Origin of the sequence: Mesorhizobium sp. BAC0120 (assembly GCF_033542235.1) — a bacterium.
GTDB lineage: Bacteria > Pseudomonadota > Alphaproteobacteria > Rhizobiales > Rhizobiaceae > JAWRCU01.
The window spans coordinates 1-57671 of record NZ_JAWRCU010000019.1; the positions used below are offsets into that span (position 1 = coordinate 1).

Sequence of the window (57671 nt, forward strand, 5' to 3'; positions counted from 1 at the left end):
GGTTGTAGCCGAAGGGGCGTCGGGCGACTTCGCCAAGCCTCGAACCGGATGGCCATCCGGTTCGAGGCTCAGTCGCTTCCATCGCACAGAAATCTTTCCGCGCAGATACAAGGGGCAGCGCCAACGGCGAAAGTCTATCATCGCCGGCATCAATCGCGGCAAGGGTGAGAAGGCGCCCGCCTCAAATTAGAAGGCTGTAAGCCGGTACCCCGCCCTCACGACAGCGGATCCCGATTCTCATACGAGAAATAACCGAAGTCGGCCGGCAACCCCGAACCACTGGTGTCGAAAGCCAGCATGCCGAGGAAGGCCCCTGTGAACGAGCCGTGCTCGCCACGGCCCGCCTCGTCGGAGATCAGGCTGGCGTCGAGCTCCGGGCCGACCGGGATCCAGCTGTCGGCCGGACGGTAGAAGAACTGTAGCCTGGCGCCGTCGATCTCGGCCGCAAGCCCGACCGGCCTTTCGCCGGGCAGCTCGATGGCTTCGGCGAGCGGGAAGGAAAGCTTGCCGTTCGGCCAGTCTCCGAAACAGGACATGACGGTGAGCATGCGGCCGCGCCGCTCGTCGAAGCTGACGGCGAGGAAGTGGAACTTGCTGCGGTTGTAGTAGTGGGTCAGCCCGGCAGCCTGCTGGAAAGTCGTTGGGCGGAAGTCGAGCTCGGTCTCCACGCGCAGCGCGAAATGCTCCTGCCGGCGGGCGACGAGCGCCTGCTCGAACCAGCTGCCCAGTGACTCGCGGCCGTAGAGCCGCAGCGCCCCGGGTTTCGCAGCCAGAGAGAAGATACGCTCCGGATAAGGCGTGCGCAGCCACTGGAAGTCGGCCGGCAGCTTCGAACCGGTGAAGTCGTAGCGTATGGTGCGAGGTGGAATGTGGCGTTCGGCCTCATTTGGTGGGTCGACTTCGACGGACGGAACCTGCCCGCCCTCTGTGAGATAGAGCCAGTCGTCGTCGCGCCAGACGCATTTCTGGATGGCCGTTTCGCGGCCGAGCGGCGAGCGGCGCATGCCGGGCAGCGGCCGCGAGGTGAGGTGCGTGTGGTAGAACTGGCCGTCCGGCGTCTCGACGATCTGCCCATGGCCGGCACGCTGCAGTGACGCATCGGGCGAATCCTTCGAGGTGATGGGATGGACATCCGGATGCAGCTCGTACGGCCCCCAGATGGAGCGCGAGCGGGCCATGGTCACGGCATGGTCGTAGCCGGTGCCGCCTTCGGCGGTCGTCATGTAATACCAGCCGTTTCGCTTGTAGAGGTGAGGCGCCTCGACCAGACCATGCTCAGTGCCGCGGAAGACGTTCTTCACCGGGCCGATGAGCCTCTTCTCACGGGCATCCCATTCCTGCAGGAGAATGCCGGCGAAGGACGGATGCTTTGGGCTGCCGCCGACGCCATGTGAGAAATGGTTCCACTGCATGTTGAGGAACCATTTGCGTCCGTCATCGTCGTGGAACAGCGACGGATCGAAGCCGCTGGAGTTCACATAGAGCGGGTCTGACCATGGGCCTTCGATCGACGGCGCGGTGACGATGTAATTGTGCGCGTCCTTGAAGTTGCCGTCGTAGCGCTTGACGTCGGTATAGACGAGCCAGAACAGGCCGTCTGCATGGGACAGGCACGGCGCCCAGATGCCGCAGGAATCCGGGTTGCCGCGCATGTCGAGCTGAGCCGCGCGGTCGAGCGGCCGGCGGACGAGCCGCCAATTCACCAGGTCGGTGGAGTGGTGGATCTGAACGCCGGGATACCATTCGAAGGTCGAGGTGGCGATGTAGTAGTCGCTCCCAACTCGGCAGATCGACGGGTCGGGGTTGAACCCCGGCAGGATCGGGTTGACGATCTTGCTCACACGCGTCTCCTTATCTCGACGGGCCTGCTCGTTCCGCCGACGCGGCCCACAAATTGATGTCGCTCTCGCGAGCGTATTGATCGATCTCGGCGAGCTCCGCGTCGCTGAAGTCTGCGTTCTTCAGCGCGCCTACGCAGTCCTCGACCTGCTCGGGACGGCTCGCGCCGATCAGCGCCGTCGTGACCCGCCCTTTGCGCAGCACCCAAGCGAGCGCCATCTGCGCGAGCGTCTGTCCACGGCGCTTGGCGATCTCGTTCAGTGCCCTGATGTTGGTGATCGTCTGCTCATTGATGAAGGACGGCCGAAGCGACTTGCCCTGTGCCGCCCGGCTGCTCTCGGGAATGCCTTGCAGATATTTGTCCGTCAGCATGCCTTGAGCGAGCGGCGAGAACACGATCGAGCCCACTCCGAGCCCATCCAGCGTGTCGAGCAGCCCGTCCTCCTCGACCCAGCGGTTGATCATCGAATAGCTCGGCTGGTGGATCAGGAGCGGCGTGCCCAGCTGCCTCAATATGTCGGCGGCTTCACGCGTGCGCTGCGAGTTGTAGGAAGATATCCCGGCATAGAGTGCCTTGCCGGAGCGCACCGCCTGGTCGAGCGCGGAACAAGTCTCTTCGAGCGGCGTCTCGGGGTCGAAGCGGTGCGAATAGAAGATGTCGACATAGTCGAGCCCCATGCGCTTCAGGCTCTGGTCGAGGCTCGCGAGCAGATATTTGCGGCTGCCCCATTCGCCATAGGGGCCGGGCCACATCAGGTAGCCGGCCTTCGTCGAGATGACCAATTCGTCGCGCAGGCCGGCGAAGTCGGTCTTGAGGATCTCGCCGAAAGCCTGCTCGGCCGATCCGGGCGGCGGGCCGTAATTGTTGGCGAGGTCGAAATGGTTGATGCCGAGGTCGAACGCCTTGCGGCAGATCGCGCGCTTGGTCTCATGCGGCGTGTCGCCGCCGAAATTGTGCCACAGCCCCAGCGAGATCGCCGGAAGCTTCAGGCCAGAGCGGCCGCACCGGTTGTAGATCATCTTCTGGTAACGGTTCTCTGCCGGCTGCCAGCTCATCTTCGCCTCCATCGACAAGGGGGTCGGCGCCGTGAGGGCGCCGACTTGTCTTCAAATAACTAAATCAAGCTGCCTTCTTGAGCGCTTTCTTCTTCGGCTTCGCGGCTGCCTCCGGCTTCTTCGCGAGAAGCGCCTTGGCGGCATCCACATCGAGAGCAGCCGGCCGCTCGCAGGTCGTCGTGATGTCGACGAACTTGCCGGTCTCGCCGGACCTCAGGATGCTCGTCATCACGTCGACGGCGTGGAGCGCCATCTCCATCGAGCAGCGGTGCGGCCGCCCTTCCGCTATCGCGACCGCCATGTCGGCAAGGCCGACGGTGCGGTAGTTCGCCATCGCGCCCTGAGAGTGGATCTGGTTGGGCACCAGGAGCGGATGCTTCCACTTGGGCAGCTTCTTCACGAAATCGGCATGCTTCGTATAGCGGACCTCGCCTCCGAAGAAGTTCGGATCGGGAACGAAGAGGCTGCCTTCCTCACCATAGAGCTCGATCGGCGCGTGGCCGTGCTTCCACACGTCCCAACTCGTGTTCAGCGTGACGACGGCGCCGTTTGCGAATTCGAGCAGCGCGTGAATGGTCGTCGGCGTCGTCACCTTGATCTTTTCGCCGTAGCGCGGCTTCGAGGTGATTACCCGCTCCGTCATCGGAATGCTCGCCAGCGACGCGACCCGCTTCACCGGCCCGATGAGCTGGATCAGGTTGGTCACGTAATACGGCCCGATGTCGAGGACCGGTCCCGCGCCGGGCTGGAAGAAGAAATCCGGATTGGGATGCCAGGACTCCATGCCGCGGCTCATCACGTAGCAGGAACCGCTGGTGATCTTACCGACCGTGCCGCTGTCGACGATTTCCCTGGCGAGCTGATGGGCGCCGCCGAGGAAGGTGTCCGGCGCGGAGCCGATGCGAAGGTTCTTCTTCTCGGCTCGCTTCTTGAGGTCGAGCCCTTCCCTAAGCGACAGCACGAAAGGCTTTTCCGAATAGACGTGCTTTCCGGCGTCGAGCACTTGCCGCGAGACGTCATAGTGGACGGCCGGCACCGTCAGGTTCACGATGATGTCGAGTTCGTCGTCCTTCAGGAGCTCGTCGACGGTTTCGGCTCTGAGGTTGAATTCCCTGGCCCGCGCCTTCGCCGCATCCACATTGATGTCGGCGCAGGCCCGCATCTCGATGCCCTTGAAGAGCGGCGCCAGCTGGAAATAGGCGGCCGAGATGTTGCCGCAGCCGATGACGCCGACGCCCAGTTTCTTTGACATGTCGTCCCTCTCAAAAATGACTTACAGTGTCGAACGAGCGCCGCGCAAAACGCTGATAGTCGCTCGGATTGTCATGTTCCATGACAAAAATCCTGGCCGGCGTTTTTTCCCGGAGCGCCTTCATGAGGCCCTTCCAGTCGACCGTGCCATGGCCGACATCGGCCCAGCCGTCCTCGTCGGCATTCTCGCCGGTCGGGGCGATGTCCTTCACATGGACGGCGGCGATTCGCTTGCCATATCTGTCGATCCACTGCAGCGGGTCGGCCCCGCCGCGGATCACCCAGGCGACATCCATCTCCCAGCCGATGTCGGGGGCGGTCTCCAGTATATGCGTTTGCGGCACGGAGCCGTCGGCAAGCTTTTCGAATTCGAAGGCATGGTTGTGCCAGGCAAAGCCGAAGCCGGCCTTCTTTGCCTTCTCGCCGACCTTGGCGAGCCGCTCGCCGAAGCCCTTCCAGCCGTCCACATCGGTTGGCCGATCATCAGCCATCAGGAAGGGGCAGGCAATGAGCTTGACGCCGAGTGTCTCGGCGATCCTGGCTGCGCTGTCGAAGTCGTTCTCGAGCAGATCGATCGCGAAATGTCCGCTCGCCATCGCGAGCCCGTTCTTGTCGAGTTCCTTGCGAAACGCCGCCGGGTCGTCATAGACGCCGCCGAAGCCCTCGACCTGGCTGTAGCCGATCTGACCAAGCGTCTGCAGCACCTTGTCCCAGGGCTGGTAGTTGCGGGCGCTATAGAGTTGGAATGACCAAGCCTGTGCCATAGGTCAGCTGCTCCTTGATGCATATGAGGTTAAGTGAGGGGCGTTCATCGTTCAGAGGCGGCGCCCGCTCGAGCTGTCGAACACGGAGGCGCGTCCCGGATCGAAGCCGATGAGAATGCGATCGCCGACACTGAGCGGCTTTTCGGCTTCGACTCGGAAGGAAAGGTTCTGGCCCCCGAGCTTGCTCCACACCAGAGTGTCCGAGCCCATCGGCTCGACGATCTCGACATTGACTTCCCTGGAGAATGGTTGGCCGGCCGCGGCGGCACCATGGGCGATATGCTCGGGTCTCACGCCGAGAACGGCCGCACCGCTCGGGCCGGCCGATCCGTCGAAACCGTAGCGGGAGAGCGGCACGGAAAAGTCGCCGAGGTGGAAGGTCGGCTCCCCGGCGGCTTCGACCGTCCCGTCGAGAAAATTCATGCCTGGCGAGCCGATGAAGCCTGCGACGAAGCGGTTGACCGGCTTGTTGTAGATCACCTGCGGCGTGTCGAACTGCTGTATCTCGCCGCCATACATGACCGCGATGCGGTCGGCGAGCGTCATTGCCTCGATCTGGTCGTGGGTTACATAGATCATGGTATTGGCAAGCCGCTGGTGCAGCCGTTTGATCTCGACGCGCAGTTCGGAGCGCAGCTTCGCGTCCAGGTTGGAGAGCGGCTCGTCGAACAGGAACACTTCGACATCGCGCACCAGCGCGCGGCCGATCGCGACGCGCTGGCGCTGGCCGCCTGAAAGTGCGGAAGGCTTACGCTTGAGGAGCGGTCCGATCTGCAGGATTTCGGCCGCGCGGGCGACGCGCTTGGCGATCTCCTCACGCGGCAGACGGGCGTTCTTCAGGCCGAACGAGAGATTCCCCTCGACCGACATCTGCGGATAGAGCGCGTAGGACTGGAACACCATGCCGATGCCACGGTCCTTCGGCTCTTCCCAGGTAACGTTTTTGCCGTTGATCAATATCTGTCCGTCGGAAATGTCGAGCAGCCCTGCGATGCAGTTGAGCAGAGTGGACTTGCCGCAGCCCGAAGGGCCCAGAAGCACGATGAACTCGCCTTCTGTCACTTCGAGATTCAGCGCCCTCAGGACCTCGATGGATCCGTACCTCAGCGTCAGATCGCGCACCAAAACGCTGGTCATGCCTCAGCCCTTCACCGCGCCGGCGGCGATGCCGCGTATGAACCAGCGCCCTGAGATGAAGTAGATTGCCAGCGGTACCGCTGCCGTCAGAATGGTAGCTGCCATGTTGACGTTGTACTCCCGAACGCCTGTGGTCGTGTTGACGATGTTGTTGAGCTGCACAGTCATCGGCCAGTTCGGCCGGCCGGCGAAGACGACGCCGAACAGGAAGTCGTTCCAGATGCCCGTGACCTGCAGGATTACGGCAACGACCGTGATAGGCACCGACATCGGCAGCATGATCTTGAAGAACACGCCCCAAAAGCCGGCCCCGTCGACACGCGCTGCCTTGAACAGCTCCGCCGGGAGCGCCGCATAAAAGTTGCGGAACAGCAGCGTGAGGATCGGCATGCCGAAAATCGTGTGGACGATGATGATGCCGGGAAGCGAGGCAAACAGCCCGACCGAGCTCAGCCCTATGATGAGCGGGTAGATCACGACCTGGTAGGGCACGAAGGCGCCAAAAACGAGGATTCCGAAAAGCAGATTCGCTCCCTTGTAGGGCCAATACGTCAGCGCATAGCCGTTGACCGATGCACAGACGATGGAGACGATCACGCTCGGAACGGTGATCTTTACGGAATTCCAGAAGCCTGGGCTCAGCCCGTTGCAGTCGCGTCCGGTGCAGGCATTCAGCCAGGCATCGATCCAGGGCTGGATCGTCGGTTCCGCTGGCAGGTTGAAGAGATGACCTAGCCTGATCTCCGGCATTCCCTTCAGCGACGTGACGATCATGATGTAGAGCGGCACCAGGAAGAACAACGCTGAGACGATCAGGAAACAGTAAACGCCGATGCGTCCGGGAGATATGCGTTGAGGCTTTGCCCCGCTCGGCTCGACGGCGGCGACTGCCGCACCGGGCATCGTGCGCCTGACGGCCGTGGTCACATCCGCGCTCATATCTGCTCCTGCCGCATGCGGCTGCGCCACCGAAACAGCCCGCCGACCGCCAAGACCACCAGGATAGGCAGAAGCATCATCGTGGCCGCGGCCATTCCCTGTCCGACGTTCTGGCGCACCGTGATGAGCTGGATGACATAGACGGCGGGCATGGTGGTCGCGATGCCGGGACCGCCGCCGGTCATGGCGATGATCAGGTCGTAGACGCGTACCACGCTCACGCATTGCAGCACGAAGGCGGTGGCAAGCGTGCCGCGCATCATTGGCGCCACGATGAAAAGATGTGTCTTCCAGGTTGGAATGCCGTCGACTCTGGCGGCCTTCCAGATTTCTGAATCGATGCCGCGCAGCCCGGCGAGCATGATCGCCATCGTTACGCCGGAACCTTGCCAGATGCCGGCGACGACAAGGCCGTACAGGGCCGTCTCAGCATTCACCAGCGGCGCAAAGGTGAAGCTCGACCAGCCGAAATTGCGCAGCGCCGACTGCAGCCCGAGATTGGGATCGAGCGCCCATTGCCAGACGAGACCGGTGACGATGAGCGACATGGCAAATGGATACAGGAAGATCGACCGAAACAGATCCTCCTGGCGGATGCGCTGGTCCATGAACACGGCGAGCACGTAGCCGAAGGCCATGTTGCAGGCGATCGACATAAGCCCGAAGAACCAGATGTTGTTGACGGAGATCAGCCAACGGTCGTCCTTCCAAAGGCGCTGGTACTGCGCGAGGCCCACGAAGTCGTATGCAGGGAAGAGCTTCGAGCTGGTGAATGACCACAGCACCGAAAAGCCGATGCCGATCACGAAGACACCGACGGCCACCAGGATCATCGGGATCGTGCCGACAATGGCCGGCAGGGGAATCCTTCGCCGCCATCTCGGCTTCTGCTCATCTCGACGGCTTCGTTTCGAGCCGTCGCGACCGTTTGCGAACATCGGTTATCCTATTGCACCGCTGCGTCGCAGCAACGCTCTTTGCGCCATTGGCGGCAAACCAATGGGCGATGCTCCGAGGGGCAGGCGCCGCTTCGGAGCGACGCCTGCCTGGCGGATTGTCAGTCGGAGCTGCCGATGATCTCGGCGAACTTGGCAGTTGCACTCTCCGGCGTAATCGAGTCATCGGCGAAGAACTGCGCAACAAGCTCGTTGATACGCTGGTTCGTGTTCTCCGTGATGAAGCGGTTGGTCGCCGTGACGATCTTGGCCGGGTCCTCGACCGCCTTCAGAGCCTTCTGCATGCAGGGATCGGCCGTCGACATGTCGACATCGCCGCGCACCGGCATCGAGCCCTTCGCATTGTTGAATGCGACCTGGACTTTGGGGCTGATCAGCAGCGCCGCGAGGCGCTTCTGTGCCGCTTCGACTTGCGGATCGTTCTGCTTGAAGAAGACGATAATGTCGCCGTCAGTGCTGACAACAGGCTTGTCCTCATTGAGGCCGATCATGCAGCCGAAGTCCTTGACGCCCGTCATGCCGGCGGCCGCAAACTCGCCGCGAGCCCAGTCGCCCATGACCTGCAGCGCTGCCTTGTTGGTGATCACCAGATTGGTGGTGTCGTTCCAGTTGCGGTTGGCGTAACCGTCGTCGGTGAACTGCTTGAGCGCGCGCAGCTGCGTGAACACGCCTTTCATTTCGTCTCCGCCGGCGATTTCGGCGCTCTTCTTGGTATACATCTCGTCGCGCTTGGCGATGCCGAGCGCTTCCGTCACCATGTCCTGGAACAGCAGCTGAATCTGCCAGCCATTGCCGTCGCCGCCGATAGCGAACGGGATGACGCCCGATTCCTTGAGCTTGGGTGCCGCCGCAATGAAATCGGCCATGCTCTTCGGTTCAGGGAGTCCGGCTTTTTCAAACGCAGGCTTGGAATACCAGGCCCAGTAGTTGGAATGGATGTTGACCGGCACGCACCACCAGTGACCGTCAACCAGGCAGGCGCTGCCGATCGCCTTCGGGCGGATGATCTCGTCCCATTTGCCTTCGGTCGCCACGTCGGTGAGGTCGAGCAGTTTGCCGCCCGAAATCAATTCTTCGTATTGACGGCCAGGGTTGAATTGGGCCGCGCCGGGCGGGTCACCGCCGAGCACGCGCTGCATGACTGTCGCGCGAGCGGTTTCACCGAGCGCTATGGCGCTATCCACCCACTTGTCGCCTTGACCATCATTGTCGAATGCCTTTGCGAACTCCGATACGGCCGCAGATTCACCTTTCGATGTCCACCAATGGATCACCTCGAGCTGCGCCGCCGAAGCAGGCACGGCAAAAGCTGCCGACGCAGCAAGCGCGGCGATTAGCCTATAACGCATCGCTTTCCTCCCTGAATCTGAAACGTTACAGATGAGGAGGCTATTGGAAGGTCGAGCAAATCGCAATGGTCTCCGGGAGGCTCGTCGATCATTTTTTTCGCGACGCGAATTAATGCATCAGGCTCATGATCTCCGCTGCGATGCAAAAAAATTGATGTTGCGACGCCGAAATCCACGAAAATCCACCAAAGGAATCTGCTGCTTGAGCCGATGCTGCGGCGCAACCGTACAGACGTTCTACCGAACTGGATCCGATGCGGGCGCTGTCGGTTTCAACCGGAACGGCCCGAACGAGAGGTCTGTCTGTAACGTTACAGATAGCTTGCTTTTGGACGGAGTCCGAGCTCAATTTGCGATTCGAGAGGGTCCGGCCGCATGGCCGAACGCGTAGGCGTGGCAATGAACGACGAAAGTGTGACGAACGGCGGCAGGGCGAAAGCACGGAATGGCGACAGCCGGCCGACGCTGAAAACGATCGCCTTCATGACGGGCCTCGGCGTCACCACCGTGTCGCGCGCGCTGAAGGACGCGCCCGAGATCGGTGAGGAGACCAGGCGGCGTGTGCAGCTTGTCGCGAGGCAGGTCGGCTATCGGCCGAACCGCGCCGGCGTGCGCCTCAGGACCGGCAAGACCAATGTCATAAGCCTCGTGCTCGACACCGAAGAGCAGATCATGGGCTTCGTTTCCGACATCATCTACGGCGTTTCGGAGGCACTTGCGCCGACGCCCTATCATCTGATCGTGACGCCCTATTCGCGGCTGAATGATCCGATGGAGCCGATCCGCTATGTCGTCGAGACCGCCTCAGCCGACGGGATCATCATCTCGCGTACCGAGCGCGACGATCCGCGTGTGCGCTATTTGATGGAACGCGGCTTTCCTTTCGCCACGCATGGGCGAACGGACATGGGCGTGGTCCATCCCTTTCACGATTTCGACAACCACGCTTTCGCGCTGGAAGCTGTGCGCAAGCTTGCGGAGCTTGGCCGCCGCCGGCTTGCGCTCCTGGCTCCGCCTTCGACGCTCGCCTACCATTACCACACGGTCAACGGCTTCTCGGACGGGTTGATCGAGACCGGAGCGACCGCCATTCCCTTCAACGCGGTCAGCATCGACGGTTCGATCAATCAGATCCGAACGCGGACGGCGGAGTTGATGCGGCGCAAGAACCGGCCGGACGGCATCGTCAGCAGCGCCGGCGCCGCGACGCTCGCGGTCGTTGGCGGAATAGAAGATGCAGGTCTCAGCGTCGGTCGCGACATCGATGTCGTATCCAAGCAGTCCACCCCGCTGCTGCACCTGTTCCGGCCCGCCCTTCTTGTCGTCAATGAGGATTTCCGCCTTGCCGGACGCGAGCTTGCGCGCTCGGTGCTCGGCTGGATCGACGGGGCGGATCCGGCGACGCTGCAGAGCCTGAGCGTGCCGCAGGGGGTGAAGGGAGTAGGGGAATAGGGCAATAGGGCAATAGGCGGGCGGTTCAGCGGCCGCTCTACCAACCTCCTATTCCCCTACTCCCTTATTCCCCTACTGCCTTATTGCCTTATTGCCCTAATTTCCCCACGGCCCATGATGCGCGCCTTCCGCATCGATGCGCTCGAAGCCGTGGGCGCCGAAGAAATCGCGCTGCGCCTGGATGAGGTTCGAGGTGCCGCGGCCCTGCCGGTAGCCGTCGAAATAGGCGAGGGCGGAAGACAGCGCAGGCATAGGCAGCCCGGCTTCCATGGCGCGGGCCACCACCCGCCGCAGTGCCGGATGCGCCTCCTTCATCATCTCGATGAAGGCAGGCGCCATCAGAAGGTTGGGCGCGCTTGCGCTTTCCTCGAAAGCCGCCGCAAGGGTGCCGAGGAACTGTGAACGGATGATGCAGCCGGCGCGCCAGATCTTGGCGATGGTTGCCAATGGCAGGCCCCAGCCGAATTCCTTCGACGCCCCGGCCATGACGGCAAAGCCCTGCGCGTAGGCGGCGATCTTGCCGGCAAAAAGCGCCAGTTCGAGATCGGGAATCAGTGCGCCATAGGACGTGATCCGGCCGGGACCGCCATAGACCTTCTCGGCCGCGAGACGCTCGTCCTTCATGCCCGAGATCACGCGTGCGGCGACCGCTGCCTCGATCGCCGTGGCGGGAATGCCGAGCGTCTGAGCCTCGATTACCGACCAGCGGCCAGTGCCTTTCTGGCCGGCGCGGTCCAGAATGATCTCCACGACCGGCTTCCCGGTCTTGGGATCGTCGGCGGCGAGCACCTTGGCGGTGATTTCGATGAGATAGGAGTTGAGGCGCCCCTTGTTCCAAGTTGCGAACACGTCGCCGATCGCCTTCGGCTCCATGCCGAATCCATCGCGCAGCACCCCGTAGATCTCCGCGATCATCTGCATGTCGGCATATTCGATGCCGTTGTGGATGGTCTTGACGAAGTGTCCGGCACCGCCCTCGCCAAGCCAGGCGCAGCAAGGCTCGCCTTCATATTTGGCCGAGATCGCGGTCAGCACGTCTTCGACGCGAGCATGGGATTCGCGCGTCCCGCCCACCATGATCGAGGGGCCATGGCGCGCACCTTCCTCGCCGCCCGAAACGCCCATGCCGATGAAGGTCAGGCCCGTGCCGGCGAGTTCGGAGAAGCGGCGGACCGTGTCGTGAAAATTCGCATTGCCGGCATCGATGATGATGTCGCCTTCGGAGAGCACGGGCTTCAACAGCTCGATCTGCTCGTCGACGGGCTTGCCGGCTTGCACCATCACGATCACCGGGCGGGGCGGGCGAATTGCAGCCGCCAGATCGGCGATCGAGTAGCAGGGCACGATGCGGTCACGCAGCTCGCCCGCATTCGCCATGAAATCGTCGGTACGCGAACGCGTTCGGTTGAAGACGGCGATGCGATGGCCTTTCTCCGCGATGTTGAGCGACAGGTTCGAGCCCATTGTGCCAAGGCCGATCAGGCCGATATCGGCGTTTTCCATCTTCCACCCTGTTCCGTTGGTTTTCGCGGCGATCGGTGTTGTCGGCGATCAGCCGCCTGGATAGCGGATGATTGACGGCTGCCGGACTGTTCGTCAACCGCCCTTGCGGACCTTGCGGCGGCGACCATAGAGCTCCAGCCGGTGATGGACGATGTCGTAGCCGAGCTCGCGGGCGATCTCGTCCTGCAACTGCTCGATGCGATCGGACTTGAACTCGATGACGTCGCCGGTCTCGATATCGATGAGGTGGTCGTGATGCTCGCCGCTGGCATTCTCGAAGCGCGACGGTCCGCCCTCGAAGGCATGGCGATGGATTGCCCCGAAGCCTTCGAGAAGCTTCATCGTGCGGTAGACGGTGGACAGCGAAATCGTGGGATCGACCGCAACGGCGCGGCGATAGATTTCCATGGCGTCTGGATGGTCTTCCATCTTGCCTAAAAGCTCGATGATGACCTGTCGCGGACGCGTGATTCGCACGCCGGCGCGCCGCAATTGCCGCTCGTAGTCTGGCCTGTTGTTTGCACCCTGAATCATCGGCCGAATATGCGCCAGATGACAATCAGTTGCAAAGAACGTCTACGCCGCGATGGATGACGCTAGCGCATCGGAACGAAAAGTGAGTAGCGGTTCTCGGGCAGATCCGATGCGTAAACGAAGAGCCGAGCGGCGGGCAGTCCAATTTGATCGCGCGCCGCTCTGGGCCAGCTGGAGACCCGACAAAAGAACATCGTTTGGGGAACTGCTTGTCCCCTTGCCGGCTAACTCCATGGACGACAGTCGAAATGCTCGAATTTTAGGCGGTTTCTGCAGCTCTCCTATTGGTCCATCGCGCTTCTTGTGACATAAGTAATTTCGAATATAATAAGAGCCAAGACCTTTCCAAAGGACGGCTCGTTGTCTTGAGGGGCGACGGAGGCATGCGGAATTACAAAACATCCGGCGCCCCCGCGGCTGGGCAAGCCTGGACAAGCTCCATTGATGGATTGCCGCTGGCATTGGTGCGGGCGCGCGAATGCGTCATGGCTCACTTTCGCCATCTGCTGAGACGCTACGACCTGACGGAGCCGCAGTGGCGGGTCCTGAAGACGATGGACGACCTCAAGGCAATCGAGCTCTCCGAACTGGCCCGCAAGTCGGCCCTGCTCATGCCATCGCTGTCGCGCATCGTGCGCGAGCTAGAGCAGCGCGGCTACATGAACAAGGCTGCCGACCCGCGTGACATGCGCCGCATGCTGGCGACGCTCACCGAGCGTGGCCGGCTCCTGGTCGAGGCTGCGTCGCCCGAATGCGACGCGGTCAATGCCGCCATTCGCACGGCAATGGGGCACGACCGGCTGATCAAGCTGCAGAACCTGCTCTCCGAACTGGAGAAGCGCACGACAATCCTCGACATAAGGACCCAGGGCCGACAGGCGATCGATGCCGATGTCGCGCCGCTCGCCCCCGCCAAGCAGCGTGGCCGGCCCCGCAAGAGCGGCGCTCACGCGGGTTAGCGGAGGCTTTATGCCTCAAAGCATTTGGACCGGGTTACCAAGGGGCTCTAAGATTTAACCGTTGGCGCTGCCCCTCATCTGCCTGCCGGCATCTCTCCCCGTAAACGGGGAGAAGGGCGACTGCCGTTTCGATTTCGCCAATCGCCGAGCGCGCAGAATGAGCGCCTACAATATCGGCCGGCGTTCTTCTCCCCGTTTACGGGGAGAAGTGCCCGGCAGGGCGATGAGGGGCAGCGCCGACGCTGAAAATCTACGATCGCCGCTATCAGCGGCAACGCTTACTACCCGCCTGGCCGTTTCACAGTGCAAGCGTGATGCGCTGAGCCTGAGTTAGCGAATTGCACAAGCCACAAACCCAGACGCGCAAGGCTGCCCGATCAGGCAGCCTCGGCAGTCACCACGCGGCTCTCGAAGGATCGGCCCTCGCCGTCGAAGATGTGCAGCTCGCTGGCGGCGGCGTCGAGTTTCAGCGTCTCGCCGCGCTTCACGGTCACGTTACCGGGCAGCTTGGCGACCAGCGGCTGGTCGCCGCGGCCGATATCGACATAGACCAGCTGCACCTCGCCGAGCTGCTCGATAAAGTCGACCGTGCCTTCGAACAGGTAGGACGGTCCGGTGGCGATCGACAGGTCCTCCGGCCTCACGCCGAAGCTGATCGACGAGCCGGTTGCCGAAGCCGGCGTCTCGATCGGCACATTGGTCGTCTTGCCGCCGATATGGCTGATCGTGGTGACCTGTCCGGCCTTCTCGATCTTTGCCGGCAGGATGTTCATGGCCGGCGAGCCGATGAACTGGGCCACGAACAGATTGCCGGGATGCTTGTAGAGCTCCATGGGCGTGCCGACCTGTTCGACATAGCCGTCCTTGAGCACGACGATGCGGTCGGCGAGCGTCATCGCCTCGACCTGGTCGTGTGTGACGTAGATCATTGTCGTGTTCGGCATCGATTCCTTGAGCTTTGCGATCTCGATGCGGGTCGCGACACGGAGCGCCGCGTCGAGGTTCGACAATGGTTCGTCGAACAGGAAGACCTTCGGGTTGCGCACGATGGCGCGGCCGATGGCAACGCGCTGGCGCTGGCCGCCGGACAGCGCCTTGGGCAGGCGGTCCAGATATTTGGTGAGCTGCAGGATTTCGGCGGCCTGGCGAACGCGGCGATCGATCTCCTGCTTGCTTTCGCGCGCAATCCGCATGCCGAAGGCCATGTTGTCGTAGACGGTCATATGCGGATAGAGCGCGTAGGATTGGAACACCATGGCGATCCCGCGCTTCGAAGGCGGCACGTCGTTGACTGTCTCGCCCGCGATCTGCAGCGTGCCCGAGGTGATGTCCTCCAGCCCGGCGATGGTCCTCAACAAGGTCGACTTGCCGCAGCCTGAGGGCCCGACGAAGACGACGAACTCGCCGGACTTGATGTCGAGGTCGATGCCATGGAGGATCTCCATGTTGCCGTAGGCCTTCCTGACATCCCTGAGCTTTAGGTCAGCCATTTCCTTCCTCCTGATCTGTTTGATCCTAGCCCAGCCTGCCGAACCAGGCCTGGTAGGGTTCGAGCCTTATGCTCCCATGCTCAACCTTACCTGTGAAACCGTGTCCGGCAAGAGGGGTTGGAACAGCTCCTTCGTCAAGATCGAACGATGCGGGCTGGTGGCCGAGATTGAAGACCGAGACGATGCGTTCGTTGCCGTGTCGGCGCGTGAAGGCAAGCAGGTCGCCGTCGGCCGCCAGGAATTCGATTTCGCCTTTGGCAAAAGCGGGATGGGAGCGCCGGAAGGAAAGGAAGCGCCGATACTGTTCGAGCAGCGACGACGGCACGCCTTCCTGGGTGTCCACGGCCTTCTGCTGCTGGGTCGACGGAACCGGCAACCAAGGCTTTCCAGTGGAGAAGCCCGCATTCGGTTCGGCGTGTTCCCAAACCATGGGCGTTCGGCAACCGTCGCGGCCCTTGAACTCCGGCCAGAAGCGGATGCCATAGGGATCCCTGAGGTCCTCGAAGGCAAGCTCTGCCTCTTCCAGGCCAAGCTCCTCGCCCTCATAGAGGCAGACCGAGCCGCGCAGCGACATCAAAAGCGCGGAGATCACCTTGAGATAAGCGGGCTTGTCCGGCTCGTCCTTGCCCCAGCGGGTCGCGTGGCGCACCACGTCATGGTTGGAGAGCGCCCAGCACGACCAGCCGTCCGGCGCCTCCTTGCCGAAGGTCTCGAGCACGGAGCGGATATCGACTGCCGACAGCTTCTTGGGGCCGAGGAAGTCGAACGAATAGCACATCTGCACACGCTTGCCGGAGGTATATTGGGCAACGATCTGCAGCCCGCGCTGCGCGTCGCCGACCTCGCCGACAGCCGCGGCGGCGGGATATTCGTCCAGCAGCGCGCGGAAGCGCTCCAGGAATTTGAGGTTCTCCGGCCGGCTCTTGTCGTAGATGTGGTCCTGGAAGTTGTAGGGGTTCACCGCCGGCGCGATGCTGGCATTGCGCTCGTTTTCCGGCAGCGCCGGATTGTCCTCCAGCCCGGCTGAGTTGAAGTAGAAATTGATCGTATCGAGGCGGAAGCCGTCGACGCCGCGGTCGAGCCAGAAGCGGACGGTGTCGAGAAGGGCATCCTGGACGGCGCGGTTGTGGAAGTTGAGATCCGGCTGCTCGGCCAGGAAATTGTGCATGTAGTACTGCCGGCGTGTCGTATCCCACTGCCAGGCCGAGCCGCCGAAGATCGACAGCCAGTTGTTGGGCGGCGTCCCGTCGGGTTTGGCATCCGCCCAGACGTACCAGTCGGCTTTTGCGTCGTCGCGGCTCGACCGGCTCTCCTTGAACCAGGGATGTTCGTCGGAAGTGTGCGAGATCACCTGGTCGATCATGACACGCAGGCCAAGCCTGTGCGCCTCGGCGACCAGCGCGTCGAAATCGGCGAGGGTTCCGAACATCGGATCGACGTCGCAATAGTCGGTGACGTCGTAGCCGAAATCCTTCATCGGCGACTTGAAGAAGGGCGAGATCCAGATCGCGTCGGCGCCGAGCGAGGCGATGTAGGGCAAGCGCCGAATGATGCCCTTGAGGTCGCCGATGCCGTCGCCGTTCGAATCCTGGAAGCTGCGCGGATAGATCTGGTAGATGACCGCGCCTCGCCACCAGTCGCGGTCCGGCGCGAGCGCCGGCGCGTCCTGGCCGTGTCCCCTGCCGACTGCCGACTGCATCTTTTCAACCGCCTTTCACAGAGCCCGCAAGCAGCCCGCGCACGAAATAGCGCTGCAGCGAGAAGAACACGATCAGCGGCACGATGATGGTCACGAAAGCTGAGGTCGTGAGGATCTCCCAATTGCCGCCGCGCGAGCCGAGCAGCGCGTTGAGCCTTGCGGTCAGAACGAGCTGGTCGGCATCGGTCCTGAGGAAAACCATCGCGACCAGAAGATCGTTCCATACCCACAGGAATTGGAAGATCGAGAAGGAGGCGAGCACCGGGAAGGAGAGGGGCAGCACGATCTTGACGAATATCTCGAAGTCGCTTGCCCCGTCTATGCGCGCCGATTCCATCAATTCACGCGGCAGCCCGGCAATGTAGCTGCGCAGGAGATAGATGGCGAAAGGCAGCCCGAACCCTGTATGCGCGAGCCAGATGCCGAGATAGGTTTTCGCCGGCACGCCGAAGAAAAGGCTGATGTTGTTGTAGAATTTGAGCAGCGGGATGAGCGCCATCTGCAACGGCACGACCAGGAGGCCGATGATCACGGCGATCAGCAGCGCGCGGCCGGGAAAGCGCATCCAGGCCAGCGCATAGGCGGCGAAGGCAGCGATCAGGATCGGAATGATGGTCGCCGGGATCGTCACCGTCAGCGAGTTCATGAAGGAGCGGCCGATACCCTGCGAGAGCAGCACGTTCCGGTAATTTTCGGTCGTGAAGCGGGGCGGCGTCGTCGCCGAATAGAAGATGCGCTGACCGCGCTCGCCCTCGAAAGCCTTTGGCGAGGAAAGGACGAAGCTGCTGTCGGCATTGACCGTCAGCGTCACGCCGTCGCCAAGATCGGCGCTCTCGCCGGCCTTGTACTGCGTCGGCGTTGCCGCCTTTGTTCCAAAGGACTGGACCTGGCGCGTGTCGCCTTGCTCGAGGAGCCTGCCCTCGATGACGAACTTGCCGTCCTTCTGAGCCTGCGCCGACGCCGGCGGCAGCCGGCCTTGCTCAGTCTGGATGGAGCTGTTCAGTGCCGTCCACCAGCCCGACACGACGATCTGGTCCTTGTCGCGCAACGAGCTGACCAGGATGCCGAGCGTCGGGATCGTCCAGATCGCGCAGATAACCAGTACGGCGAGATGCACGCCCCAGCGGCCGACAGATGACCTTCCGATTGCTGCAGCAGCCATCTCAATGCCCTCCGCTCTCGACGCGCGCCTGCCTGATGTTCCAGATCATGATCGGCACCACCGCGATCATGATGATGACCGCGATCGTCGCGCCGCGGCCGAAATCGCCGCCGCCGCGGAACATCCAGTCGAACATCAAATTGGCGAGCGTGTTCGAGTTCCACTGGCCATTCGTCATGGTCAGGATGATGTCGAAGACCTTGAGCACCAGTATGGTGATCGTGGTCCACACCACGGCGATCGTTCCCCAGATCTGCGGCACCATGATCTTCCAGAAGATCTGGAAGGGATTGGCGCCGTCGATCACTGCCGCCTCGATCGTCTCCTCCGGTATTCCGCGGAGCGCGGCCGAGAGGATCACCATGGCGAAGCCGGTCTGGATCCAGATCAGGATGACCATCAGGAAGAAATTGTTCCAGAACGGCAGCGATATCCAGACCTGCGGGGCTCCGCCGAGCGACTGGATGAATGCGTTGAGGATGCCGATCTGCGTCTGGCCTTCGCCGCGATATTCGTAGACGAATTTCCAGATCACGCTGGCGCCGACGAAGGAGATGGCGAGCGGCATGAACACCAGGCTCTTGGCGATGTTGCCCCACCAGATGCGGTCGGTCAGCACGGCGATTACCAGGCCGAGGAAGGTGCAGGTCGCTGGCACCACGGCGAGCCACAATATGTTGTTGAAGATGGCCTGGCGGAACTCGCGGTCGGTGAACGCCCATTTGTAGTTGGCGAGGCCGACGAAGTTCTGGCCGCCGCGATCGTTGAAGGAGAGGATCAGCGTCGAGATCACGGGGTAGATCAGGTAGACGATCAGGATGATCGTCGCCGGCCCGACGAAGAGCCAGGGCCGGATGTAGCCCTGACGGCGCAGATTGTCGATCGCCGCGGTCCCGCTCACCCCTTTCGAGGGAAACACGATATCGAGCAGCCTGTTGGCGCCCCAGAAATAGCCGAGACAGCCGAAGACACCAATGAGAATGGTGACTACGGCAGTGATGATCTGACCGGACAATTGTTCCTCCCTGAAATCCCGGCGGTTTATCTGCGCGCCTCGAGCGCGGTTGCCGCCTGTGGAAACGGTCCGGGCCAGGCGGCCCGGGCCAATATCGGAAGAATAGAGCCTCGCAGCGCGGCCGATGCTCGCCGCCGATTACTTGATGGCGTCCCAGGCCTTCTGGATGTCGGCCGCGACGTCCTGTGGCGACTTGCCGCCGACCAGGTCGACCATGCCGGTCCAGAAAGCACCGGCGCCGATTTTGCCCGGCATCAGGTCGGAGCCGTCGAAGCGAACGGTGGTCGCATCGGTCAGGATCTCGCCCTGCTTCTTCAGCGCCTCGCTCCCGTAGGTATCCTTGTTGGCGGCCTTGAACGGCGTGACGAAGCTCTTCTGCGCCATCCACAATTCATGCGCGAGCGGCATCTGCAGGAACTTGATGAACTCGCGCGCCGGCTTGGAGTCCTTGGTGATCATCACCAGCGTGCCTGCCACTTCCAAGGGTGTGCCAAGCTCTGGCTTGGCGGCATAAGGCGGGAAGTAGAAGAAATCCGCATCCTGGCCGAGCTTCACGTTCGCAGGAAAGAACGACGGAATGAACGACGCCTGGTGGTGCAGATAGCACTTGGGCGGAACGGTGAAGAGCCCCTTCGGGCTGTCGCGGAAGTCCGTCGCGGCGACGGCTGCGGCCCCGCCGTCGACCATCTGGTCGTCCGTCGCGATCTTGGCAAAGATCGTCAACGCATTGACCACGGCCGGGTCGGTGAACGGAATCTCATTCTTTACCCACTTGTCATAGACCTCAGGCGGCTGCGTGCGCAGCATGATGTCCTCGATCCAGTCCGTGGCCGGCCAGCCGGTGGCACCGCCCGAACCGAGGCCGATGCACCAGGGCTTGTGGCCGTCGGCGACGATCTTCTTCTCGAGCTCGGCGAGCTCTTCCTGAGTCTTGGGAACCTTGTATCCGGCCTCGTCAAAATTGTCGGGCGAGTACCAGACGAGGCCCTTCACGTCGATCTTGTACGGCAGGGCGTAGAAGCCCGACTTGCCATCCTTGTCTTTGTACGTGCCGAGCGCGGCCCAGGATTCGCCGGCGGCGTAGTTGTCTTTGACCCATTTGGCAGTCTCGTCGCCCAGCGGCGTGAGAAGGCCTTTCGAGGCCAGGTCCTGGATAAGGCCGGGTTGCGGCAGGATGGCGATGTTTGGCGGGCTGCCGGCCTGAGTGTCGATGACGATCTGCTGCTCGTAATTCTCGGATGAGGAGTACTTGATCTCGGCGCCAGTCGCCTCGGCGAAATAGTCGAGCACGCTGCGGGCGAGCTCTTCATCCTCGCCGCGCCAGGGGCCGAAGATCGTCAGCGTTTCACCTTTGAGGTCGACCTTCTTCAGGTCATCGAAATCGGCCCAATGAAAACGGCTGTCCTCGCCGGGCTTGAATTTCAGCTCGGCCGAAGAAGCCGGTGCGCAAAATGCAAGGGTCGCAAGCGCTGCGCCCAACAACAATCTCTTCTTCACGATTTCCTCCCAGTGTGCCTCTCTCACGGGACAAGGGCCGCCATTCGGGACCTCCATCCCGTCCTGCCTTGCGCGGCTCCGGAAAATGCCTGCTTTGCTGCCGGGCAAGTCCCAGTTCAAAGCATCTTCCAAAGCGCTTTGGCTGCCTAGAATATCAACTCGCGAACGGCTGGGGTGTCAAGAGAGATTCAAAATAAATCGATTGAATTGATCCAATGCTGCGCTGCAGCGTGATTTTTCGGCGTCGCAGCGTTCATTTCCGCTTCACCATCCTGGACCGCCTGCCTATTACTGGCCCTGCGCGGAAATCCGAATTCGGCGCGAAGATTACCAGCGATTGAAAGCGCTTTGAGGCGGCAAGGCAAAGATCGAAGTGAACCTGAAGCAGCTCTCGCACATGTTGTCCCTGTCGCAGACCACGGTAAGCCGGGCCCTCAACGGTTATCCCGAGGTCAGCGAGGATACGCGCCGTCGCGTGATCGACGCAGCCAAGCGCCATGGCTATAGGCCGAACCCCAGCGCAAGGCGGCTGGCGACGGGCAAGGCCGGGATGATCGGCTATGTCATGCCGACCGGCGAAAGCGTCGACATCGACCCGCATTTTGTCGAGTTCCTGTCAGGCCTCGGTGATTATGCGCGTGCCCATGAGCTTGACCTCGTGCTGTCGCCGACCCTCCTCGACGAGGAGGAGATGACCTATCGCCGTGTGGTCGCCAACAAGCAGGTCGACGCTGTCTACGTCTCCTCGCCGCGGCCCGCCGACCGACGCATCAAGCTCGTCGAGCAGCTCGGCATCCCCTACATCGTGCACGGCCGCTCGGAAGGGCTCGACTTCGACTATCCGTTTCTCGACATCGACAATGAGGGGGCCTTCCACGATGCGGCCCGACTGCTGATCCAGCTTGGCCATCGGCGCATCGCATTGATGAATGACGAGCTCACCAAGACCTTCGCCATCCACCGCGAGCGCGGCGTACGCCGGGCCCTGGCGGCAAGCGCGCTCGAGCTCTTCCCGGAACTCGCCCTCACGGCCACAATGACCGAGGAGAACGGCTATCGCGGGGCGCGCGCCTTGCTCGACCTGCCCGATCGGCCGACCGCAATCATCTGCTCCTCGATGATCATGGCGCTCGGCATCGTCCGGGCAACGCGTGAGCTCAACCTCGAGATCCCGCGCGACCTGTCGCTCGTCGCCCATGACGACGTGTTCCACTATCTCAAGCCCGAGAGCTTCCCGGTGCCGCTGACGACGACGCGCTCGTCGATCCGCGCAGCCGGCGAGCGCATTGCCGAGCGGCTTGCTGCGCGCATGTCGGGCCTCGAAACAGGCGCACGTGCCGAAGTCTGGCCGGTCGACCTCGTCGTGCGCGGCTCGATCGCCGGCGCGCCGGTTTAACGGTGAAAACCTGACGCTTTCTGCGCGACAGAGATCTCCGTTGGGGGGGGCCGTCGCACGTCTGCTTGACTGAAAGAACAATCAGCGCCGATCGCGGTCTCTCGAATGCCCGCGAACGAAGGACGGTTCGTTCGCGAGAAACGGTTATTCGCGCGCACTGGAGAGTGATTGCGGGGGGCGGCCATCCGCGCAGCTGGTTGCCAGCGAACTGGCTGACCTTATCGAGCGCACATCATGGCGGCTACCCCGATCGAAAGCGCCGTAGCCGGCGCAGATGGAGCTGCGGATGGTTAACACGGAACTGGCGGCAATACGGTGCAAAAGTGATTTAATATAATCAACGAAGTGTCGCAATATAGTCTTTCTAAAGTACTGCTACCACAAGTTGTCTATTTGCAAAGGAGACGATTGTACCACCCAGAGTTGCTCATACGCAAAGAAAAAAGGAGGAAGGGTAATGGCTATCCTTTTTGGAGATACCAGCGGTTCGCTTACCGGAAAACAACATGGCGGAGACCAAACCCTCGTCGGGGCTGATCCTGCCAACAGCCTTTTTGGCGATGCCGGCGTGGACTTGCGCGATCATGCCGTAGGTGGAAACGACACGTTGCTCACTTCCGGAGCGGGAAGCGAATTCGGCGATGCCGGTCGAGATATTTCCGATCACGCAGCGGGCGGTGCCGACACTCTCACCGCGCAAGTGGAGTTCGCCAATATCACCCTCAACATGTTCGGTGATGCTGGCGGAAACATTTCTGATCACGCGACGGGCGGCGCCGACACATTGTCTGCTCACCTCACCGAATCCCACAATTTCCGCGGTATTTTCGCTCTGAACATGTACGGAGATGTAGGAGGAGATATTTCTGATCATGCGGTTGCCGGCGACGACACGCTGAGTTTTCAAGCTGAACGTGCCGGAGGCTCCGCGAGTTCAAAAATGATAACTTCGTACGGGGATGCCGGCGGCAATCTGTCCGATCACGCGGTCGGTGGCAATGACACATTCAACGGCCAGGGGCCGGAAATCTTTTTCCGATTTTTTGGCGATGCCGGCGGCAGCATGTCCGGTTTTGCCCATGGTGGCAATGACAGCTTCACCACGGGCGGTTTTGAGAACAACAATCGTTTTTGGGGCGATGCCGCGGGCGACATGTCCGGCCACGCCAGCGGTGGCGACGACAGCTTAGCCGTGGACGGCTTTAATCCCCACACGTTTTTCTACGGCGACGCCGGCGGAAACATGTCCGATCGTGCCATCGGCGGCAATGACACTTTCAATGACTCGAGCGTCGCTACCTTCCCGGACCTGAACATTTTCTACGGCGACGCTGGCGGGAACATGTCAGGCCATGTCCAGGGCGGCAATGACACCTTTAACAAGACCGGGAGCGAAGGAAGCACATTCTACGGCGATGCCGGAGGAGACATGTCTGATCATGCTCACGGCGGCAATGACACTTTTATCGCTACAAATCTACATCGCCAGTGGGTGTTTTTCTATGGCGATGCCGGGGGTAACATGGGCGATCAGGCCGTCGGCGGTGATGATACCTATAACGGCGGCAACGTGTTCCCTCAGCTCCTGAATCGTGCTTATGGCGATGCGGCGACCATGTCCGGCAACGCCCGAGGCGGCAACGACACCTTGATCGCAGGCAATCTTGATGCAACTCCGCCTCCTGCCGGTTCCTTTCAAACCCTCCTCGTCGGCGATGCGCAGACGATGTCCGACAACGCGCGCGGCGGTAATGACAGGCTGATCAGCGGCACTGGAAATGATGACATGTGGGGCGACGCTCAAGCCTTGCTGGGCAACGCCAAGGGCGGGAATGACACGTTTGTGTTCAACGCCAACAGTGGCCACGATGTCATCGAGGATTTCGGTCAGGGTGTAGCAGGGTCGAACTTGGGAACCGACCACATTGATGTCTCTGGTTTGGGGATCACAAGTTTCGGCCAGCTCGATATCTCGGCGTTTGATCCAACAAGCCACGACAGCACGATCGCGTTCAGTCCGGGCAACGAGGTGGTTGTGCATAGTCAAGTCGCACTCACGCCTCAGGACTTCTTGTTCGCCTAAGCAAGGAAGGCAATTCTCGAAATGTGCAGCCGCGGCCTGCCTCCTCAGCCGCGGCCTGCATATTTGAACGGTGGGTCGTATCGGGAGCTGGGACTCCGTCTCACACCCACCCTGCCGATGACGGCTTGACCGTTCTGAAGGTCAAGCCGAGCTGCGTTGGGCGATGAGATGAACGGAAACGGTGTCAACGAGACAATCCGTCATCGTGCCGGCTGGCAGCTGGCACGGGTTTCGCAATCCCGGAAACGGACCTTATTGGGCGGGAGCATCGTCCGCCTGGCAAGGTCCTTCGCCCTTGAACTCCTTGGCGAGGCAACCGTATTTGTCGGCTGTCGCGGCGGTTTCGTGCACGGCCCTGCTCATGCCGCAGCCGGAGAGCGCGATGGCGAGAAGGAGCAAGATTGCGGGTTTCATCTTGTAGGATGCGTGCCTTGGCCTGGAGTCGGAAGACCGCACCATACACGCGAGACCGGCAGCACGACACCACAGTCTCAACTGCCCGAGACAATGAAGCTGGCTTCCTGCCTCAGCGCGCAGGGGCCGTGAGGTCTTTGCGGGCGCCATCCGCAGTCGCCAGCACGCCGTAGAGATCGGGGCGGCGATCGCGGAAGAGACCCCAGGCGGCGCGCTCCTGTCGCATTGCCGCGCGATCGAAGCGAGCGGTGAGCACGGCCTCGCCTTCGCGAGAAGCCGAGGCGAGGAGCTCGCCGAAGGGGCCGGCGATGAAGGACGAGCCGTAATAGCTTTGCGTCCTGCCGCCGACGCTCTCCGTGCCGATGCGGTTGGCGGCTGCGACAGGCATGACGTTGGCGCCGGCATGGCCGCGCATGGTGATGCGCCAATGCTCCATGGAATCGAAGTCGGGTCGTCCGGGCTCGGAACCGATCGCTGTCGGGTAGAGCAGGAACTCGGCGCCCATCAGGGCCATGGCGCGCGCGGCCTCGGGGAACCATTGGTCCCAGCAGATGCCGACGCCGATTGCGCCGAAGCGTGTCGGCCAGACCCGGAAACCGGTGTCGCCCGGGTTGAAGTAGTATTTCTCCGAATAGCCGGGACCGTCGGGGATGTGCGACTTGCGATAGACGCCGAGCATGTCGCCGCGATCATCGACGATCACCACCGAATTGAAACAGGCCTGGTTGCGGCGCTCGAAGAACGAGACCGGGATCACCACGCCGAGCTCGGCAGCGAGCCTCTGCATGGCCGCTACGATCGGGTGCCCGTCGAGCGGCCTGGCGCGACGGAAATGCTCCGGCGATTCCTCCTGGCAGAAATAGAGCCCCTCGAAAAGCTCCTGCACCAGCACGATGTTGGCTCCCTCACGCGCGGCTTCGCGGACCAGCCTGCCAGCGGTCGCAAGATTCTCGCCTTGATCGTCGCTGCAGGCGAACTGGACGACACCAAGCGTAACTTCGTTCATTTCCGCCGCCACTCAGCAACCCCCAAGCTTCAGCCAAACAGAACCGACAACGTTCCGCGTGTCGTCATTTGCCGGACAGGTTCGCCAGAACACCTCTCTCCATCAGCCACTTCGTGCCGCGAGGCCAGGAGTAGTTCGCTCCCATGCGCAAACCTGTGTAGCCGACGGCTACAGGGGCGCCCGTGTTCGCGTCAACGACCTTGATGAGCATCTCGTATTCTGTCCGGCTGATCCTGTTCACCACACCGGTCATGGCGAGCTGGCCGCCGAGTTTCGAGGCGATGCCGGCCTCGCAGCCGTAGCAACTCCGCAATTCGCCCGCCTTGGCGATTTCCGCGGCGGCCGCCGCTGCGTCCACAATCCTGTAGCTTCCCGCCTTTGCCAGGTAATCCTTGGCCACCTGGGTGGACTCCGCCAGGTACTGTTTATCCCGGTCGTCGCGGGGAATGATTCCTGCGCCGGCGCTCGAATCCATCATCTCGAAGTTGAAGACGACGATGTTCCTGGTCGATTCCGCCGCGACCGCGGCGGAAAGGCCCGCCATCAATAGAACGCCGACAAGGAGTGACCCTGTCAGGAAGGGGAGGGGAGTTCTTTGGGTCATGATCTTGTCCTTCTCTTCGCCTGTGCCTGAGAAGAAGCGAAACCCAAACTGAGATTTGTTCAGATGCAGGCCAAGCGGCCCAGTTGCATCTGACGCAACCTAGCACTGCTCTCGATCAGCGCCAATGAGCCGCTGGCACGAAGCTCGTCGGGCCCGGCGGCCGCAGGAAGAACGCTCAACCGAAATCGGGGATTACGGCGGCAGGATACGGAAGTCGGCCCCTTCCGGCAGAAGTTGTCCACCGTCCACCACGATCGTCGTGCCGGTGACATAGCTCGCGTCGTCCGAGGCGAGGAACAGGAAGGCATTGGCGACGTCACGGGGACTGCCAAGCCGCCCGAGCGGGATCGCATCCTCCATGGTCTTGATGAAAGCCGGGCCGCGATGCGCCTGGATCCCCTCGGTCAGGATGTTTCCGGGTTCGACGCCGTTTACGGTGATGCCGTAGCCGGCGAATTCCAGAGCGGCCGAGCGGATGAAGCCGTTGATGCCGGCCTTGCTCGCGGCATAGTGACCGTGGCCGGGGCTCGTGACGTGCGGGCCGGTGATGGAGGAGGTGAAGAGCATTCGTCCCGAACGCTGCGCCTTCATCGGCGCGAGAGCGGCGCGTGCGGCGTTGAAGCAGCCGCGGAGATTGACGCCCATGACGCGGTCCCAATCCTCGGGGCTGGTGTTCTCGATGAGCTGCCAGGGATAGATGCCGGCATTCTGGACGATGATATCCAGCCGGCCATGGCGCTCGATGGCCAGCCGGACAGCGGCTTCGGCGCTGGCCATTACTGATATGTCTGTGCGTATGAAAGCGGCGCCGAGTTCGCTCGCCGTCGCCTGCCCGGCTTCGTCCTCGCTGTCGGCCAGGGCGAGCCGCGCGCCTTCTTCGGCGAAACGCTGCGCAATTCCCTTGCCGATCCCGCGCGCCGTGCCAATGATCAGGGCGACCTTGCCTTCGAGCCGTGCTGTCATGCGAGCCTCTGCCTCAGCGTCTGCTTGAATGTGTCGAGGAGCACTGCCGCCAGCACCAGGAGCCCATGGATGACCTGGGTGGTGGTGGGAGGCAGGCCCATAAGGTTTATGGCGGTGTTGATCGAGGAGAGCAGCAGCACGCCTGCATAGACGCCCGGCAGCGAGCCGACGCCGCCCTTGAGGCTCACCCCTCCGATCACGACCGCCGCGAAGGCGTTGAAGAGTAGGCCGACGCCGAGATTGGCGGTCGCGCCGGAGGTGCGGATGGCGAGCAGCCAGCCGGCCAGCCCGGCGATGGCCCCGGCAAGGATGAAGGCGATGATCAGGTTGCGATTGACGCGGATGCCGGCGCGGAATGTCGCCGTCTGGTTGCCGCCGATCATCACCAGATGCCGGCCGAACGGCGTCTTGGAAAGGATGAAGGAGAAGACGACGAAGCAGGCAATCGCGATCCAGGCGGTCAGCGGTAGGCCCAGCACCCTCTGGATGCCGAACCAGCGGATGGCCGGTGCGAGATCTTGTGCGGAGCGGCCGCCGGAGACGGCAAGCACCAGCCCGCGCACCCAGATGTAGGATGCCAGGGTGATGATGAAGGCGCTCATGTTGAGCTTGACAACGAACACACCGTTGAGCGCGCCGATCAAGCCCCCAACGGCGATGGCGATCAGCAGCGAGACGGGCACCATCAGCCACTCCGGGCTCAGCTTGATGCCGAGGCCGATGCCGGCCGAGCAGAACAGGATTCCGACCGCCATCGCCGCGAGCGCGGCGACGGATTCGACCGAGAGATCCATGTGGCCGGCGATGATGACCAGCGCCAGGCCGATCGACATCACGCCGAGCACGCTGGAGGCTTCGATGATGTTGGCGAAGATGCCGAGCTGGAAATAGTTCGGCACGAAGATCGAAAAGATCGCCAGCACGAAAAGCAGCATGAACCAGACGAGGTTGTCCAGGACAAGCTCAAGGATGCGGCGTGTGCGTGGTTTCATCGACCGTTCCGGATTGGGTGTGGACCGTTGACGTCCGGCGTTCACTGTCCGGAGCGAGAGCGGAGGATGCCGCGGCGCCTGGCTGGCGCCGCGACGCTGTCAAAGAGGCCTTACTGGACCGACTGCACCGTTTCGGTCGGCGGCTTCTGGTTGCCCCAGAAGGCCGGATTGTCGACATTCTCCTTGGTGATCGCGGCGCCGGGGATCTTGATGTTGGGTCCCCAGGATTCGATTGTCAGCACCGAAGGCAAGCCCAGCACGTCATAATTGCCGGCCTTGATCTCCTGCTTGTTGACGACCTTGTCCATGAACATGGCGACGGCCGCGGCCTGCGCGTAGAGCGGCTGCTCCACCTCGACGTTGAGCCAACCCTTGCGAATGAGGTCGAGGCCGACCGGCGCGCCGTTGGAGCTCATCATCATGACGTCTCCCGGCTTCTTGCCGGCCGCCTCGAGCGACGCGACGGCGGCGACGGAAAGGTGTGCGGCGTGGCTGAAGATCAGGTCGATGTCAGGATTGGAGACGATATTGTCGGCGACGATCGTGCCGGCGTTGCTCGCCTCCCATTGCGCGGCGGGGTGCGAGATGATGGTGACTTCCGGGAAGGCCTTCATCTTCTCCTCGAAGCCCTTCTGGATGTCGAGGGTGTAGGGATCGCCCGGATCGCCGAGCACTTGCAGGATCTTGCCCTTCACCGAACCATACTTCGCCTTCAACAGCTTCTCAGCCTGCTCGGCCGCGACATGACCGATCTCGACAGTGCCGGCAACCGAGGTGAAGTCCATCTGGGTCTCGGTGATCTGCCGGTCGAATATCACGACCGGAATGCCGGCGGCGCGCGCTGCCTCCACCGAAGGCTTCAGTGCGTTGAAGTCGACGGCGGCAAGGATGACGGCGGCCGGCTTCAGCGCGATCACGTCGTTCATCTGCGACTGCTGGGCGTCGGTCTTGTTGTCGGCATTGAGCGTCTTCATCTCGTAGCCGACCTGCTTCAGGAACATCTCCAGCGCGCTCACCGAGCCGGTCTGGAACTCGTCGAGCAGGGTGGGGACAAGATAATAGACCGTACCCTTCGACTGTGCGAAGGCCGGCGTCAGCATTGCAACTACCAATGCCAGAACGCCGAAGGCGGATAGTACCATACGCTTCATGTTCTCGCTCCTCTTATAAACCGGAACCCCTTGTTATGCCCGCTCGCCTGCCGGTCCGGCGCCGGCAAGGGTTTCCCCGGTGATCATGCCGATCACCGCGTCGGGACTTGTTTTTGATCGCGGCACGTCGCCTGCGACGACGCCCTGGCGGATCACCACGATCCGGTCGGCGACCTGGAAGGCCTGCTGCATGATATGCGTGATGATGATGACGCCGATCCCTTGTGCGGCGACCTGGCGGATCATGTCGAGCCCACGCCGAGTCTGCTCGACGCCAAGCGCGGCGAACGGTTCGTCGAGCAGCACCAGCTTGCCGCCCCAGTGGACGAAGCGGTTGAGCTCGATCGCCTGCCTCTGGCCGCCCGAGAGATGCTCGACATTGGTGCGCAGCGACGGGATGCGCGTGCCGGCATTGGCCAGCGCCTTCGCCACCTCGCGCTCCATGGCGCCTTCGTCCAGGACCGGGACCCCGAGCACGCGGCGCGTGATCTCGCGCCCCATGAAGAAGTTTGCGACCACGTCGACATTGGTGCAGAGCGACAGGTCCTGGTAGACGGTCTCGATGCCGGCGGCCTTGGCTTCGGCGGGGGTCTTGGCCAGGAACTCCTTGCCCTCGAAGAGCATGCGTCCCGATGTCGGATCGAGTCCGCCGGAGATGATCTTCACCAGCGTCGATTTGCCCGCGCCGTTGTCGCCGAGCAAGGCGACGACCTCGCCCTTGGCGATGGAGAAGGAGATGCCCTTGAGCGCTTCGATCGCGCCGTAATTCTTGCGGATGTCTTCCAAAACGAGCAGTGGCGTTGTCATGCAGCCATCTCCCTGCCGGAGCCGAGGACGTCGCGCTCGCGTTCGCCGACGAACATGTGGCCGAACCGCGGCGACAGCACGCCCGACACGGCAAGGGCCGCCGCCCCCCGCAGAACCGAGTGCTCGCCGCCCTGCGCGACGACCACGCGCGGTGCCTGGCGATCGCGCCGGGCGGCAATCGAGTTCGGCAGCTCGGCCGACAGCGCCGCCAGCCGCTCGAGCAAATGAGTTGAAGCAAGGCCGCCGAGCACGACGGTCTCGGGATCGAACAGGTTTTCGATCGTTGCGATGGCATTGCGGAAGATTGGCGTGACCGCCTTGAGCCAGGCCGCCTCGCCCGAGCCGGCGCGGCGCAAGGCGTCGAGCGACAGGTAACGTTCCAGGCAACCGCGATTGCCGCACGGGCATGGCTCGCCGTCGGGAACGACGGGGATATGGCCAATTTCGCCCGCATTGCCCCAGGCGCCACGCATCACCCTGCCTTCATGCACGAGTGCGCCGCCGAGGCCGACCCCGAAATACAGGTAGTAATATTCCGAAAAGCGCTTGCCGAGGCCGTAGAGATGCTCGCCGAGGGCGGCCGCGGCCATATCCGTTTCCAGGAATGCCGGAAGGCCGGTGATCTTGGCGAGGCGTTCCCTTATTGCGACGTTTTCCCAGCCGGCCATAGTGGTCGGGCCGACGAAGCTCATGGAGTCCACGCCGAACGGTCCCGGCAATGCCATGCCGATGCCGAGCATGCGGCCATCCGGCCTGTGGCCGGCGAGCTTCGGGAGCATGGTTCCGATGATCTCGAAGGCAGCCGCGGGTGAGGCGTTGTCGACCGCCTGGCCGTCGCTGGCGATAACCTTTCCGCTCAGATCGATGAGAGCCGCGTTGACGCCGAGGGGCGTGATGTGGACGCCGATCGCAAACCCGCCTTCCGGATTGATCCTGAGCAGGGAGGGCGGCAAGCCGCGGCCCTTCGGCTCCTCGCGAAGCGACACCAGGTAGCGCTGCTCCTCCAATTCGCGCACGATTGTGGAGACGGTTTGCACCGTCAGTCCCACCCGTTCGGCTATTTCGCCACGTGTCGTCGGCCCGTGCAGGCGCACGGCCTCGAGCACGATCCGGCGATTGTACGGGCGGCCGAAACCCTGATTGGTGCCTTTGAGTGTCACCGCTCCTCCTCCCGAGAACTAGACGTTACACGGGGCCGCTATTTAGTCAAATGGATTTCAAAAATCTTCCGCGCTTGTCGCTGCGAGGACCGATCCTGGCAGAATAGAATTCCTCCGTCGCCTGTGGACATCGATGTTGTGATCCCTCAATCTTGCTTACGGGAACTGCAAGCGTCGCGAAGACGGCGAAACCTCCGGGGTGCGCATGACCAAGGGATGGACATTGTACGATCCACGTCTGGCGTGGATGCTGGTCGCGCCGGTGCTGCTGCTGTTGATCTTTTTCCTGGTGCTGCCGATCGCCGTGATGGCGGTCTACACCTTCTTTACCTTCGTCACTGCCGGTGTCGAGAAAAGCACGCTGACGCTGGCGAACTGGCACGAGTTCCTCACCGACAGCTATTATCACGGCTTTCTGTTGAAGACGCTCCGCGTGGGAGCAATGACCGCCTTGATCTGCGGCATCCTCGGTTATTTCCCTGCCTATTTCATCTGGGCCACGACCTTCAGGCACAAGTGGCTGCTGCTGCTTCTGCTCATCGTGCCGTTCTGGATCAGCTTCACGATCCGCACGTTCTCCTGGATCAACATTCTGGGCGAGCAGGGCGTGATCAACGTCACGCTGATCAAGGTCGGCATCATCCACGAGCCGTTGCAGATGCTCTACACCGAAGGTGCGGTCGTCATGGGGCTGCTGCACTTCCTGCTGCCCTACATGATCCTCAACATCTATGTCAGCCTCGAGGGCATCGACCGCACGTTGATCGCCGCCGCGCGCTCAATGGGCTGCACGAGCGCACAGGCATTTCGCGAAGTCACGCTGCCGCTTTCGCTGCCCGGCCTTGCGGCCGGCCTGCTGCTCTGCTTCGTCCTGGCGGCGGGCAGCTATGTGACGCCGCAGCTGCTGGGCTCGGGCCGTGATGCGCTGTTCGGCAATCTCATCTTCGACACGATCATGGGAGAGTTGAACTGGCCGATGGGCGCAACGCTTTCCATCGTTCTCTTTCTGGTGCTCGGCTGCTTCGCGGCCGTCTATACCCGCTTCATGGGCATGTCCCAGATCGTCAAAGGGCTTGGTGGGTGAGGTCTGGGCGGATGAGTGAACGCAAGCGTGACGCGGAGGGCAGATGGGCCTGGCGGCTGACCGGCTTCATGACGTTGTGCGTCTATATCTTCATGTTCGCACCAATCGTCGCCACGGTGGTACTGTCGTTCAACTCCTCGATGTTCGGCGGCTTTCCGATGACCGGCTTCAGCCTGCAATGGTATGGCAAGCTGCTCCAGAACACGCAGGTGCTCGCCGCGTTCCGGACCTCGCTGTGGATCGCGCTCGTCACCGCGGTGGTCACCACCGCTGTCGGCGTGGCAGCCGCCTTCGCTTTGATACGCTTCGAATTCCCAGGAAAGCAGACGCTGAGCACGCTGGTCATCCTGCCGGCGCTGGTGCCTGAAACGATCCTCGGCGTCGGCCTTCTCGTGCTGATCAAGGCGGTCAACCAGCCTCGCTCGCTGCTCCTGCTGGTGCTCGGCCATATACTGCTTGCCGTACCCTACGTCGTGCTGATCGCTCAGGCGCGCATGGTTGGTATCCGGCGAGCCTATGAGGAGGCGGCGCTTTCGCTCGGCGCCTCGCGGTTTTCCACCTTCCGCGAGATCACCCTGCCTCTACTGATCCCGGCGGTGACGGCCGGTGCGCTGCTCGCCTTCACCATCTCCTTCGACAACACTTCGGCCAGCCTGTTCTGGCGGCCCGCCGGCGTCGAGACGATGCCGACGCAGATCCTTTCCATGCTCAAGATATCGATCAGCCCCGAGATCAACGCGCTCGGCACGGTCATGATCGTTATGACCGTCGGCATTCCGCTCATAGGCGGATTGATCCTGCAAAGGCTGACGAGATTGGGAACACGCAGGAAACCAGTGGAGGAAGCACAATGAAACTGTCTAGTACGAAGCGGCTCGAAAGGCTGCACGAGCGCTACATGAACGGCGATCTCAGCCGCCGGACTTTCCTCGGATTGACAGCCGCGGCGGCAGCATCGGCGGGCCTGTCGATGCCGTGGATGGGACGGGCGCTCGCCGCGGTCGCGGAAGTCCGCTTCGATGGCTGGGGCGGCACGGTACAGGATGCGATCGACAAATATGCCTTCCAGCCATACACGAAGAAGACCGGCATCAAGGTCGTGCAGGGTACCTTCGGCGACGAGAACGAGATCATCACCAAGGTGAAGACGTCGAACCCCGGCGACTTCCAGGTCGTCCATTCGTCGGGCGTCAACTACTATATCAAATACGTCAACGCCGGCATGACTTCGGAGATCAACGAGGCCAACATTCCCAATATGGCGAATGTCCTGCAGCCGATGATCGAGCCCTTCCGCAAGCTCACGCCGAAGCTCTCGGCGGTGCCTTACGACTACGGCACCACCGGCATCGCCTACAACACGACTGTCATCTCGCCGGAGGAGGCGAAAGAGAAGGGCGCGGCGCTGCTGGCCGACAAGAAATATGCCGGCAAGATCGGCGGTTATGCCGACATGACGACGCGTGTCTGGTACGCCGCGCTCGCCACCGGCCAGGATCCCAACAAGCTCGAGGACATGGACGCGATCTGGGCGAAGGTGCGCGAGACGCGCGACCTCGCCAAGAAATTCTGGGGCTCGGGCGCCGAGCTGATGGATCTGCTTTCGAAGGGCGAGATCGTCGTTACCGACGCTTGGTCCGGCCGTGTCGCGTCGCTGCAGGAGCAGGGCCACCCAATCGGCTATCTCGATCCGAATGGATCTTATGCCTGGATGGAGGACATGCTGATCCTCAAGGGTTCGCCCATGCCGGAATGCGAGGAACTGGTCAACTTCATGCTCGATCCTGCGACCTCCATCGCTGTCGCCGAGGGGCAGAGCTATCCGCCGTCGCTCGATCCGAACAAGGTTAAGCTCACCGAGAAAATCGAGAAGCTTCCGGCTTACGATCCGACGGGCACGATGAAGGCGCTGACCTTCGCCGACCCGGTCTATTGGGCTGACAACGAGGACGCCTGGAACAAGCAGTGGGACAGGATCTCGAAGGGTGCGTGAGAGCGTCGAAACCAGAGAGGCGTCCCGGCCGAGATCGGCCGGGACGGGTCTTCCGAACGCCGGTACGGAACGCCCGGCGGTAGAGTTCCGCGACGTCCACATCGCCTACGGCAACTTCGTCGCGGTGCGCGACTTCTCGCTGGCGATCGACAAAGGAAGTTTCGTCACGCTTCTGGGGCCGTCGGGCTGCGGCAAGACAACGATCCTACGCTCCATAGCCGGGCTGGTCGACATTTCGCGCGGCCAGATTTCGATCGGCGGGCGGCGGGTCGACGATATTGCAATCTACAAGCGCAATATCGGGCTGGTATTCCAGAGCTATGCGTTGTTCCCGCACAAGAACGTCTTCGACAACGTCGCCTTCGGCCTGAAATATCACAACGTGCCCAAGGCCGATATCGCGCGCAAGGTCGGCAAGGCGCTGGAGATGGTCAGGCTTCCCGGCAGCGAAAGGAAGCTCCCGTCGCAACTGTCGGGCGGGCAGCAGCAGCGCATTGCGCTGGCGCGCGCCATCGTCTTCGAGCCGGAGGTGTTGCTTCTCGACGAGCCCCTTTCGGCACTCGACGCAAACATGCGCGAGGAAATGCGCGTCGAGATCAAGAAGATTCAGAAGGAGACCGGCATCACCGCCATCTTCGTGACGCACGATCAGGAAGAAGCGCTTTCCATGTCCGATCGCATTGTCGTCATGAACGCCGGATCCATGGAGCAGATTGGTACGCCGGAGCAGGTGTACGAGACGCCGGCCACCGCCTTCGTGGCGGATTTCCTGGGCAAGGCCAACATGCTTGCCGGCACCGTCGCTGCTGCCGATGGGCTTACCGCTACGCTCACCCTCGCGACGGGACAGACAGTCAGCGTCGTTTCGCCGAAGCCGCTAAGTCCAGGCGCGGCCGTGACGGTCGTGGTTCGGCCGCAGAAACTGTCCTTGGGGTCGACCGATACTGCCAACCGGCTGTCGGGTCGCGTCGTCTCGACATCGTATTTGGGCGGCAGCGCAATCTACGAGATCGACATCGGCGGCAAGAGGACGGTGCGCGCGAACACACAGATCAACGGCCGGGTCGTGCGCGAAGGCGAGCCGATCGATATCGGCTTCGACCCTGCCGGCTGTGTTCTGCTTGACGAGAAGGGCATCCGAATCTCGTAAAGGCGAAAGTCAGTCTCACGAGCAGACCGAATGCTGCGCAGGGCTTTCGGACCAAATCCGATGCGAAACAGAGATAAAGCGGTGTGGCGATTCAATTTGAAGGCACGCCGCTCTACTTTGCTCGCGTAGCTGCAGCAAAGCCGTTCGATCAATTGAGCCAGATCAACGTGACGAACGCCGGTTGGCCTAGACTTGCCATGACCCGCGAAGCCGCTTGCGGATCCCGCCGTGCCCGGAGACGCCGGAATATTTCGGAAGGATGCTGCCATGAAAGCGAAACCCTCGTATTTTCTGGTGCCCCTCACGGGCACGATCTGGCTCAGTCTTGCAGTTGCGACCTGGGCTGCCGGGACACAGCAGGTGAACGCCGAGCTGTGGAACAAAAGCGACGGCTCCCAGGGTGTCACTCTGAGCACCGATCACGTGAAGCCTGGCAAGGTCGTGTTTAACGTGAAGAACATCTCCGACAACGAGGATCACGAACTGCTGCTCGCCAATGTCGCATCACCCGATGCCCTGCCGATGGACGAGTCCGGTGCGCGGGTCGACGAGGACAAGCTCAAGGGCCTGAAGGAGCTGGGCGACGTGCACCCGGGCAAGTCGCGCAGCACCACGCTCAGGCTCAAGCCGGGCAAGTACATGCTGTTCTGCAACGAGGCCGGGCACTTCAAGGCAGGCATGTACGCCACATTCACGGTGGCGCCGTAGACCAACGCGATACCGAGTGCAGTCGGCCACCGCCAGGCGGTGTCCCGCCCGCATGCAGCAGCCGCAGTGCTCGACGGCTTGCGCGGTCACCCGATATCGAGCGCATTGGCGGCGAGTTCGAGGACAGCGGGATCAATATCTCGGCCCCCTCGGCGAGGACTCCGATCTCTCGTGACATCCGGTTCGCCGCCCGATCCTCGTGGGGTGGAGGAGAAGAAATGACGATAGACACGACCGAACGTGTGATCGAGTACGCGCGCGAGCGATTGAGGCACGAGGTCACGGATCTTCTCGATGATCCCTCATGGCTGACGGCAATGCCTGAGGAGTTGATCGCGAAGTATTTCGAAGACGCGCGGCTGCTGGCTGCCGATCTCGGTCTGGATTTCGATGTCCTCATCGACGAAACCGGCACGGATTACGAGCGTTCTCGTCTGCGCCGGCTGGAGAAATCGGCAGGGGTCAGTCCGCCCGGCACTGCGGGCCTGTGAATCGGCGCTCTCGGATCATGCTTCACCGCCAAGGATGCTGCGGCCGTGCGATGGCATCAGGATGGTAGCGATCAAGGAGGCGAGAAATGGACGAAGAAATCGGAAGGAAGATCCAGACGCTGCTGGATCAACATCGGATCATGACGATCGCCACGTTGAGGCCGGATGGCTGGCCGCAGGCGACAACGGTCGGCTACGCGAACGAAGGCTTTATTCTCTACTTCCTTTGCGGACTGGACAGTCAAAAGGCGGCGAACCTGGCGCGCGATGATCGGGTATCGCTGACAATCGACCACGACACCCCCGACATCACGGCGATCACCGGTCTATCCATGGCCGCGCACGCTCAACCGGTGACCGACACGGCTGAAGCTGAGAAAGTGCTGCGCATGCTTTCGCTAAAGTATCCCGAGCAGGTCCCCCTGCCTATGCCCATGCCGACCGCGAAAGATGTCCGCATATTCCGCGTTCAGCCGACGGTCATCTCCCTCCTCGACTACTCCAAGGGGTTCGGCCACACAGATCTCGTCAATTGCTGAACGGCATTCGCCATCAAAGGCTCTGCTCGCGCTCGGCAATTGCTTCTTCGCCGGCAAGCGAATTGCAGATCAGCACGAGCTTGCCCCTGACGCCTCCCTGGCCGAGCAGCTCTTGCGCCCGGCGGGCTTCGGTCAATGGTATCCGATCGGCCACGATCGGTTTGATCTTCCCGTCACGAAGCAGCTCGAGCAAGGCGCCGAGGTCTTCGCGGAACCAGGCGGGCTTCCACCGTTTCAAATATTGTATGCTGTAGGGGAGGATTCGTCGCCGGCCCGGCGAAACGAAGGCGCGGACCGCATACCACGCAGGTCGCAATATGCCGCGAAGGCGATAACGCAAGCCTCCTGCCAGTTGGCCCTTCTTGAGAAATGAGGTGAAGCCATAGGCTATCACGCGGCCGGCGGGCCTCAGGGCTTGAAACGAACGCCAGACATTGGCTTCGCCGACCCCGTCGAAGACGACATCCACACCATTGCCAGTCAGGCGGTGAATCTCGTCCACGAAGTCGACCCGCTCGTAATCTATCGGCGTGGCGCCGAGATCGGATACGATCTGATGAGCCGCAAGGGACACGGTCCCATACATCTCCAGCCCTGCCAGGCGGCCAAGTTGGAGCAGAGCGGTGCCCACTCCGCCGGCGGCGCCATGAACGAGGATCCGTTGACCCGATGACGCATGCCCAAGGCGATGCATCATCTGATAGGCCGTAACATAGTTGAGCACGATGCTGACGGCCTCGACGGGATCGACACCAGCTGGAACTGGAATGAATTCACCTTCCGGCAGGCAGATGAACTGAGCGTAGCCACCATGAATGGGCAGCGCCGCAACCATCTGACCGACCATGGTATGGGATGCTCCCTCTCCGGCCTCATCCACGATGCCCACAATGTCCCATCCCGGCGTGAATGGCACGGTCGTCTTTTCCGGATGAATTCCCTCTCGCATCAACAACTCGGCGAAGGAGACGCCGGCGGCGATTGTTCGGACCCGCAGTTCACCCGGCGCCGGCTGGGGCGCTTCTTCCTGCACGATCTCCAGAACTTCAGGTCCGCCAAGATGGCGAACCACGACGCGGAGCGACTTCATGGCAGGTTCGGCCCGATTGGACCCCTCCCGCAGAAGCGAATTCAAATGCAAAGCTAGCGCAGGCGGGGAGGGAGCGGGTTGTTCCAGATCAAGCCCGTCAGAAATCTGTCGCTACCCACGAACGACTGCTCATGAGCTGTATGCCGACCTCCGGTTGTCCAACTCGGGTCCTGCCGTCGGCCCTTCAGCTAACCGTCTTCGAAGCCGCTCAGCACGCCGACCGCGTTGATGCCGATCTCTTCCACGGCATAGCCGCCCTCCATGACGAACAGCGTGGGCATGCCGAGCTTGGCAATGCGGCGGCCGATCTTGGGATAGTCCTCGCTCCTCAGCTTGAACTGGCTGATCGGGTCTTTCTCGAAAGTGTCCACTCCGAGCGAGACGACGAGGATGTCGGGCGCGTAGGCCGCGACCTTCGCATAGGCATCGTCGAGGGCTGCGCTCCAGCCGTCCCAGGCAGTGCCGGGCGGCATCGGATAATTGTGGTTGAAGCCTTCGCCTTCTCCCGCCCCTGTCTCGTCGGCATGGCCGAGGAAGAAGGGATATTCGCCCATCGGATCGCCGTGCAGGTTGGCGACAAGCACGTCGGAGCGCTCGTAGAAGATTTCCTGCGTGCCGTTGCCGTGATGATAGTCGATATCGAGGATCGCCACCTTCGATGCGCCCTGATCGCGGAACCACTGCGCCGCGACCGCGGCGTTGTTGATGTAGCAATAGCCGCCCATGAAGCCCGACCCTGCGTGGTGGCCCGGCGGCCGGCAGAGCGCAAAGGCGGCGCGCTCGCCATTCCCGACGAGAGCCGCGGCCGTCAGCGCCACGTCATGGGACGATTTCACCGCAGCCCAGGTGCCCTCGACGAAGTTCGCGCCGGCGTCGAAGGAATAGAAGCCGAGCAGAGCATCGATCGTCCTGGGTCGGACGTCACCGCGCAGACCGCGCGTCGGCCAGGTAAAGGGCATCGCCGTCCCGGACCGGCCGGATGCGACCCACATCGGCCAGACCGTCGGCAGAAAGTCGACGTAATCGGCGCGATGCACCCGCTTCGCTGCCGAAAGGTCGAATTCCCTCGGCGGAAGGACCTCGCCGAGTTTCTCCGATTCGATCCGTGCTCTGATGATCTCGGCGCGCGACGACTTTTCGAAGCCGGGCACGATGGCGCCTGCGACGAGCTCCATCTGCCCCGAATGGCCCGCATGCAACGGTGAGTACACGGTTTTCATGAAATGGCTTCTCCGCCCAAGCAGGTTCCGCAAACGTGTTCCACGGTTTTGCGACAGGACCTGCGCCAAACCGACAAATCCAGGCAGGCATTCGTGGGGGTGCCACGAATACCTGCCTGGCGCGCCGAACCTAGCCATAGCCGCACTTCCCCGGCAAGCAGGCTGCGCCAACTCTTGTCGCAATGCTGGTCTGATGTGGGGAAGTTCGGCAGTGCTACCGTTGCTTGAACGGAGCCAACCATGCCGCCTCACGCCGACCTGATCGTCACCAATGCGCAGATCCTCACCATGGATGACGAGAGGCCCCGCGCCGAGGCTGTTGCCGTCAAGGACGGCCGGATCGCGGCAATCGGCGACAGACAGTCGGTTGCCGACCTCAAAGGACCCGGAACGAAGCTGATCGATGCCGGCGACGGCACGGTCGCGCCCGGCTTCATCGAGGCGCATATGCACCTCTTCTCGGGAGCTGCCGAGATCGATCATCTGCAGCTCTTCGGCGTGCATGGTTTCGATGCGCTGGCGGGCGCGGTCCGCGACTACGCCTCGCGGCGGCCAAACGCGAAAGTGCTGATGGCACAGGGCGCCGATTACACGATCCTGTCGAAGGAAGAGCGGGTCACGCGCCACCATCTCGACCGCATCATCCCTGACCGTCCCTTCGCCATGACGGCGCCGGACCACCACACGGTGTGGGCGAACACCAAGGCGCTGGAGCTCGCCGGCCTGCTCCATGGACTCGAGCTCGGTCCCGGCAACGAAATCGTCATGGGTGTCGACGGGCTCGCCGAAGGAGAGCTGCGTGAGGGCGAAGCCTTCGCGCCGCTGCAGGCCATCGCCGGCATAGGCCGCGCCAGGCTTGGCCTTGCGACCGGCGGCGAGCCGGATCCCTATCCGAATGCCGAGGAACTGGCGAGCGACCGCGCGATCATGAAGCGCGGACTTGAATGGTGCGCCAGGCACGGCATCACTTCGCTCCAGAACATGGACGGCAATCTCTACCAGCTCGAGCTGCTGTCCGAGATCGAGACGGAGGGCGAGCTGATCTGCCGGGCGCAGATCCCCTTCCACTACAAGAACTTCATGACGCCGGACATGCTCGCCAAGGCATCATTGATGTCCGAGCGCTACAATTCCGACTGGCTGTCCTCCGGCATGGTCAAGTTCTTCATGGACGGCGTGCTCGATTCCTGGACGGCCGTCATGCTGGAGGATTATGCCGACCGGCCGGGCTGGTGTGGCGAGCCGCTGTTCACGCAGGATCAGTTCAACGCTGCCGTGATCGAAGCCGACCGCCGCGGTCTGCAGGTCGCCGTCCATGCCATCGGCGACGGGGCGGTGCGTTCCGTGCTCGACGGCTATGAGGCCGCCAAAAAGGCGAATGGCAGGCGCGACAGCCGCCACCGCATAGAACATATCGAGGTGACGACCGAGGCGGACGTAGCACGTTTCGCGGAGCTCGGCGTGATCGCCTCCATGCAACCGCCGCATCCGCCCGGCGCCATGGGATTCCCTCTGGAGCCGACCGTCTCGCGCATCGGCCGCAAGCGTTGGCCGCTCGCCTATGCGTGGCGCATGCTGAAGGATGCCGGCGCGCATGTCGTCTTCGCCTCCGACTGGCCTGTCGCGCCGATCGATCCTTTGCTGGGCATCCAGGCGGCGGTGCTCCGCAAGCCCTGGGCAGAAGACAATCCCGACCAGAGTTTTTCGCTCAAGGAGGCGATCGCGGGCTATACGGTCGAGGGCGCCTATGCCGAGTTTGCGGAAGACCGCAAGGGCCGGCTTAAGCCCGGTTACTTCGCCGATCTCGTCGTGCTTTCCAGCGATCTGGAAGCGGCCGACCCGCATCGCATCGGCGAGATCAGGCCGGTCACGACGATCTGCGGCGGCCGGGTCACTTATCAGGCGTAAATGTCGGTTCAGCCAAAGTTGGCCAGTTGCCAAGCCTACTGCCATATGGTCACATCCTGATCGGGAACACGAGGCCGCCGGCAGAGCGGTCGGAGAGAGTGGGGCCTGCGCGTGCCGGATAAACCGGTCAGGAATGCAATCGACGTCCGTGGCGTCAGCAAGATTTTCGGAGCGGGCGAACAGCGGGTCGCGGCTCTCGACAGCGTTTCCGTCTCGATCCGCGAGAACGAGTTCTTCACGCTGCTCGGTCCTTCGGGCTGCGGCAAGACCACGCTCTTGAGATTGATCGCCGGGTTCGATTACCCGACGGAGGGCGAGATCCTGCTCTATGGCGAGGACATTGCGCCGCTGCCGCCTTTCAAGCGGCCGGTCAATACCGTCTTCCAGAGCTACGCTCTGTTCCCGCACATGACCGTCGGCGAGAATATAGGCTTCGGCCTTGAGATGCTCGGCAAGCCCCGGGCTGAGATCGAAGCCCGCGTCGCTGAGATGCTGAAGCTGGTGAAGATGGAGGCGCTGAGGAACCGTCGCACCAGCCAGATCTCCGGCGGTCAGCAGCAGCGCGTCGCGCTCGCGCGGGCGCTTGCCCCGCAACCCAAGGTGCTGCTGCTCGACGAGCCGCTTTCGGCGCTGGACTACAAGCTCCGCAAGGAGATGCAGATCGAGCTGAAGCGGCTCCAGCACGAGACCGGCATCACCTTCATCTTCGTCACGCACGACCAGGAGGAGGCGTTGACGATGTCGGACCGGATCGCCGTGATGTCGGCAGGCAGGATCCTCCAGGTCGGCACGCCTTGGGACATCTACGACAAGCCGGCGGAACGTTTCGTGGCGGACTTCATCGGCGAGACCAATTTCCTGGCGGCGACCATCGACGCCATCGCAGGCGGCAAGGCTCAGGTGACGCTCGGTTCAGGCGCTAAGCTTTCGGCGACTTTTGCCGAAGGCTTCCGGCCGAACGGCAGGGCGACCCTAGTCGTACGTCCCGAGCACGCCAGACTGATGAAATCCCCCGCCGATCTTTCCGGCATCGTCGAGAACATCGTCTATTTCGGCACCGACACGCATATCCACGTCCGGCTCGACGGCGGTGAGCCCTTCATCGTGCGCCAGCAGAATACGCGCAACGCCAGCTGCGGTTTCGAGACCGGCGAAAAAGTCGGCATCCAGATCGGCGACAATGCCGCGCAGGTTCTGAAGGACTGATCGTGGCGAACGCTGCAGAGATCGCCAGAAAGGCCGAGCGCGAGGACGTCAGGTCGCGCTGGCTGCTGTCTGCGCCGGCGCTCATCATCATCTTCCTTGCTGCGATCGGGCCGCTCGCCATTGTGCTGGTCTATTCCTTCCTGTCGCCAGGGCCATATGGCGACGTGGTCTGGAAATTCTCGCCCGAAGCCTGGATCTCCGTGTTCCTCGAGCGCGACATTTTCGACGAAACGCTTTCGCTTGCCGATGCCAATCTCGCCATCTTCTGGCGCTCCGCGAAGCTCGCATTGTTGACCACCATAGCCACCATGGTCGTCGGCTTTCCGACGGCCTATTTCATTGCCACGCGAAGCGAACGCACGCGCGACATCTGGCTTTTCCTGATCACCATTCCGTTTTGGACGAACCTTCTGATCCGCACCTTTGCGGTGCTCCAGATCATCAGGAACGAAGGCATCATCAATACGGCTCTGATGAAGCTCGGCATCATCGACCGGCCGATACAGATTCTCTTCACGGACACCGCGATCATGCTCGGCATGGTCTATGTCTACCTGCCGCTGATGGTGCTGCCGATCTATGCCAGCCTGGAGAAGCTCGACTTCAGGCTGGTCGAGGCGGGATACGATCTCTATGCGTCCCGCTTTCAGGTCTTGCGCCGGATCATAATTCCGCTTGTCAGGCCGGGTATCATTGCAGGTTCGATCCTCGTCTTCATACCGGCGATCGGTTCCTATGTGACGCCGAGCGTGCTCGGCGGCGGCAAGAACATGATGATCGCCAATCTGATCGAGCTGCAGTTCGGCCAGGGTCGCAACTGGCCGCTCGGAGCCTCGCTTTCGATTTCTGTGATGGTGATCGTGATGATCGCGTTGCTGCTCTATGTCCGCAATGCAACGGGCCCGGACACCCGCAATGGCTGAACGCTTTTCGATCCGTTACCAACCCGGCTTCACCACGATCGCAGCCATCTGCTTCGTCATGCTCTACATGCCGATTGCCGTGCTGGTGGTTTATGCGTTCAACGCGACCGACTCCACTTCCGCCTGGGGTGGCTTCTCGCTGCACTGGTTCGAGACCGGCTGGAACAACGCCCAGGTGATCGACGCCTCGATCAGATCGCTGAAGATCGGAGCGACGGCCGCGGTGCTGGCAACCAGCGTTGCGACCATGGCGGCGCTCGCCACCACTCGGACGCCGCCCTATCCGGGACTCACCTTCAAATACGCCTTCATCAACCAGCCGCTGATGGTGCCCGAGATCGTCACGGGTGTGGCGCTGCTCATCTTCTTCTCGCGCATCAAGATCTGGTCCGGTTACACCGGGCTGGGTTACCTGATTGCCGCGCACACGGCCTTCTGCATCCCCTTTGCCTATCTGCCGATCCGCGCCCGGCTGGAGAGCATGGACCTCACGCTGGAGCGGGCCGCAGCCGATCTGTATGCGACCCCATGGCACGTGTTCAGGCGCATCACGCTGCCGCTGCTCTGGCCCGGCATCCTGGCCGGGCTGATGCTCGCCTTCGTGATCTCGTTGGACGATGTCGTCATCACGGAGTTCGTGAAATCGGGCGGGCAGGACACGCTGCCGACCTACATGCTCGGCCAGATCAGGCGCGGCGTCACGCCGGAAATCAATGCGATCTCGACCGCCTTCCTGCTGCTGTCGGTAGGCATCGTGACGCTGTTTTTCTTCATCAGCAGGAAACGGGACTGACAACAAATGGGAGCATCGAGATGAACTGGAAATGGACCACTGCGGCGGGCGCCGTCCTGCTTGCCTCGACCGCGCTCGCCCGCGCGGACGGTGAGCTCAACATCTATAACTGGGGCAACTACACCAGCCCGGACGTGATCAAGAAGTTCGAGGAGAAATATAACGTCAAGGTCACCATCACCGATTACGACTCGAACGATACCGCGCTCGCCAAGGTGCGCCAGGGCGGTACCGGCTTCGATATAGCGGTGCCTTCGCAGACCTTCGTGCCGATCTGGATCAAGGAAGGCCTTGTGCTCGAAACCGACCCCGGCCAGATGGAGAACTTCAAGAATGTGGCGCCGGAATGGGCCAATCCCGATTTCGATCCCGGACGCAAATATACGGTGCCATGGGCCTGGGGCACGGTCGGAATCGTGGTGAATACCGACGTCTACAAAGGCCCCTCAGATAGCTGGGGCATCATCTTCAACACGCCAGACGAGTTGAAGGGCAAAGTCAATGTCGTGCCGGAAATGAACGACGTCATGTTCGCGGCCACCAAATATGTCGGTGGCGAGCAATGCACCGATGATAAGGCGATCTTGAAAAAGGTGCGCGATACCCTTGTTGCGGCCAAGCCCAACTGGATCGCCATGGAGTACAACACGATCGAGAAGATGGGCGCTGGCGATTTCAAGGCGACCAGCGACTGGAACGGCTCCGCATTGCGGCAGCGGCTGGCACATCCGCAAATCCACTACTTCTATCCCAAGGAAGGCTACGGTCTCTGGAGCGACAACGTAGTCGTCCTCAAGGAGGCGAAGAACGTCGAGAACGCCAAGCTCTTCCAGAACTTCATCATGGACCCGGAGATCGCCGCCGGCTTATCGGCGTTCCACCGCTATGCCAACGGCATTTCCGGCTCGGATAAATACATGCCTGCCGACATGAAGGATGCGCCGGAGGTCATCATCCCCGAAGACGTCAAGGCTCACGGCGAGCTGCAGAAGCTCTGCTCGCCGGAAGTCCAGGAGATCTACAGCAAGATCTGGACCGAGCTGCAGAAGTAGAAGAGGTTGCCCCGTCGACCACGCTCCAAGGGAGTAGGGGAGTAGGGCAGTAGGGCAGTAGAGAGTGATCCCCCTACTCCCATACTCCCTTATTCCCCTACTCCCTTATTCCTCTACTCCCCGGGGGCAGTGAAGGGGGGCACATGCTTGCCCGCAAACTCATGAGCTCCTATCGCAATTCCGACCCCCGGCCGCCGATCATGGCAGGCTCGCCGCCTGTCATGATCCTGCCGCGCATGGAATGGGACCGGCCGCCCTGGAACCGCTGGTCCTTCCAGCACGTCCGCGAGATCCTGCCCACTGTCGAGGTATGGCGCGGCCACGGCCACCGGCGGCGGTTCGATCACGATGAACGCGATCTCGACGATCTACCCGTAGCGGATACCGAAGGGCGTCCGACCACGCTCGCCGGCCTGCTTGACGAGACCTACACCGATGGCTTCCTCGTCATCAAAGGCGGCTCCATCGCGTATGAGCGATATTTCAACGGCATGACCGAGCGGACACTGCACCTCTCGCAATCGGTGGCGAAGTCCGTCACTGGCGTCGTATTCGGCATCCTCGCCGGGCGCGGCGAGGTCGATCCGGCCCGTCAGGTCACCGACTATTTGCCCGAGCTTGCCGCCACCGGCTGGGCGGGCGCCAGCCTGCAGCAGGTGCTCGACATGACGACCGGCGTGCGGTTCTCCGAGGAATACACCGACCCCTATTCCGATATCGGCAAGCTCGATGTCGCCGGCGGCTGGAAGGCTTTTCCGCCAGGCTCCGACCCCAACCACCGTTGGCCATCGCACATGTGGGAGCTGATTTTGGGCCTGACCGAAACGGTGAGGCCGCACGGGGCCCAGTTCGAATATCGCTCGATCGAGACCGACGTCCTCGCCTTCGTCATGGAGCGCGCGACCGGCAAGCGGCTCGCCGAGCTCGTCTCGGAAGAGCTATGGCAGAAGATCGGCGCCGACGAGAGTGCCTGCTTCACGGTGGACAGCGCCGGCTATGCGATCGCCGACGGCGGCTTCAACGCGACATTGCGCGACTATGCCCGCTTCGGTCTCGCCATCCTCGGCGATGGCGGGGGCATCGTGCCGCAGGACTGGATCGCAGCGACCCGCAATGGCACACATGGACCCGGCTACAGCCCGTCGCTTCCGGAGGGCGCTTACCGCAACCAGTTCTGGATCGAGGACCCGCGCTCGTGCAACCTGCTCTGCCGCGGCGTGTTCGGCCAGCTGATCTATATGGGCTGGGAGACGAACGTGGTTGTCGTCAAGCTGTCGAGCTGGCCGGATTTCACGAACGTGCCCTACACCGTCGCCACATTGAAGGCGATCCACGCGATCGAAGCCGCGCTGGCTTAAGGGGGGCGCAGGGGACAGTTTACTTTTTTCCGCACAAAGGCCGAGGCCGCTCCGAGGTGGACGCTGGCGGAAAAAAGTAAACTGTTCCCAGCACTTACCCCTTCGGCTTCGGCGCGACGCCGGCATGTGAGCCGCCGGCCGGATCGCCGGAGCCGGGCTCGCCCGGTCCGCCATTGGCCGCGATCGTCGATGCGATCCAGTCCTTGTAGTTGCTGAGACGCGTGTAGACGCCGTAGGCGTTGGCATGGCCGCATGCCGCGCTTTCGTCCACGGGGCCTTCGCCCCAGCTAGCAATGCCGACCTGGATCAGTTCTTCACCTTGCTTGACGAAGAGGGGGCTGCCGCTGTCGCCATTGCAGGCGTCGCGCCCGCCGCTGGTCTCGTCGGCGCAGATCATGTTCTGCGTCAACGGATCGCTCATCGCCGCGGAGATGGTCTTTGTGGCCGTGTCGATAACGCTCTCGGGGTAGCGCATGCGGGGCGCGAGGCTTTTTAGCGTGTTGCCGAGATCGCTTGCGTAGATGTTCTTGATGCCGGAATTGCAGCTGGCGGTCGGAAGCAGCTTGATGGAGGTTTCCATCATGTCGTTAGGGAAGGTGCCGTCCTCCAACATGCCCCACCCGACCACGGTTGCCTCGCCATCGTCGGGCTTGCTTTCCTGAGCGATCTTGACGGTCTGCTCGCTGGCGCCTCCGGCGAGCTTCACCAGACCGATGTCGTTGTCGAAGGTTGCCGGATTGTAGTTGGGATTGACGACGATCTGCGCCACCTTGAAGCGGTTGCCTTCAGCCAGATGTGTTGCACCGACGAGCACGGCGATCGCGGCGGGGGACGTAGCCTGCGCGCCGCCGCTGCTGTCGTCTTCGAACAGGCAATGTGCTGATGTCAGTACCCATTGAGGCGCGACAAGCGTGCCGCCGCAGAATTGCGCGTCGGCCTGCGAGGCGGGACTTTCGTCCAGCATTTCCGAACTGAGCAGAGCCACATGGAACGGCCAGTCGCCCTTGGCAGCCTCATGGCCGCCGAAGACGCGTTCGCCCGCGTCTTCCTCCTGGTTGGCGCGCATATCGGGGACGCGCGTCCTCGGTGACGCTTCCGGCTTGACGGCGTCTGCCTGGCCGTCCTGGGCAAAGGCGGGCCGTCCGACGGAAAGGGCTGCCGCCATCGACAAAAGCAATGCGGCCGCGATTGGTTTCAGCCCGCTTGCTGTCGTCAAATTGACCTCCCGAGACAATGAGCTATTCGAATATTCGGCCCGAGTCAGGCTTCGCTTGTTTACGGCATCACCCGGGCGGAAGCGATTTGTCGTTGCCAATATTGGACTAATTTGGGCGTCTGCCGAAACAATGCCATGAGGCATATCCCATTGTGGGGCATCGAACCTACGCGGCAAAACTTTCGGCACAGAAAGACAGAAGCAGCCCGAGTGCGAGGACGGCAAGCACGATACGGGTCGCAACTCCTGTGCGTGGGGCGGGATCACGGTCTGGCATGGGTGTTCTCCTGCGGCTGGTGTGATGGCACTCTTGCCTGCCATCTGGTTAGCTCGTCATCGACGCGCTCGGCAAGACCCGGCGGCCGCGTTCGCTCGCCGCAGCTGTCGAACACTTCCCGAAGCCGACTACGGGTTAGAGCGGAGCGCTCGGCCCCGTTGCACCCCGTGTATACCGGCCGATAGCACCTTGCTGCGCGATGCCCTATATCTTGGCGGACTGACAAATCGCCTGCGGCCATGCATAGATGCTGGCAAGGACAGGCGGAAGGATTCGGGATTCGAAATGGCCGGGCGGGAGATGCTGACCAAAAACCAGCTCAACGTGCTGGAAAAGCTGGAGCGCGCGAGTGGGCCGCTCTCCGCCTACACGCTGCTCGACCAGCTGCGCGACCAGGGCTTCCGCGCGCCGCTGCAGGTCTATCGCGCGCTCGATACGCTGATGAAGGCAGGCTTCGTGCATCGGCTGGAGAGCCTCAACGCCTTCGTCGCCTGCGCGGAGCCTCACGACCACCACGGCCACCAGAGCCATGGCGTAACCGCCTTTGCGATCTGCGACAAATGCGGCCAGGTCACCGAGCTGAGCGACGAGGCGATGAGCAACCGGCTCGACCAATGGGTCGGCTCGACCGGCTTCGTGCCCAACCGCGCCGTCATCGAGTTCCGCGGCACTTGTGCCAAGTGCGCTTTGCTGGCGGCGTGAGGACGCGGCACCGTTTGCCGCCGGCGGTCTCGCCAAGCTGGATTACCCCTCATCCGTCTCGGCGCTACGCGCCGAGCCACCTTCTCCCACAAGGGGAGAAGGAAAAGCGCTACTTCTATGTCTCCGCTAATCTCTAACGTCGTCTCTGCTAGTCTCTGACGTCCGCGATTTGCGGCGAGCTAAATGCCAAGGCTCCCCTTCTCCCCTTGTGGGAGAAGGTGGCCGCGAAGCGGTCGGATGAGGGGTCCTCCAGCTTGACGCCGCCGTCGCCTCAGTGCGCCTCGTCCCAGTTGTGCGCAGCCCGCGCGTCGACATGCAGAGGTACGGCCATGTCCACGGCGGGCATGGCGGCATGCTCCATGACCTTCTTGATGACCGGCAGCGTCGGCTCGACCTCCTCGTCCGACACTTCGAAGATCAGCTCGTCATGGACCTGGAGCAGCATGCGTGCCGAGAGATTCTCCTTCTTCAGCGCATCCTCCATGCGGACCATGGCGCGGCGGATGATGTCGGCCGCCGAGCCCTGGATCGGAGCGTTGATGGAGGCGCGTTCGTTGAACGATCGGATCGAGGGATTGGAGGAGCGGATCTCCGGATAGTGGATGCGCCGGCCGAAGATGGTTTCCACATAGCCCTTGTCGCGCGCCATCTGCTTGCGGCTTTCCATATAGTCGCGGATGCCGGGGAAGCGCTCGAAATACTTCTTGATGTATTCGCCGGCCTCGGAGCGCTCGATGCCCAGCTGATTGGCGAGGCCGAAGGCCGATATGCCGTAGATGATGCCGAAATTGATTGCCTTGGCGCGCCGTCGCACCTCCGGCGGCATGCCCGGAACCGGCACGCCGAACATCTCGGAGGCGGTCATCGCATGAATGTCGATGCCGTCTGCGAAGGCCTGCCTGAGCTGCGGGATATCGGCAATGTGGGCGAGCACACGCAGCTCGATCTGGCTGTAGTCGGCCGACACGAGCTTATAGCCCTTATCGGCGACAAACGCCGTGCGGATGCGGCGTCCCTCGGCCGTGCGGATCGGGATGTTCTGCAGGTTCGGTTCCGAGGACGAGATGCGGCCGGTCGGCGTCGCCGCCAGCGCATAGTTCGTATGGAGCCGCTTCGTGTCGGGATTGATGTATTCCGGGAGGGCGTCCGTGTAGGTGGACTTGAGCTTCGTGAGCTGTCGCCAGTCGACAATCTTGCGCGGCAGTTCGTGGCCTTCCAGCGCAAGCTCTTCGAGGACCTGCGCGGTGGTGGACCACTGGCCGGACTTGGTCTTGGTGCCGCCCGGCAGGCCCATGCGCCCGAACAATATGTCGCCGAGCTGCTTGGGCGAACCGATTGTGAAGCGCTCGCCAGCGATCTGGTAGATTTCGTCCTCGAGCGCGGCCGCACGCTGTGCGAACTCGCCCGAAAGCCTGGAGAGCATCTGCCGGTCGATGGTGATGCCGCGCTCTTCCATGCGGGCGAGCACGGGCACGAGCGGTCGCTCGAGCCGCTCATAGACCGACACCACGCGCTTGCCGGGAAGCTGCGGCTTCAGCACCTGCCAGAGGCGGAGCGTGAGATCGGCGGCTTCGGTCGAGTAGACGGTGGCTCGCTCGATCTCGACGAAATCGAAGGTCACCAGCTTCTTGCCCGACCCGACGAGATCCTTGAAGGGAATGACGGCATGGCCGAGCCACTTCTCGGCGAGGCTTGGCAGGTCGTGCCCGCCCGCCGTACCGCCATCGACCACATAGGACATCAGCATCGTGTCCTCGAAGGGCTGAAGCTCGATGCCAAGGCGGCGCATCATCAGCCAATCATATTTGACGTTGTGACCCACCTTGATGACCGACGGGTCGGAAAGCAGCGGCTTCATGACGGCAAGCGCCATGTCGATTGCGATCTGGTTCGCCGTGAAGCCCTCTCCCAGGAGGTCGCCATTACCCGAACGGTGCCCGAGCGGAACATATGCCGCGCGACCGGGTCCGAGGGCGAGCGAGAATCCGACCAGCTCCGCCCGCATCGGATCGAGCGAGGTCGTCTCGGTGCGGAAGGCGATCAGGCCGCTTTCCTGCGCTTCCGCGATCCAGGCTTCGAGCGTCGGCAGGTCGCGAATGCAGGCATATTCCTTGTGGTCGATCTTCGCCGACGCGGCCTTCTGTATGCGCTCTCTGGCAAGCTCGCCGGGTGTGCCGAGAAACTGCGCCTGCGGACCCGAGGGCGCCGGCGCGGGCTGAACGGCTTGCTGAGCCGCGCCATCGCCTCCCGCTTGTCCTGCAAGCACTTTTCCTGCGCCGGCGGCTGGGAAGCCGACATCCGGCCCATGCATGTCCTCGGTGCTGACCTTCACCGCGGCCGGCTCGATTTCCGCAGCGTCGGTTCCGGTCGCTTCGGCAACGCGGCGAGTCAGCGACGTGAATTCCATCGCCTTCAGGAAGGCGATCAGCTTCGGCCCGTTCGGCGGCTCCAGCGCCAGCGCGTCCAGCCCGTCGGGCACCGACACGTCGTTCCTGAGCCGCACCAGGTCGCGCGAGATCAGCGCCTTGTCCGCATTGGCGATGATCGTCTCGCGGCGCTTCTCCTGTTTGATCTCGGAAGCGCGCTGAAGCAGCGTGTCGAGGTCGCCGTAGATTTCGAGGAGCTGCGCGGCCGTCTTCGGTCCGATGCCGGGGATACCCGGCACATTGTCGATCGAATCGCCGGTCATCGCCTGGAGGTCGATCATCTTCTCCGGCGGGACGCCCCACTTCTCTATCACCTCGGGAATGCCGATGCGGCGGTCCTTCATCGGGTCGTACATCAGGACCGTCGAACCGACGAGCTGCATCAGGTCCTTGTCGGACGAAACGATCGTCGTGTCGGCGCCGGCCTCGCAGGCAAGCCTCGCATAGGTCGCGATCAGGTCGTCAGCCTCGAAGCCCTCCATCTCGATGCATGGCAGGCCGAAGGCGCGCGTCGCCTCACGGATCAGGCCGAATTGCGGGATGAGATCGTCGGGCGGCGCGCTGCGGTTCGCCTTGTATTCGGCATAGAGCTCGCTGCGGAACGTCTTGGCCGAATAGTCGAAGATCACTGCAAAATGCGTGGGCGCAATGCCGACGTCGGTGTTGCGGGCATCCCGCATCAGCTTCCACACCATGTTGCAGAAGCCGAGCACCGCGCTTGTCGGAAGGCCGTCGGATTTTCGGTTGAGCGGCGGCAAGGCGTGATAAGCGCGGAAAATGTAGCCGGAGCCGTCGACGAGGAAGAGATGATCGCCCTTTTTCATGGGGGAAACGGGTAGCGCGGCAAAACCGGCCTGTCCATCGCCGAGACGGCAGGCTGTGAGCCTCTGGTGACAGGCTCCCCTGGGCGTTTGCCGGCCTGTTTGCGCTCACGTGTTTGTTACACACTTGTAACGTTCGTGCCCTTGAATTGCCCATTTCGGGAACCAAATCTAGGTCATCGACATTTAGTCGAGCCCGGCAATGGCCCGTCCCCCGCCAAACCCGGGCAAAAGATGCGGCAACCTCATCCCCCCTCTCCGGGTTGCCGCATATTTGAGTAGCGCCGCCGTGGTATCCCCCTCCGCCACGGCGGCTTTTTTTTGGCCGCCGCGAGCCGAATTCGGCTTTGGCCCAATCATGGGCGTCTTTCCGTTTCGGGGTCGGGCCTTTAGGGTGCCCCGATTCGAAAGGAAGGCTTCATGACTGCTCTTGCTCCGGTCCTCGCCAACATTGACGCCAATCTCGACAGCAGTCTGGAGCGGCTGTTCGGGCTGTTGAGGATAAGGTCGATCTCGACCGATCCGGCCTACGCGGCCGAATGCCGCAGCGCGGCCGAATGGCTGGCCGACGATCTTCGCTCGATAGGCTTCGAAGCCTCGGTGCGTGACACGCCCGGCCACCCGATGGTGGTCGCTCACCATGACGGCGAGGGCCCGCATGTGCTCTTTTACGGCCATTATGATGTGCAGCCCGTCGACCCGCTGGAACTCTGGAGCGACGATCCTTTCTCGCCGGCCGTCAAGGACGAGAAAGGCCATAAGGTCATCACCGGCCGCGGCGCGTCCGACGACAAGGGCCAGCTCATGACCTTCGTCGAAGCCTGCCGCGCCTACAAGGCTGTCCATGGGAGGCTGCCTTGCAAGGTCTCAATACTGTTCGAAGGCGAGGAAGAATCCGGTTCACCCTCGTTGCGGCCGTTCCTTCAGGCCAACGCCGAGGAATTGAAGGCCGATTTCGCGCTGATCTGCGACACCGACATGTGGGACGAGGCGACGCCCTCGATCAGCGTCGGTCTGCGAGGTCTTGTCGGCGACGAGGTGACGATCCACGCTGCCAACCGCGACCTGCATTCCGGCATGTATGGCGGTGCGGCGGCCAACCCGATCCGGGTGCTGGCAAAGATCCTCGCCGACATCCACGACGAGACCGGCCGCGTCACCATTCCCGGTTTCTATGAAGGTGTCGAGGAGACGCCATCGCAGATCAAGAAGTCCTGGGATTCACTTGGCGAGACTGCTGAGAGTTTCCTCGGCGAAGTCGGACTTTCGGTGCCCTCGGGCGAGAAGGGCCGCTCCGTGCTCGAGCTCATCTGGGCACGTCCGACCGCCGAGTTCAACGGCATCACCGGCGGCTATACCGGCAAGGGCTTCAAGACAGTGATCGCCGCCCAGGCGTCAGCAAAGGTGTCCTTCCGCCTGGTCCATAAGCAGAACCCCGACAAGATACGCGAGGCCTTCCGCGCCTTCGTGCGCGAGCGCCTTCCGGCCGATTGCAAGGCCGAGTTCGAGCCCCACGGCAGTTCGCCGGCCTTCCAGCTCTCATACGAATCGCCTTTCCTCAACAAGGCGAAGGACGCGTTATCCGACGAATGGCCGAAGCAGGCGGTGATGCTGGCGAGCGGCGGGTCCATCCCGATCGCCGGGGATTTCCAGAGGCTGCTCGGCATGGAGTCGCTGCTTGTCGGCTTTGCCCTTTCCGACGATCGTATCCATTCCCCCAATGAAAAGTACAATCTATCCTCGTTCCACAAGGGGCAGCGGTCGTGGGCGCGCATCCTCGACCGCATCGCGGCGCGCTAGTCAGAAGGTGGGGCGGTGACAACGAGATTTCACAAGGGCGATCTGCCAGATCTGTCGAATTACGCGGTCGAAGCGGTCGCCATCGACACCGAGACGCTGGGGCTCACCCCGCACCGTGACCGGCTGTGCGTCGTCCAGCTCTCGCCGGGCGACGGCACGGCCGACGTGGTCCAGATCGCGAAAGGGCAGCGCGAAGCGCCGAATCTCGTCGCTCTTCTGAGCTCAAGGAGCGTGACAAAAATATTCCACTACGCCCGGTTCGACATTGCGGTGCTCTATCACGCTTTCGGGGTGATGGCTGAGCCAGTCTTCTGCACCAAGATCGCCTCGCGGCTCACCCGTACCTACACCGATCGCCACGGCTTGAAGGACCTCACCGCCGAACTTCTTGGCGTCAACCTTTCCAAGGCCCAGCAATCATCCGACTGGGCAGCCGACACACTGTCGCCCGAGCAGGTCGAATATGCCGCCTCCGACGTACTCTACCTGCATCGGCTGCGCGAGGTGCTTACGACCCGGCTCGCCCGCGAGGACAGGACCGAGATCGCCGACGCCTGCTTCCGCTTCCTGCCGACCCGCGCCAAGCTCGACCTGCTCGGCTGGGAAGAGGACGACATCTTCGCGCACAGCTGATTAACGCCGGGAGCGGCGCTTGCCTGAATGACGCAATGATCTGCGGGCCTCTCAGGCCGCGTCCTTGCGCGACTTCTTCGACTCTCCCTGCCTGACCCTCTTCGATATATGCTCGCGTACGGCGCGGTCATGCGCCTCCGCTGCCTTCTCGCAGAGCCCGCGATATTGCTCGACCTCCTGTTCGGTGAGATGTTCGATCCCGATGAAGGCGTTCTTGGCCTCGGTGACGCGAATCAGCTCGTCGAGCTTTGCCTGGATCGCGGCACCGTCGCGGTTCTGCGTGTTCTGGATGAGGAACACCATCAGAAAAGTGACGATGGTGGTGCCGGTGTTGATGATCAGCTGCCAGGTATCGCTGTAGCCGAACAAGGGTCCGCTCAACGCCCAGGCGACGATCACGAGGCAGCAGGTTACGAAGGTGACAGGCTTGCCGCTGGCTCGGGCCACCCCGCTGGCTACCTTGGTGAAGAGCTTTTCCATTGCGATCCTCTACGGCCGACGCGAACCATCGTAGAACGATCGCCCGCAAAGGCGGTTCCGCAGCGGATATCACGCATGCGCGCCAGGGGAATCGCCGTCGCGTCGCAAGGGCAAGACAGTGTCGTTTCGCTTCCGAAACAAGCCATGATCTATGGGGGGTGCCAGCCGGCGGGGCGAGATTTCTCGAGGCATCGCGGCGTGGTCGGCTTAACTGCCCCTTAAATCGCCGCATTTACTGTCCAGCCCGAGTCCACACCACTGGGGGCGGACACGGGACGCAATGGCAAATCGCGGGCAGGGATCACGCATCGAGCCGACCTTCGACAGTCCGGCACGGGCAAGCGAGCCGTCGGGCTTAGCCGTCGGGGAGGAGGATCGCGTCGTGCCCTCCAGCCGTAAGACATCGGCCAGGAAGAAGAGCTCGAAGGCTCGTTCCGGAAAATCACGCCGCAAGGCGGGCCGCGGCATTCTCGGCGGTGTCAGCCGGCTGTTCTACTGGTGCTTCGTGCTGATGATCTGGGGCGGCATTGCTGCTGCCGGCCTTGTCGTCTACTACGGCGCCCGGATGCCGAGCGTGGCCGAGTGGGCGGTCCCCGACCGGCCGCCCAACATCAAGATCGTCTCGGTCGACGGCAAGCTGATCGCCAATCGAGGCATGACCGGCGGCGAAGCGGTCGGACTCAAAGAGATGTCGCCCTATATCCCCGAGGCCGTTGTCGCCATCGAGGATCGCCGCTTCTATTCCCATTTCGGCATCGATCCGATCGGGCTTGCGCGCGCAATGGCCAGCAACCTGGTCAGTGGTCACGTCTCGCAGGGCGGCTCGACTCTCACCCAGCAGCTCGCCAAGAATCTGTTCCTGAAGCCCGAGCGCACCATCGAGCGCAAGGTGCAGGAGGTGCTGCTGGCGCTCTGGCTAGAGCACAAGCATAGCAAGGCCCAGATCCTCGAAATGTACCTGAACCGAGTCTATTTCGGTTCGGGCGCCTATGGCGTCGAGGCCGCCTCGCGCCGCTATTTCGGCAAATCTGCAAAGGATGTGACGCTGCCGGAAGCTGCCTTGCTCGCTGGCCTGCTCAAGGCGCCTTCGAAGCTCTCGCCCGCGCGCGACCCGGCTGCCGCAACCGAACGCGCTCAACTCGTGCTCGCGGCAATGCGCAGCGAGGGCATGATCACCGCCAAGGAGCTCAAGGTGGCCATGAACGCGCCGGCGCCGCGTGCTGCCTCCTACTGGACGGGCTCCGAGAACTATGTCGCCGACAAGATCATGGAAGAGCTGCCCGGCCTGATCGGCGAGGTACGGGGCGACTTGATCGTCGACTCCACCGTCGATCTCGACCTGCAGAAGCTCGCTGAAAAGTCGATCCGCCGTCTGATCGACGACAACGGCAAGAAGCTGAATGTCTCGCAGGGCGCGCTGGTCTCGATCGACAATACGGGCGCCGTGCGCGCCATGGTCGGCGGCTACGACTACGCCAACAGCCAGTTCGATCGCGCCTCCGAGGCCAAGCGCCAGCCCGGCTCGGCCTTCAAGCCCTTCGTCTATCTCGCGGCGCTGGAGGCTGGCCGCACGCCGGACTCCATCCGCAACGACGCGCCGGTGAAGATCGGCAAATGGACGCCCGACAATTATCATGGGAAATATTATGGCCGCGTCACGCTGGCCACGGCGCTGGCGAAATCGCTGAATTCGATCGCAGCACAGCTCGTCATGGAGGTCGGACCGGAGACCGTCATCGAGACGGCGCACCGCATGGGCGTCGAATCCGACCTGCAGGCCAACACCTCCATCGCGCTCGGCACGTCGGAGGTGACGCCGCTGGAACTGACCGCGGCATACGTGCCCTTCGCCAATGGCGGCTACAAGCCCGAAATTCATTTCATCAAGCGCATCACCACCACCTCCGGCGAGGTGCTCTACGAGAACAGTCACAACAACATTCCCCGCGTCGTGCGGCCCGAGATCATCGGTATGATGAATGCCATGATGCGCCAGACGCTCGAGGACGGCACCGCGACGAAGGCGGCCTTCAACTGGCCGGCCGCCGGCAAGACCGGCACCAGTCAGAAATCGCGCGACGCCTGGTTCGTGGGCTATACGGCGAACCTCACCACAGGCGTCTGGTTCGGCAATGACGACGGCTCGCCGATGAAGAAAAACGTCACCGGCGGCGCGATGCCGGCTCTTGCCTGGCACGAATTCATGGTCGCCGCCCACAAGGGCGTGCCGGTCGCGCAGCTGCCCGGCGGCTGGACCAGCACAACCGGCGGCGTCGTGCCGCCCGACCCGCTTACCGGCGTCGGCGAGGATGACCCGGTCGCTTCGCTTCCCGACCCGCCGGCCGATGTCGGAATTTCCGATCATGTCCAGCCGGTCCGCAGTGTCGCGCCGGCGCCCGTCACGGACGAGACGGCTTCGATCGACCGCCCGGTCCCGCCGGCCGATGTCGGCGGGCCGCGTAAAACGCGCAAGGGCTCGATCCTCGACGTGATCTTCGGGAACGAGCGCTAGGGAAGTGCCGGGGACAGTTTACTTTCTTCCGCCTGCGCAAACCTTGACGCCTCAAAGCCCGGCGCGAGCGGAAAAAGGTAAACTGTCCCCATCGCCCACCCTTGCAACTCA

At 62.4% G+C, this 57671-nt stretch carries 51 protein-coding genes (1 of these 51 running past the window's edge); 22 read left to right on the forward strand and 29 right to left on the reverse strand.

Annotation, left to right across the window (positions count from 1 at the left end):
• A partial coding sequence (locus SAZ10_RS28370) for a hypothetical protein (protein ID WP_318612809.1) occupies positions 1-190 on the forward strand: 190 nt, incomplete at its 5' end.
• Between the two features lie 25 nt (positions 191-215).
• Here SAZ10_RS28370 and SAZ10_RS28375 read toward each other — a convergent pair.
• From SAZ10_RS28375 to SAZ10_RS28410, 8 genes are all read right to left on the reverse strand, one after another.
• Positions 216-1841, reverse strand: a complete 1626-nt coding sequence (locus SAZ10_RS28375) for a glycoside hydrolase family 43 protein (RefSeq protein ID WP_318612810.1) — start codon at positions 1839-1841, stop codon at positions 216-218.
• Between the two features lie 10 nt (positions 1842-1851).
• Positions 1852-2895, reverse strand: a complete 1044-nt coding sequence (mgrA, locus tag SAZ10_RS28380; protein ID WP_318612811.1) for an L-glyceraldehyde 3-phosphate reductase — start codon at positions 2893-2895, stop codon at positions 1852-1854.
• A 64-nt stretch (positions 2896-2959) separates the two neighbouring features.
• Positions 2960-4147 carry a Gfo/Idh/MocA family oxidoreductase gene (locus SAZ10_RS28385; RefSeq protein WP_318612812.1) on the reverse strand — a complete coding sequence of 396 codons (1188 nt, stop codon included), beginning with the start codon at positions 4145-4147 and terminating at the stop codon, positions 2960-2962.
• Positions 4148-4157: 10 nt separating this feature from the next.
• Positions 4158-4910 (reverse strand): sugar phosphate isomerase/epimerase, encoded by a 753-nt coding sequence (locus tag SAZ10_RS28390; protein WP_318612813.1) that lies wholly within the window; start codon positions 4908-4910, stop codon positions 4158-4160.
• 51 nt (positions 4911-4961) lie between these two features.
• Entirely contained in the window at positions 4962-6047 is a 1086-nt protein-coding gene (locus SAZ10_RS28395; RefSeq protein WP_318612814.1) for a sn-glycerol-3-phosphate ABC transporter ATP-binding protein UgpC, read from the reverse strand.
• Positions 6048-6050: 3 nt separating this feature from the next.
• A complete protein-coding gene (locus tag SAZ10_RS28400) occupies positions 6051-6986 on the reverse strand; it encodes a carbohydrate ABC transporter permease (protein ID WP_412535315.1) in 936 nt (311 codons plus the stop codon).
• On the reverse strand, positions 6983-7819 hold the full coding sequence (locus SAZ10_RS28405) for a sugar ABC transporter permease (RefSeq protein ID WP_318612917.1): 837 nt from the start codon (positions 7817-7819) through the stop codon (positions 6983-6985). Before SAZ10_RS28405 ends, SAZ10_RS28400 begins: the two co-directional genes overlap by 4 nt.
• Positions 7820-8043: 224 nt before the next feature.
• Entirely contained in the window at positions 8044-9291 is a 1248-nt protein-coding gene (locus tag SAZ10_RS28410) for an ABC transporter substrate-binding protein (protein ID WP_318612815.1), read from the reverse strand.
• Positions 9292-9690: 399 nt separating this feature from the next.
• On the opposite strand from SAZ10_RS28410, the gene SAZ10_RS28415 reads away from it, so the two are divergent.
• Positions 9691-10743: a LacI family transcriptional regulator gene (locus SAZ10_RS28415; protein WP_318612918.1), complete on the forward strand. Its 1053-nt coding sequence runs from the start codon at positions 9691-9693 to the stop codon at positions 10741-10743.
• Positions 10744-10839: 96 nt separating this feature from the next.
• Here SAZ10_RS28415 and gndA read toward each other — a convergent pair whose 3' ends face one another.
• Positions 10840-12246, reverse strand: coding sequence for an NADP-dependent phosphogluconate dehydrogenase (gndA, locus tag SAZ10_RS28420; protein ID WP_318612816.1), 1407 nt, complete (start codon positions 12244-12246; stop codon positions 10840-10842).
• A gap of 93 nt (positions 12247-12339) precedes the next feature.
• Entirely contained in the window at positions 12340-12780 is a 441-nt protein-coding gene (locus SAZ10_RS28425) for a Fur family transcriptional regulator (RefSeq protein ID WP_318612817.1), read from the reverse strand.
• 485 nt (positions 12781-13265) lie between these two features.
• Between SAZ10_RS28425 and SAZ10_RS28430 the strand changes: the two genes are divergently transcribed.
• Positions 13266-13739: a MarR family transcriptional regulator gene (locus tag SAZ10_RS28430; protein ID WP_318612818.1), complete on the forward strand. Its 474-nt coding sequence runs from the start codon at positions 13266-13268 to the stop codon at positions 13737-13739.
• Positions 13740-14116: 377 nt separating this feature from the next.
• Here the strand turns inward: SAZ10_RS28430 and SAZ10_RS28435 are convergent, their stop codons facing one another.
• The 5 genes from SAZ10_RS28435 to SAZ10_RS28455 all read right to left on the reverse strand — a co-directional run bounded on the left by SAZ10_RS28435 (position 14117) and on the right by SAZ10_RS28455 (position 20602).
• Positions 14117-15229, reverse strand: coding sequence for a sn-glycerol-3-phosphate ABC transporter ATP-binding protein UgpC (locus tag SAZ10_RS28435; RefSeq protein ID WP_318612819.1), 1113 nt, complete (start codon positions 15227-15229; stop codon positions 14117-14119).
• Positions 15230-15254: 25 nt separating this feature from the next.
• Positions 15255-16928 (reverse strand): alpha-glucosidase family protein, encoded by a 1674-nt coding sequence (locus SAZ10_RS28440; RefSeq protein ID WP_318612820.1) that lies wholly within the window; start codon positions 16926-16928, stop codon positions 15255-15257.
• Positions 16929-16932: 4 nt separating this feature from the next.
• Positions 16933-18090, reverse strand: coding sequence for a carbohydrate ABC transporter permease (locus SAZ10_RS28445; protein ID WP_318612821.1), 1158 nt, complete (start codon positions 18088-18090; stop codon positions 16933-16935).
• A gap of 1 nt (position 18091) precedes the next feature.
• The gene (locus SAZ10_RS28450) at positions 18092-19105 is read right to left on the reverse strand and encodes a sugar ABC transporter permease (protein ID WP_318612822.1); all 1014 of its coding nucleotides are present in this window, start codon (positions 19103-19105) and stop codon (positions 18092-18094) included.
• A gap of 138 nt (positions 19106-19243) precedes the next feature.
• Complete coding sequence (locus SAZ10_RS28455; protein WP_318612823.1) at positions 19244-20602, reverse strand: ABC transporter substrate-binding protein; 1359 nt, start codon at positions 20600-20602, stop codon at positions 19244-19246.
• A 373-nt stretch (positions 20603-20975) separates the two neighbouring features.
• Here SAZ10_RS28455 and SAZ10_RS28460 point away from each other — a divergent pair, with 373 nt between their 5' ends.
• Positions 20976-21998, forward strand: a complete 1023-nt coding sequence (locus SAZ10_RS28460; RefSeq protein WP_318612824.1) for a LacI family DNA-binding transcriptional regulator — start codon at positions 20976-20978, stop codon at positions 21996-21998.
• A gap of 457 nt (positions 21999-22455) precedes the next feature.
• Positions 22456-24081, forward strand: a complete 1626-nt coding sequence (locus SAZ10_RS28465) for a calcium-binding protein (RefSeq protein WP_318612825.1) — start codon at positions 22456-22458, stop codon at positions 24079-24081.
• A gap of 252 nt (positions 24082-24333) precedes the next feature.
• Here the strand turns inward: SAZ10_RS28465 and SAZ10_RS28470 are convergent, their stop codons facing one another.
• From SAZ10_RS28470 to SAZ10_RS28505, 8 genes are all read right to left on the reverse strand, one after another.
• Positions 24334-24495 (reverse strand): hypothetical protein, encoded by a 162-nt coding sequence (locus SAZ10_RS28470; protein WP_318612826.1) that lies wholly within the window; start codon positions 24493-24495, stop codon positions 24334-24336.
• 112 nt (positions 24496-24607) lie between these two features.
• Complete coding sequence (gene aguB, locus SAZ10_RS28475) at positions 24608-25501, reverse strand: N-carbamoylputrescine amidase (protein ID WP_318612827.1); 894 nt, start codon at positions 25499-25501, stop codon at positions 24608-24610.
• Between the two features lie 64 nt (positions 25502-25565).
• Positions 25566-26105 carry a DUF2380 domain-containing protein gene (locus SAZ10_RS28480; RefSeq protein WP_318612828.1) on the reverse strand — a complete coding sequence of 180 codons (540 nt, stop codon included), beginning with the start codon at positions 26103-26105 and terminating at the stop codon, positions 25566-25568.
• A gap of 192 nt (positions 26106-26297) precedes the next feature.
• Positions 26298-27068, reverse strand: coding sequence for an SDR family oxidoreductase (locus SAZ10_RS28485; protein WP_318612829.1), 771 nt, complete (start codon positions 27066-27068; stop codon positions 26298-26300).
• Positions 27065-28060 carry an ABC transporter permease gene (locus SAZ10_RS28490; RefSeq protein ID WP_318612830.1) on the reverse strand — a complete coding sequence of 332 codons (996 nt, stop codon included), beginning with the start codon at positions 28058-28060 and terminating at the stop codon, positions 27065-27067. Before SAZ10_RS28490 ends, SAZ10_RS28485 begins: the two co-directional genes overlap by 4 nt.
• Positions 28061-28170: 110 nt before the next feature.
• Positions 28171-29211, reverse strand: a complete 1041-nt coding sequence (locus SAZ10_RS28495; protein ID WP_318612831.1) for a sugar ABC transporter substrate-binding protein — start codon at positions 29209-29211, stop codon at positions 28171-28173.
• 33 nt (positions 29212-29244) lie between these two features.
• Positions 29245-30018 carry an ATP-binding cassette domain-containing protein gene (locus SAZ10_RS28500; protein ID WP_318612832.1) on the reverse strand — a complete coding sequence of 258 codons (774 nt, stop codon included), beginning with the start codon at positions 30016-30018 and terminating at the stop codon, positions 29245-29247.
• On the reverse strand, positions 30015-31178 hold the full coding sequence (locus SAZ10_RS28505) for an ROK family transcriptional regulator (RefSeq protein ID WP_318612833.1): 1164 nt from the start codon (positions 31176-31178) through the stop codon (positions 30015-30017). The genes SAZ10_RS28500 and SAZ10_RS28505 overlap by 4 nt, the downstream gene beginning before the upstream one ends.
• Positions 31179-31383: 205 nt before the next feature.
• Here SAZ10_RS28505 and SAZ10_RS28510 point away from each other — a divergent pair, with 205 nt between their 5' ends.
• The 7 genes from SAZ10_RS28510 to SAZ10_RS28540 all read left to right on the forward strand — a co-directional run bounded on the left by SAZ10_RS28510 (position 31384) and on the right by SAZ10_RS28540 (position 37143).
• Positions 31384-32262, forward strand: coding sequence for an ABC transporter permease (locus SAZ10_RS28510; RefSeq protein ID WP_318612834.1), 879 nt, complete (start codon positions 31384-31386; stop codon positions 32260-32262).
• Between the two features lie 11 nt (positions 32263-32273).
• Positions 32274-33116, forward strand: a complete 843-nt coding sequence (locus SAZ10_RS28515; protein ID WP_318612835.1) for an ABC transporter permease — start codon at positions 32274-32276, stop codon at positions 33114-33116.
• Positions 33113-34255: an extracellular solute-binding protein gene (locus SAZ10_RS28520; RefSeq protein ID WP_318612836.1), complete on the forward strand. Its 1143-nt coding sequence runs from the start codon at positions 33113-33115 to the stop codon at positions 34253-34255. Before SAZ10_RS28515 ends, SAZ10_RS28520 begins: the two co-directional genes overlap by 4 nt.
• The gene (locus tag SAZ10_RS28525; RefSeq protein WP_318612837.1) at positions 34248-35405 is read left to right on the forward strand and encodes an ABC transporter ATP-binding protein; all 1158 of its coding nucleotides are present in this window, start codon (positions 34248-34250) and stop codon (positions 35403-35405) included. The genes SAZ10_RS28520 and SAZ10_RS28525 overlap by 8 nt, the downstream gene beginning before the upstream one ends.
• Before the next feature lie 267 nt (positions 35406-35672).
• Positions 35673-36113 (forward strand): plastocyanin/azurin family copper-binding protein, encoded by a 441-nt coding sequence (locus SAZ10_RS28530; RefSeq protein ID WP_318612838.1) that lies wholly within the window; start codon positions 35673-35675, stop codon positions 36111-36113.
• A 218-nt stretch (positions 36114-36331) separates the two neighbouring features.
• Positions 36332-36604, forward strand: coding sequence for a hypothetical protein (locus SAZ10_RS28535; protein WP_318612839.1), 273 nt, complete (start codon positions 36332-36334; stop codon positions 36602-36604).
• Between the two features lie 86 nt (positions 36605-36690).
• Positions 36691-37143, forward strand: coding sequence for a pyridoxamine 5'-phosphate oxidase family protein (locus SAZ10_RS28540; protein WP_318612840.1), 453 nt, complete (start codon positions 36691-36693; stop codon positions 37141-37143).
• Positions 37144-37156: 13 nt separating this feature from the next.
• On the opposite strand, the gene SAZ10_RS28545 is transcribed toward SAZ10_RS28540, so the two are convergent.
• Both SAZ10_RS28545 and SAZ10_RS28550 read right to left on the reverse strand, forming a co-directional pair.
• Entirely contained in the window at positions 37157-38233 is a 1077-nt protein-coding gene (locus tag SAZ10_RS28545; RefSeq protein ID WP_318612841.1) for a medium chain dehydrogenase/reductase family protein, read from the reverse strand.
• Between the two features lie 188 nt (positions 38234-38421).
• Positions 38422-39453: a histone deacetylase family protein gene (locus SAZ10_RS28550; protein WP_318612842.1), complete on the reverse strand. Its 1032-nt coding sequence runs from the start codon at positions 39451-39453 to the stop codon at positions 38422-38424.
• A gap of 240 nt (positions 39454-39693) precedes the next feature.
• Here SAZ10_RS28550 and SAZ10_RS28555 point away from each other — a divergent pair, with 240 nt between their 5' ends.
• The 6 genes from SAZ10_RS28555 to SAZ10_RS28580 all read left to right on the forward strand — a co-directional run bounded on the left by SAZ10_RS28555 (position 39694) and on the right by SAZ10_RS28580 (position 46693).
• Positions 39694-41361 (forward strand): amidohydrolase, encoded by a 1668-nt coding sequence (locus tag SAZ10_RS28555; RefSeq protein ID WP_318612843.1) that lies wholly within the window; start codon positions 39694-39696, stop codon positions 41359-41361.
• Between the two features lie 111 nt (positions 41362-41472).
• Positions 41473-42567 (forward strand): ABC transporter ATP-binding protein, encoded by a 1095-nt coding sequence (locus SAZ10_RS28560; protein ID WP_318612844.1) that lies wholly within the window; start codon positions 41473-41475, stop codon positions 42565-42567.
• 2 nt (positions 42568-42569) lie between these two features.
• Positions 42570-43490, forward strand: a complete 921-nt coding sequence (locus SAZ10_RS28565) for an ABC transporter permease (protein WP_318612845.1) — start codon at positions 42570-42572, stop codon at positions 43488-43490.
• Positions 43483-44283, forward strand: a complete 801-nt coding sequence (locus tag SAZ10_RS28570) for an ABC transporter permease (RefSeq protein ID WP_318612846.1) — start codon at positions 43483-43485, stop codon at positions 44281-44283. The genes SAZ10_RS28565 and SAZ10_RS28570 overlap by 8 nt, the downstream gene beginning before the upstream one ends.
• 20 nt (positions 44284-44303) lie before the next feature.
• Positions 44304-45335, forward strand: coding sequence for an extracellular solute-binding protein (locus SAZ10_RS28575; RefSeq protein ID WP_318612847.1), 1032 nt, complete (start codon positions 44304-44306; stop codon positions 45333-45335).
• A 161-nt stretch (positions 45336-45496) separates the two neighbouring features.
• Positions 45497-46693: a serine hydrolase gene (locus SAZ10_RS28580; RefSeq protein ID WP_318612919.1), complete on the forward strand. Its 1197-nt coding sequence runs from the start codon at positions 45497-45499 to the stop codon at positions 46691-46693.
• A gap of 94 nt (positions 46694-46787) precedes the next feature.
• Here the strand turns inward: SAZ10_RS28580 and SAZ10_RS28585 are convergent, their stop codons facing one another.
• A complete protein-coding gene (locus SAZ10_RS28585) occupies positions 46788-47909 on the reverse strand; it encodes a serine protease (RefSeq protein ID WP_318612848.1) in 1122 nt (373 codons plus the stop codon).
• A gap of 562 nt (positions 47910-48471) precedes the next feature.
• On the opposite strand from SAZ10_RS28585, the gene SAZ10_RS28590 reads away from it, so the two are divergent.
• A complete protein-coding gene (locus SAZ10_RS28590; protein WP_318612849.1) occupies positions 48472-48888 on the forward strand; it encodes a Fur family transcriptional regulator in 417 nt (138 codons plus the stop codon).
• A gap of 271 nt (positions 48889-49159) precedes the next feature.
• Here SAZ10_RS28590 and polA read toward each other — a convergent pair whose 3' ends face one another.
• A complete protein-coding gene (gene polA, locus SAZ10_RS28595; RefSeq protein ID WP_318612850.1) occupies positions 49160-52138 on the reverse strand; it encodes a DNA polymerase I in 2979 nt (992 codons plus the stop codon).
• Between the two features lie 417 nt (positions 52139-52555).
• Between polA and SAZ10_RS28600 the strand changes: the two genes are divergently transcribed.
• Both SAZ10_RS28600 and SAZ10_RS28605 read left to right on the forward strand, forming a co-directional pair.
• Positions 52556-53935 (forward strand): M20/M25/M40 family metallo-hydrolase, encoded by a 1380-nt coding sequence (locus tag SAZ10_RS28600; RefSeq protein WP_318612851.1) that lies wholly within the window; start codon positions 52556-52558, stop codon positions 53933-53935.
• Positions 53936-53950: 15 nt separating this feature from the next.
• Positions 53951-54568, forward strand: a complete 618-nt coding sequence (locus SAZ10_RS28605; protein ID WP_318612852.1) for a ribonuclease D — start codon at positions 53951-53953, stop codon at positions 54566-54568.
• A gap of 51 nt (positions 54569-54619) precedes the next feature.
• Here SAZ10_RS28605 and SAZ10_RS28610 read toward each other — a convergent pair whose 3' ends face one another.
• The gene (locus SAZ10_RS28610; protein WP_318612853.1) at positions 54620-55048 is read right to left on the reverse strand and encodes a low affinity iron permease family protein; all 429 of its coding nucleotides are present in this window, start codon (positions 55046-55048) and stop codon (positions 54620-54622) included.
• Positions 55049-55328: 280 nt separating this feature from the next.
• Between SAZ10_RS28610 and SAZ10_RS28615 the strand changes: the two genes are divergently transcribed.
• A complete protein-coding gene (locus SAZ10_RS28615; RefSeq protein WP_318612854.1) occupies positions 55329-57560 on the forward strand; it encodes a transglycosylase domain-containing protein in 2232 nt (743 codons plus the stop codon).
• Positions 57561-57668: 108 nt separating this feature from the next.
• Here the strand turns inward: SAZ10_RS28615 and ybaL are convergent, their stop codons facing one another.
• On the reverse strand, positions 57669-57671 hold the 3' end of the coding sequence (gene ybaL, locus SAZ10_RS28620) for a YbaL family putative K(+) efflux transporter (protein ID WP_318612855.1). 1758 nt of this gene lie beyond the right edge of the window; the window shows 3 of its 1761 coding nt (coding positions 1759-1761); the start codon falls outside the window, past its right edge; its stop codon occupies positions 57669-57671.

Coding starts and splice junctions, on each gene's coding strand:
- mgrA (WP_318612811.1), bottom strand. CDS start 2,895: ATGAGCTGGCAGCCGGCAGAGAACCGTTACCAGAAGATGATCTACAAC.
- SAZ10_RS28385 (WP_318612812.1), bottom strand. CDS start 4,147: ATGTCAAAGAAACTGGGCGTCGGCGTCATCGGCTGCGGCAACATCTCG.
- SAZ10_RS28390 (WP_318612813.1), bottom strand. CDS start 4,910: ATGGCACAGGCTTGGTCATTCCAACTCTATAGCGCCCGCAACTACCAG.
- SAZ10_RS28395 (WP_318612814.1), bottom strand. CDS start 6,047: ATGACCAGCGTTTTGGTGCGCGATCTGACGCTGAGGTACGGATCCATC.
- SAZ10_RS28400 (WP_412535315.1), bottom strand. CDS start 6,986: ATGAGCGCGGATGTGACCACGGCCGTCAGGCGCACGATGCCCGGTGCG.
- SAZ10_RS28405 (WP_318612917.1), bottom strand. CDS start 7,819: ATGATCCTGGTGGCCGTCGGTGTCTTCGTGATCGGCATCGGCTTTTCG.
- SAZ10_RS28410 (WP_318612815.1), bottom strand. CDS start 9,291: ATGCGTTATAGGCTAATCGCCGCGCTTGCTGCGTCGGCAGCTTTTGCC.
- SAZ10_RS28415 (WP_318612918.1), top strand. CDS start 9,691: ATGAACGACGAAAGTGTGACGAACGGCGGCAGGGCGAAAGCACGGAAT.
- gndA (WP_318612816.1), bottom strand. CDS start 12,246: ATGGAAAACGCCGATATCGGCCTGATCGGCCTTGGCACAATGGGCTCG.
- SAZ10_RS28425 (WP_318612817.1), bottom strand. CDS start 12,780: ATGATTCAGGGTGCAAACAACAGGCCAGACTACGAGCGGCAATTGCGG.
- SAZ10_RS28430 (WP_318612818.1), top strand. CDS start 13,266: ATGGCTCACTTTCGCCATCTGCTGAGACGCTACGACCTGACGGAGCCG.
- SAZ10_RS28435 (WP_318612819.1), bottom strand. CDS start 15,229: ATGGCTGACCTAAAGCTCAGGGATGTCAGGAAGGCCTACGGCAACATG.
- SAZ10_RS28440 (WP_318612820.1), bottom strand. CDS start 16,928: ATGCAGTCGGCAGTCGGCAGGGGACACGGCCAGGACGCGCCGGCGCTC.
- SAZ10_RS28445 (WP_318612821.1), bottom strand. CDS start 18,090: ATGGCTGCTGCAGCAATCGGAAGGTCATCTGTCGGCCGCTGGGGCGTG.
- SAZ10_RS28465 (WP_318612825.1), top strand. CDS start 22,456: ATGGCTATCCTTTTTGGAGATACCAGCGGTTCGCTTACCGGAAAACAA.
- SAZ10_RS28470 (WP_318612826.1), bottom strand. CDS start 24,495: ATGAAACCCGCAATCTTGCTCCTTCTCGCCATCGCGCTCTCCGGCTGC.
- aguB (WP_318612827.1), bottom strand. CDS start 25,501: ATGAACGAAGTTACGCTTGGTGTCGTCCAGTTCGCCTGCAGCGACGAT.
- SAZ10_RS28480 (WP_318612828.1), bottom strand. CDS start 26,105: ATGACCCAAAGAACTCCCCTCCCCTTCCTGACAGGGTCACTCCTTGTC.
- SAZ10_RS28485 (WP_318612829.1), bottom strand. CDS start 27,068: ATGACAGCACGGCTCGAAGGCAAGGTCGCCCTGATCATTGGCACGGCG.
- SAZ10_RS28490 (WP_318612830.1), bottom strand. CDS start 28,060: ATGAAACCACGCACACGCCGCATCCTTGAGCTTGTCCTGGACAACCTC.
- SAZ10_RS28495 (WP_318612831.1), bottom strand. CDS start 29,211: ATGAAGCGTATGGTACTATCCGCCTTCGGCGTTCTGGCATTGGTAGTT.
- SAZ10_RS28500 (WP_318612832.1), bottom strand. CDS start 30,018: ATGACAACGCCACTGCTCGTTTTGGAAGACATCCGCAAGAATTACGGC.
- SAZ10_RS28510 (WP_318612834.1), top strand. CDS start 31,384: ATGACCAAGGGATGGACATTGTACGATCCACGTCTGGCGTGGATGCTG.
- SAZ10_RS28515 (WP_318612835.1), top strand. CDS start 32,274: ATGAGTGAACGCAAGCGTGACGCGGAGGGCAGATGGGCCTGGCGGCTG.
- SAZ10_RS28520 (WP_318612836.1), top strand. CDS start 33,113: ATGAAACTGTCTAGTACGAAGCGGCTCGAAAGGCTGCACGAGCGCTAC.
- SAZ10_RS28530 (WP_318612838.1), top strand. CDS start 35,673: ATGAAAGCGAAACCCTCGTATTTTCTGGTGCCCCTCACGGGCACGATC.
- SAZ10_RS28535 (WP_318612839.1), top strand. CDS start 36,332: ATGACGATAGACACGACCGAACGTGTGATCGAGTACGCGCGCGAGCGA.
- SAZ10_RS28540 (WP_318612840.1), top strand. CDS start 36,691: ATGGACGAAGAAATCGGAAGGAAGATCCAGACGCTGCTGGATCAACAT.
- SAZ10_RS28545 (WP_318612841.1), bottom strand. CDS start 38,233: ATGAAGTCGCTCCGCGTCGTGGTTCGCCATCTTGGCGGACCTGAAGTT.
- SAZ10_RS28550 (WP_318612842.1), bottom strand. CDS start 39,453: ATGAAAACCGTGTACTCACCGTTGCATGCGGGCCATTCGGGGCAGATG.
- SAZ10_RS28555 (WP_318612843.1), top strand. CDS start 39,694: ATGCCGCCTCACGCCGACCTGATCGTCACCAATGCGCAGATCCTCACC.
- SAZ10_RS28570 (WP_318612846.1), top strand. CDS start 43,483: ATGGCTGAACGCTTTTCGATCCGTTACCAACCCGGCTTCACCACGATC.
- SAZ10_RS28575 (WP_318612847.1), top strand. CDS start 44,304: ATGAACTGGAAATGGACCACTGCGGCGGGCGCCGTCCTGCTTGCCTCG.
- SAZ10_RS28580 (WP_318612919.1), top strand. CDS start 45,497: ATGAGCTCCTATCGCAATTCCGACCCCCGGCCGCCGATCATGGCAGGC.
- SAZ10_RS28590 (WP_318612849.1), top strand. CDS start 48,472: ATGGCCGGGCGGGAGATGCTGACCAAAAACCAGCTCAACGTGCTGGAA.
- polA (WP_318612850.1), bottom strand. CDS start 52,138: ATGAAAAAGGGCGATCATCTCTTCCTCGTCGACGGCTCCGGCTACATT.
- SAZ10_RS28600 (WP_318612851.1), top strand. CDS start 52,556: ATGACTGCTCTTGCTCCGGTCCTCGCCAACATTGACGCCAATCTCGAC.
- SAZ10_RS28610 (WP_318612853.1), bottom strand. CDS start 55,048: ATGGAAAAGCTCTTCACCAAGGTAGCCAGCGGGGTGGCCCGAGCCAGC.
- SAZ10_RS28615 (WP_318612854.1), top strand. CDS start 55,329: ATGGCAAATCGCGGGCAGGGATCACGCATCGAGCCGACCTTCGACAGT.